The following is a 57,671-nucleotide window of genomic DNA, read 5'->3' on the forward strand; positions in this document are numbered from 1 at the left end:
CGCAGACTTCAGCCATGGCATTGATGAAGCTGATCTTGGTGGCAAGGAAGGAGTTCGCAGCCGTCTTGACCAGTTCGGCCGTGGCGTAGTCCATGACCAGGCGCGGGGTGCCCGCGGAGAGGGGAGTGGCGTAAACTGCGTCGAGTGCGGAGACAGCGGCTGTTCCGGGCTCACCGTCCGGCACGCCATAGACAAAGCGGTCCGGTGCCAGGGTGTCCTGCACGGCGTGGCCTTCCCGCAGGAACTCGGGATTCCAGACGAGGATTGCTTCCGGGGTGGTGTCCTGCATGTCCTCGGCAAGGCGGGCGGCGGTACCCACCGGAACGGTGGACTTTCCCACCACCACGTTGCCGGGCTTCAGGTGAGGAGCCAACGAAGAGAAGGCAGCATCCACAAAACGAAGGTCCGCAGCATATTCACCCTTGCGCTGGGGGGTCCCCACGCAAACAAAATGAACGTCGGAGCCGGCAGCGTCAGCCATATCCGTGCTGAAGGACAGGCGCCCGGAGGCGATTGATTCTGTCAGTAGTTCCGGGAGGCCGGGCTCGAAGAAGGGTGCCCGGCCGGAGGTCAGTTCATTGATTTTGGCCTGATTGACGTCAATTCCCACAACGTCGTGTCCGAGCTTCGCCATGGAGGCAGCGTGCACGGCTCCCAGATAGCCGCAGCCGATGACAGATATACGCACGGTTCCCCTAATTAGTTCACATACAAATAGATACTCGGCGTCACAGAGTGAAAGCGCACAGTGAGGCCGAGATAATGAGAAAAACTTGGGGGCGGAAACCAGTAGGTTTCCGCCCCCAAAGACGTCGTTTGAGAACGTGTAGTTATGCGTTCTTACGGCGTGCAACTGCTACTGAGGCGACTCCTGCACCAACAGCCACGATGCCTGCCGCGCCCCAGAGGAGCATGGCCGAGTCAGCACCGGTGTTGGCAAGGTCGGCGTCGTCGGATCCGCCGTCGCCCGCGCCGCTGCCATCTCCGGATCCGCCGTCGCCCGCGCCGCTGCCATCTCCGGATCCGCCGTCGCCCGCGCCGCTGCCATCTCCGGATCCGCCGTCGCCCGCGCCGCTGCCATCATTTGCGAAGGCCGGGTCGACGGAGACAGTGGAGGTGATGGTCTTGCCCGAGGTCAGACCCGTTCCGGTCAGAGTGTAGGTCCCTGCCTCACCGAGAGTCACCGGCGTACTGTAGACGCCCTGTGCGTCTGCAGTGGTTGTGAAACTGTTGATCACTTCGGCCAGGATAATGACGCCGTTGACGCCAGTGCCCGGGACTACAACCGGCGTGTTGGAGTAGTCGACGTCAACGCGGACAGCTTCGCCGGGGGTGAAACCGGATCCGCCGAACGTCACGGTTGCGCCGGGCGCCACAGTCGCGTCGCTGACGCCGCCGGGGGCAGGTGCCGGGTAGCGATCTACGGCGTTAGCGGCGCCGGCACCGAAGAAGGCGAGTGATCCTGCGAGGACCAAAGCGGATGCGGTTTTTTTCATATGAGACTCCCCATGCAATTGATAAAAGACTGTCGTAGGTACTGATTGGCTCGGTCCCCACCAACAACTCATGAAAACCAACCGAAATTCCAAAATCTAAGGTCCAGGAGCTCGCCCCAGCACCACCGGACGTCGTTCCACTGTATTAAGTCGTGTGGAAACGTTCTTCACGGTAACAGGAACGCGGGTGAGTTCCAAGCTCACGGTGGTATGAAACTCAATGTTCACAAAGTCAACCGCATGTTTCTCGCTCCATCGGCTTGACCACGTCTTCCAGGGGCTGAATGGTAGGTGATACGCGTAGTTGTGGCTCAGAGCCTTGAACCACCCCAGAGAAAACAAGATCGATTGTTGATGTTTCTCCAGGGCCTAATTCAAGCTGCACCGTTCCAACCGGTCTTTGTCCGTGCTTGCCGGTACTTACCGGTACGGGCTGTCCATTCACAGTTGCTGTCTCTACGAAGGCCTGGGAAGGCCCGTAGACAACGTAGTTGGTCCGTATTCGACCCGGTTCAACTCCGAAAACACCGCCACCCGTAACGTAAGCTGGCAGGCTCGTAGCAGCATCTGCTGGAGCATTGTTGGTCGCCGTGACACGGACTGCGAATTGTCCGTACTCACCCACGGAACAAGCCTGAATGACCTGAACAGTGCGATTGACGTAGTAGTCCATTTTGGCGCCGGTGCCGTCATTGAAATAGACGCCAAAGTTCGCACCTCCTGCGTCCTTGCCGGTAACGGAGCCATGCAGAGGCGTAGACGCTATGATGTCTTGCTCCGCCGAATGACTTGACCATAGATAGAGACGGTTCTCCTCGGCACTTGCCGCGAGGGCCTTAACCAGCTTTCCTCCATCCCCCTGTCCTTCGGTGAAGGCTGAGAAGACGATTGCAGCCACAGCGGAGAAGTATGCGTCCTGGGCTTGGGGGTCTTCGATCTCATGGTAGACATCCGACAACAAGGTCGGTACGACGTTGTCACTAGTGAGGGCTGACGGGAGGGATGTTTCACGGACTAAGTTGAGGATCTCTGGATCTGACAGGTTTACTGGTCCCGTCGCCTCCAGTAAATGGCTCAAAACCACCGGATCTAGAGCCAGGACGCCGTCTATAGTCTGGCCAGCGTTCCGTTCTTCCCACATCAGCTTTGCGGACTGAGCGGCCGTGGGAAAGTCCGGCGTGAGGTTCACGTTCTGCATTTGTGTTCCAAGGCGGTCCGTAAAAAGTGCGAGTTGCTCAGGATCCACGTTCATGGGAGGCCGGAATGCGCCCATCGCTACAGCACTGCTTTGTTCACCGAGGCTAATTCGTCCATCATCTGTGTGAAGTATGGCCAGTGCTCCCGGAATCCCCCCGGTGGCTCGCGCCTCAGAACTATTCTGTACAAGAACCAAATAATCTCGGGGTTCGTCTGCGCCCAGGAGCGCAGGCAGCAGCTGTGCGGATGAAGAGGCCGTGTTCAGAAGGGCGGTCAGCTGTTTCAATTCCTCGGTTGCGGCGCCTACGGGCCGCGCCAGTTCAGGGAGAAGGCGTGAAACGTCGATGGAGGCCATGCGCTCGTGCGAGAGGCGCACAGTATTTGCCGCTTTCGAAATACTAGGAGCCGCGTTCTGCAGTTCACCGAAATCAATTCGGCCGTCCACGGGCGAGAGAGCCTGCAAACTGAGTGAAGTGTACCTTTCCAGCAGGGGAGCGGCGGCATGCACGGCGATGTCGTCCGCAGAGACCGCAACTTCACGCACGGCACTGAAATTGACACCGTAAACAGGGATAAACGAAGCACCCTTCCATATGGCTGCTGTTGTAGTGGAACGGGCTGCAGTAGTTTCTTTCCGTATCGTTGCAAAGGTCAACTCTGCCGCCTGATGGTCTCCGTCTTCCAGCTCAGCACGCAGTTGCGGGACCAAATTCATGGTGTGTTCCAGCTGGGTTCGGACAGAAGACACCTGGTGTGCCAGCAGAGCACCGAGGGCACAAGTTATCAAGGCTAGACCAAGCACCACCGGGCTGATCTTCCGTACGAGTTGACGACGTCGTTCACGCTTGGAACGGTTGCGGGCACTTATAGCGATCATGGGGAGCGGGTCAGGTTGGTGGCCGTCGTCGGTAGGAGCCATAGTTGAGCCTTCGAAAGCAGGGACAGGATGAATTGAGGAGGCTAGTACGCACCCTGTCGGGCCAGAACCGCGCGGAATGTTTTGAGTAAAATTGCTATATCGCCAGCAACCGACCAGTTCTCCACGTAATAGAGATCAAGCCGCACTGTGTCGTCCCATGACAGCAATGAGCGGCCGCTGACTTGCCACAGCCCGGTCAACCCGGGGCGCACCATGAGGCGACGATGGACATGTCTCTGATATAGCTCGACTTCCGACGGTAGTGGAGGACGCGGCCCAACCAGGCTCATCGTTCCGTTGACAACGTTGAACAGCTGGGGAAACTCGTCCAGACTGTAACGGCGCAGGAAGCTGCCCACACGGGTGATACGTGGATCTGCTTTTAGCTTGAACATGACCCCGTTCCCCTCGCTGTGGGATTTTAGAGCGTCCAACCTTACTTCGGCATCGACAACCATTGATCGGAACTTGTACATCTTGAAGTGGTGTCCACCGGCACCAACCCGTTGCTGTTTGAAAAAAACCGGACCCGGAGAATCAAATCGGACAATACCGGCGATGACAAGCAATACAGGGGAGAGGACCAAGAGCAGGAGAACTGCGCCGGCGAGGTCGAAGGACCGTTTCAAAAGTCGCTGACCATTTCCCAAGTTCGGTGTCGAGACATGAATAAGTGGCAACCCGGCCACTGGCTGAGTATGAATCCTCGGGCCCGCAACATCAGTCAATGCCGGTGCCATGATCATTTTGATATTCAGTTCGGCGAGGGTCCATCCGAGTTCTCTAATTGTCTGTGGGCGGAGGGGAACACCACTTGAAAATGCGACGGCGTCGGGTTGGCAACTTGCAACCGCCCTTTTGATAGCGTCGTGGCCGGGGTCGATCCCTAGATTGGGAAGTCCGGCTATCTGGGTAGCAGACACGGCATCCGGGGTGGCATTGGGAAGATAGGTGGCCACTGGGCGGTATCCAGCCATTGGTTCGTTGGCTAACGCTCTGGCCAAGTGTGCAACGCCTTCGACCCCTCCGATTAGAAGCACTGAGGAACTGCTCGTTCCGGAGCGACGCTCACTTTTCAAAAGGCTACGCACGATCGTGCGCGCAGCGAGAAGGGAGAGAAGTCCTGCGGGTAGTGCAATCACAACGTACCCTCGGGCTATTTCCAGCTGTAAGGCATACGAGACAACGGCTACCAGTCCAAATACCCAAAACGATGCTGAGAGGATCCTCTTGTATTCGTCGGCTCCATGACCGAGGACTGTCGTGTCGCGACTTCCCATCAGGCCGAGGGAGAGCCACCACGAAGCAGCAAGAATGGCAGTGAGCACGAGATACCGGTTGTTCTGCTCGAAAACAGCAGCCCCAGACGGAGCCGCGAATCGGACGATTAGGGCGCCAGCCATTGCCCACAGAATGACTATCGCATCAACTACCGCTAGTTTTCGCGTATACTTACGGCGCCAATCATCCATCCGTTACCACCCCAATAGTAAGACCATCCACAATGAGAGACAAGGTCTCAATAGTTAGACTCAATGTGTTCGCGACGAAGAACGCTTTTGGTGTTTCGATTATTCTTTAATGTCTTGGAACGAACGTTTCGAGGCCGAGACTTCGCGGCAACATCCACCACGCTTTCATAGGTGTAGTCCGCGTATGCGTACGCATCCGGACCCTTCGTAGGTAAGAGGTTAAACACAGTTCCTAAGAGCCGGGCCTCTACCATGCTGAGGCTAGACATTGCTTTTTGCACGTCCTGGACACGCACCTTGGAGGAGCCGACCACGAGGATTACGCCACCTACGACCTGGGCTAGAACGGATGCATCGGTGACGGGCAGCAAGGGTGGCGCATCAATAATAACGGCATCGAACTGGTCCTCAAGTTGAGATAGCAACAACTTCATAGCACGAGATCCCAGAAGTTCACTGGGATTCGGTGGGATTTGGCCAGATGTCAGAACGTGAAGGTTGTCTTCACCCCACGGTTGGAGGACATCTTTGACTTCAGCACTCCCAATCAAGGCAGTGGTCAGGCCAGCATTTCGTTCAAGTCCGAGGTATTCGTGTACGCGAGGACGACGGAGATCAGCGTCGACCAAACAAACAGATTGTCCGGCTTGGGCCAGCGCAATCGCCAAGTTGGTTGCGGTGGTGCTTTTTCCTTCCCCGGGCAGCGAGGACGTAATCAGTACCGCCGAGGACTCCTGGGACACATTGGCAAATTGGAGATTCGTTCTAATCTGACGAAACGACTCGGCTCGGGCGCTTTGAGGGGAAGTATGTGTAATTAGTGGGGTCTTCACTGCATCAGGGTCAAAAGCGAGCCCGCCGAGAATTGCTGCCTGGGTAACTCGCAATAAGTCTGCCTCCCCGCGGACGCGGGTGTCTAAAGCTGTCCGTAGGGCGACAAACACAAATGCTGCAGCCACACCGCCTAGGAATCCGATGGCCAAATAGAGCCTCGTGTTAGGCGCGGAGGGGAAAGCTGGTGCGTTCGCAGGAGTGACAACCGATAGCTTTACGGGTGATACGCCTCCTTCGGCAGGGCGTTCCAGTGTTTCGATGGTCGCGATGAGGCTGTCTGCGATGGCGTTGGCCACTGCCGCGGCTTGAACCGGTGATTCATCTGTGAAGGATATGGTGATCAGCACTGTGTCCAGGTCCGCACTTGCAATAACGTTTTTGGCCAAGGCTTCCGGTGTCATATCGAGAGCCAGTGCATCGACAACCGGCTGGAGTACTGCCGGCGTCCTGACCGTCTGGATATACGATTTCACGCGTGCTTGACTGAAGTTGTTTCCTTGCTGGAGCTCTTGAACGCTTCCAGAATTTTGGATTGAGACGAAAAGTTGAGTCTTTGATGTGTATGCAGGGGCAGATAACGTTGCAAATAGACCAGCCGTAAGCAGGCCCAGCAGAACACAACACACCGCAGAGATCCAACTACGTCGCAAGGCACGCAGATAATCGCTAATTTCCAAGGATTCGCCTTTCTGGTGTAGTTCCGATGCTGTACAGAACCAGTAAGCAGGTCGAATCTATCGGAACCCGATGAAATGAATGAACGGGTCCGCCCATTGTACCCGAGTCAGAAGTCCCGAGTGATCGCTGGAGGAACAGGAGTCCATGCCATGGTGGAAATGCCATACTGTGTCTCAGATCACCCGGTAACCTTCCAAGGCGATCGCTTGCTCGCACTATACTTACCGGGAACTCAATCGGCGGGCGCTTTTGAGAACCGCTAGTAGCGAACGGACATGCAACGTATGACGACCTTAAGTGTCGACAACCCACACCTTGATCTAGGAACAGAGAACAAATATCTCTTTGTTGCGTCCACCGGAGGACACCTGGCGCAACTCAAAAGGATGTCGACAGCGATGCTGGCCTCTCCTGATTCATTGTGGGTCACATTCGACTCCGAGCAGAGTCGGTCCCTTCTAGCGGAGGAACGCGTCCACCATGTACCGTACATAGCCTCCCGCGACTTCAGGGGTGTCATTACGGCGTCAAAAGAAATAAATATGCTGATGCGACATGAGAAGTTTGATGCGGTCGTAAGCACCGGAGCAGCGTTGGCTCTTGCCGCCATGCCGGTTGCTCGGGGACGTAGAGTGCCCACGCGGTATATAGAAAGTGTTTCTAGGGTCGACGGGCCTTCTCTGACCGGTAAAATAATTGCCGCCCTGAGACTGGCTGAACTGCGGACGCAGCATGAGAGTTGGGCCAACGGGCGCTGGAAAAAACACCCCAGTGTGTTGACCCAGTTCCAGTCGGCAACAAAAATTGCGCCGTCGGCTACGGCTGAAGAGTTGAAAATATTCGTGACGCTCGGAACAATCAAGCCTTATGAGTTTGATGCGATGATCGACTCATTATTGCGTACAGGGCTGTGCAACGAAAATACTACTTGGCAGCTTGGGTCTACCCAAAGAGAAAACTTGCCTGGGCGCGTACTGACGCAAACATCCGCAAGCGAATTTGAGCACCTATGCGCCACATCAGATGTTGTGGTCACCCATTCTGGCGTGGGTACCATTCTAAATCTTCTGGAATCCGGAATTCATCCAGTGGTCGTGCCTAGGCGCAAGCAGCGGAATGAGCACGTGGACGATCATCAGCTTCAGATCGCGAAGCTGGTGGCTGGCTTAGGTGTGGCCACGGTGTGCGAGGCACCCGACCTGGAAGCAGAACATATTATCAGAGCAGCAAGCCTGTGCACTGTCCCGGCTGTGCATGGGGCTCCGGAGTGACTTTACCGCGGGAGAAATCTGGTGTGCTTCTCCTGACGGATAACTTGAAGGTTGGCGGCGTCCAAACCGTCGTAGTTCGCCTTGCCCGTGAATTATCACACCGGGGTTATCGCGTAGGAGTGGCTGCTTCTCGTGAGGGCGAACTGTGGAATGAACTTCCAGCGGCATGCGCTCGACATTTTCTCCCCAGAAATCCCGGGTCACGGGGAAGCGCAGCTACTGTGGTCCACCTACGCGAGGTGTTGAAAGCTGGAAGATACGACATTGTACATTCGCACCAGAGGGGAGTCTCGCTGCTGGCCCGGATTGCAGGCTTGGGCCAGCACATTCGGTTGGTGGAGCACGTTCACAACGTCTTTCTACCAGTCAGCAGGAAACAGATTTCTTTCCGTGGAGACGCCTTAGTCGCCTGTGGTTCTAAAGTGGCGGATATGTTGCGCCGTGATTACGGGAGGCCGGCGGATAGGATCCACACTATCCTGAATGGCGTCCCCGATCCGTGCCAAGAGGGATACTCCGTTGCTTCAACTTCTAAGCCAAAAGATCGTCTGAAGATTATTGGTATCGGGCGGGTGAGTCCACAGAAGAACCCTGAGGGCTTTATCAGTGTCATACATAATCTTAATATGCTGGGCCTAGAGTTCGAAGCCGAATGGGTCGGAGATGGTGAGCTCTTAGAATCCTGCAGGAAAAGAGTAGCAAGTTTAGGAATTCCGAACCTGGTGTTCAGCGGGTCGTCCAACGATGTCAGATCCAAGCTTGCTAATGCCGATATTCTGCTCATGACATCCAAATGGGAAGGGCTCCCACTTGTCCTTCTGGAGGCTATGTCTCTTGGGGTAGGGTCCATCGCGCCTGATATTGGCAGTTGTGGAGACGCGATTGTGTCCGGCGAAAATGGAATGCTTTATCCTCCCACAACCAACCCCGAAGATCTGGCAAGTCAAGTCGCGGACCTGCTTGGTGGGGACCAATGGTGTGGCTGGGGCAAGGAAAGTAGGCGACGGTACGAGAGCCTATTTTCATTGGATCGTATGATCGACGAACTTGAGACATTGTATGAAGGAGCAGCAAAGACGTGAATAACCCGTGCATCGACGGTGGCGAATTGATTTGAAAATCTCTTGTGTAGTGCCCACTCATAAGCGTGACGAGTATTTGATAGAGGCGCTCGAAAGTATTACGAAACAGCTGCTTCCGCCTGCGGAGATCATTGTTGTGGACGATGTCGGTTCCGCTGCGACGCGGGCCGTAGTCGAATTGCATTTCCCAGACTCGGATATCGTATACATTGATGGCAGCTCTCAAGCTAGCAAGAGCGCCGGCTCGTCGAGGAATCTGGGTGCCCGCCATGCTACGGGTACACACATTGCGTTCCTCGATGACGATGACTTGTGGAAACCGGACTTTCTAACAGGGTGTTCAAATCTCATAAGTAGTGGGGACGCGGACCTCATAGTGTCTTGGGCGTACTTCCTTCAAGGTGACAGAGAGACTCCCGGTCATTCAATGCCGAAGGGTCTTAGTGCTGCAGATGCGTACGCACGCAATCCAGGATTAACGGGAAGTAATTTCGTAATATCAAGACGAGTATTTCTTGAATTGGACGGTTTCGATCCAGATCTCTGGGTCTCTAATGATCGCGACTTTCTAATACGATTTCTTGCGGCAGGATACGCATATCAGGTTCTGGAAAAAAGGGCGGTTCTGCAACGGGTGCATACCAGCGGACAACTTACAAGTCGGACTGAACGGCGCGCGCAGGGCCTTGAAGCCTTCCGTTACAAGCACGTTTCACGCATGACTAAGCGCGACATGAGATTTCTGAATCGGGAGCTTTTCAGTATTAGACGTGTATCTGCGGACAGGCGCTCTCATCGCGTACTCTACCTAATTCGCCAAATAGCGACATATACCCCAACGGAATTGGCCAAGTTGGTAGCTAGGAAGCTGCAGTCTGGCCAGCACACCTATTCTTAAAATTGGGCATATGTCACTCAAATATAGTGGCAGGATGCCGACACGAATCGGTGTAAATGACTTGCCCTCGAGACGCTTGGCCGGAGATAGCCTATGACGAATACCAGCCTTCAAGAACCTAGTGACATATCTAAGAATGTGTCTCTTACCGCACTCGGAAATCTCGCTTATCCTGCTGTCGCATTTGCTACCGCCCCCATCTTGGCTTGGGTTCTAGGTGCGGATGGCAGGGGTGAACTAGCGGCAGCTACCGCCCCGCTTATGCTGCTAATCAGCGTGGCTGCCTTCGGACTTCCGGAATCCATTTCCTACCACACAGCTTCACGTCTTATCCCAGTACGATTGTCTCTCCCAAGGGCCTTAATCGTCCTTTGGTGTACGGGAACTGGAGCTATAGGTCTGACCTGGATGGTCGCGCCGCTGTTGGCTGCACAAGACAATGAACTGGCGTTTCTGATCCTCATCGCGGCATGCGCGTTGCCGTTTTCCTTGTCTGTATCCGCTTTGCGAGGCGTAGCGGCTGGCATGCACGAGTGGCGACGAGTAAATGTTGAAAAATACGTTACGGCGTCAGTCCGGCTCCTCGGAATCTCCGTACCTGCGCTGATGGGCTCCCTAACCTTGCCCGTCGCTGTGGTTGTCATGGCGTACTCACCGATTCTAGGTGGGCTCGCTTATGCAGGATTGAAAACCAAAAATAAAATGTCGGCCGGTCAGTCCCATACAGCGCCAACTGCCAAACTTCTAAAGTACTCTGCGCATGTCTGGATTGGAGCGATGTCAGGCGTCCTCCTGATGCGTATGGACCAGCTTGTAATGCTTCCGCTGGCGGGGGCTGTTCAGCTGGGCATGTACGCTGTCGCTGTAAACGTGGCGGAATTATTGCTGATCGTAAACAACGCTGTGCGAGACGTAATGTTTTCCGCTGACGCTGCAGACCGTAATGATGACAGGATTCACCGCGCCGCAAGGTTCAACTTGATCGTCACTGCGGCGATATCTATTCCCATTGCGGCGACAGCCCCTTGGTGGTTCCCCTTCATTTTTGGGCCCAGCTTTAGAGACGCCATACCAGTGGTCGAAGTATTAATACTGGCCACCGTTGCGGGCATCCCTGGGTCTGTGGCGGGATCAGCACTGAGTGCTCGGGGGCGTCCAGGGCTCCGAAGTAAATCACTGATAATAGCCAGCGTGATCAACATTGTTGGCATACTGCTATTAGTGCCACAGCTTGGCGCTATGGGAGCGGCTTACGCCACGCTTATAGGTAACGTTGTTGCTTCAAACCTGAACATATTCTGGCTATCGAAACATTTCAGGGTTGCCTCTATCGGTTTTTATAAGATTCAAAGGTCTGACTTCGTATTCATTGGACGTGCACTGATGCGTGGCATCTGGAAAATGAAAGTCTAGGAATGGCGGCTGGTCGCAATGATGATTCAGATGAAAGGGACGCGTTGTCGGTAGATATTGAGAACACGGATATGACCCTGGCGAATGTCTTTGCTCAGAGCAACAGACATTCGCTTGTTTACAGAGTGTTTCGACTGGTGCGAGTTAGATTCGTGATGCTAATACTGATGATCCGGAACCGTTTTGGAAAGTCTGCTGTTACGGGCAATGCAAGCGCGGTTGTCAGTCTGACGACATTTGGTAGTCGTCTCAATTCCGTTTTCTACACCATAGAGAGCATCGCATCTGGGGTGGAACGTCCCAAACGTCTGCTCCTCTGGTTAGATGACGAAACAGAGGGTAGCCCCTTGCCGAGCTCCCTTCTCCGCCTGCGGAAAAGGGGTCTGGAAATTAGATACACGACGGACTTTCGCTCGCATAAAAAATACTTTCCGTATGTCATGAGCGATGACTGCGATTCGTCGATACCCCTCGTAACCGCGGATGACGACATTCTGTATCCAAAACATTGGCTTTCTGGCCTAGTCTCGGCCTTTGAGTCGGACCCGAACAGTATATGGGCCTACCGAGCACACACTATAAGGCTTAATGATGACGGGATCATGCCTTACTTAGAGTGGGAGCCGTGTAGATCATCAAATCCCTCTTTTCGTTCATTCGCGACGGGTGTGTCAGGAGTTATCTATCCTCCAAAAATGCAGGATGAGTTGCGTAAAGCCGGAGACGAATTTCTACAATATGCGGCCCGGGCCGATGATGTGTGGCTGCACGCGGTCGCGGTTCGTAGCCAAATCCGGGTACGCCAAGTGGGTGCGATAAGCATGCACTTTGATATCGTGAGGGGATCATGGGAAGGCGGGCTGGTTACATCTAATTTGAGCGGTGGTAATGATGAACAAATCAGGAATACATATAGAGCTGATGATGTAAGTGTTATTCGCGAGGGGCCGGCTGAACCATGATGTATCGGCATGCTCCTAAAGGACTTGACATGGTAACGGAGCCGCCATGCAGGCGCTAATCTGGCTCCTGGTTTCAGTGCTGGTCGTCGCCTTAACGCAGCGTCGGACTTCAATGCTGGTTATCGTCATACTAATAACATATTTGGGCGTACCGAGCGTCGCGCGGGGCATCTTTGTTGGCACTAGTATGCCCTTACACCCGGGAACCATGTTGGTTCTTCTAGGGTTGTTTTTTATTCTCATAACTAGAACTCGCTCAGTTGTACGAGCTGTTGCACCCGTTGGATTATTGGTTTTCTTTTTTGTCCTGCTAGCCAGCCACGCCGTTATTGTGACCATTGCAGGAACTGGGGTCGTCGGGCTTCTGATCAATATTATTATTGCTCCGATCTGTCTCCTTATTTTAGTGCTGCTAGCGTTTCACGAGGAAGGACGGCCTGCAGGTAATCAAATAGGCATGGGACTGCTTTTGGTGGCGGTGTGTCAAGCGGTTCTTGCCGCAGTTCAGGTAACATTGAAGCGAACTATCCTCTATGAGGATCAATTTGCACGTTTTCACTGGTTCAGTGCAGACAGGTTCAGTAGGGGCCTGGGGACGTTGGATAGTGCGCTGGATCTGTCGTTTCTGTTAGTCATCGCTATACCTCTGTGCTTGTTACTTCGAAGAGCATCTGTTCGCCTCATAGCTGCCACTGTGTTGACAGTAGGAGTCTTTACGACGCAATCAAGAATGGGTGTCGTACTTGCGCTCTTCGCGCTCGTTTTTGTGATCGTAAAGGGCCAGAACGCCAAGGTTAGAATTCTGGCTGCGACCGGAATGACCGTTGCGATGGGGTTCATCTTGAGTAGTTCGGTTGGCCAGAATTTCTTGGACCGTGCACAGAACGCATCTGGATCTACTTCCAGACGCATGGAGGCCCTTGAGTTCATTATCGAAAATGTCTTCAAGAACACGGTACTTGGGAAGGGCCTCAACTCTAGTTATGGACTCAGGCAAAGCAGCATTTTGGGATCTAGCCTCGAAAATGGGTGGGCGATGTATGCCTACGATTTCGGATGGGTCGCGGCAGGTTTATATCTTGTATTATTGTTGAGTGTTATAATTTCGGGTTTACGGAATGGCGCATGGACCGCGTCGATAATGGTTGCCTTGGCGGTGATTATGGTATCTGGTTATAGTTCCATTATGACCCAGGGTGCGAGCTCCGTTATTACTTTTCTAATTGCGGGTCTTGTCTTGGGCAACTTAACCATAAAAAATTCTCGTCCTCAATTAGCGTCCGTGTCGACGACGGGTCAGGACGCCCGGGCAGAGAATATTCCATAATGAGTTCCCCTGCTGCTGCGAGAAAGAGCTGATGTTCCGCGCAGCGCTGGGTCTGCCCGTGGCGGGTGGTCCAGCGGCTCAGACATTTATTGTGGAAAACCACTGCAAAGTGTGGTGGGTCGTGTTGGTGATGTGTATAGCATAAACTTAGTAAATGACTATTGAGGGAGGTGCTCCGCGCCTGACTGTAGAGCTGAAAAAGCGCAACGCAAATGTTGACGCAGTACGCATTTGCGCGTTAGTGGCAGTTGTAATCGGTCACGTATATACGCACAACGAAATTACAGATCGACTGATTCAGAGCTGGCGGCTTCCCGTCTTCTTTATGCTATCTGGGTTTTTCTGGTCTGCCAGCAAGGATCTAAAATCGGAAGCCAAAGATAGAGCAAGACGTCTTCTCGTCCCTTATGCTTGGTGGGCCCTGATCTTTGCTGCAATCAGTTTGCCGTTTACGGTGGGCCGGGGCCCTGATTCCCTGTTCCCCACTTTGGGTCGTTTGGTCCTCGGCGGGTCTTACGTTGTACGCCCATACACAACATTTTGGTTCTTTACGGCGCTCTTCGTGGCCACAGTGCTCTACCGCTTTCTTACAACTTTGCCTTCATGGGTTCGGCTGGCCACTGTTAGCGCCGGGCTCGGTCTCAACGTTTTGTATGGTCAGGAGCTCGCGCAGGCTCCGTTCGCGGCCCTCAGCGCACTGGGAGCGATGGTGTTCCTCGAAGCCGGACGATTAACCCACGCGCTGAGCCGGCGTTTGGGTGGGAAGATACTGGCATTGATTGGTGTGGGTTGTTTGTCAGCTGCCGCGTCTGTCTTGTTGATGACCGATGACTTTGTTCCCCTCGATATGAAGTCAGGGCAGTTCTCGTTGCTGGCTGTCCTCATCGCCTTTCTGTTTTGTGTAGCGCTTCTGATAGCGGCGACGCTCGCGCCTCAGCCATCACCGAGGGTTGCCCGTGTAATGGATACGCTTTCCCGTCCTACGTTGGCTGTCATTTTGCTTCATCCGCTAATGCTGTGGGTGCTGAGGCCGGAGTCTGGGGTAATCCCATTACCCGTAGTTACTGTTATTGCGCTTGTGGTGCCGTGGGCAGCCGGGCTCCTTATCGCACGCACCAGGTTTGCATACTCGCTGCTCGGGGTTCCTTCCACTAGGTAAGGACACATCCTGGTCGAGACGGTAAGCATGGGCGGCCGACGCTCCGCAGCGCGCATGTGTGGCGAATGCCGGCAGATGTTCTGAGGAATGAGGTTCGGGAGGAGCGACAGCCGCGCTACCGGGCGGGTTTGGTGGAAGGGCCGTGTACGGAAAATTGCGTGGTCATCCGATTTGGTTTTTGACCCAAGACGGCCCATGATATGGAATTTATGCGACCTAGCGTTCTTTCAAATAGGATCGGGGTGCCCACTGCGAAGATCATACAAGTGATAAACATTATACCGGTATTCTCGAGTCCAAATCGTTCCAAAACCAGGCGCATGCCCGCATTGCCGAATGTGTGGAGTAGATACACGCCAAAAGAATAGGCACCTAACCATGCCAGAAGTTTATTCTTCAGGTACTTGCGGTAGACGAATAACACCGTAGTCGATGTTGCACCCAAAATTAACGAGAGCTGTCGATTCCAGAAATCATCAAGAGTTACACCTGCGATCGTGACGTATGAACGCAGGACCAGAGCAATTATGGCGATGAATGCAATTAAAATTGCAATCCGGTCTATTTTGAGCTGGCCAGAGAACCTGTGGAGCCCAATTCCGAGAAGGAAGAAAGGTGCTAGCTCAACAGCACCGCCAATGCTGTATATATTCCAATCATTGGGAACGAAAACTAGTACATATGCCAAGCTCGTCGTGATGGCAAAGATGCCCCATCTCCTTTTAGTTTCGAGCCACCCTAAGGCATCTAGTAGTCCTGTCAAGAGGAATAGAATAAATATCGCTTGAAGGAACCATAAGTGTTCAATTCCGAAAATATATACCTTCCAAAAATCCATCCATTGAGGCGTTCGATTTGTCCCGGGGATTATAATTTGGCTAAGGAAAAAAATTGTTCCAACTGTAAACAGTGGAATCACGAGCCTTCTCGCTTTACCACGGATAAGTCGAGGGAGTTGAGTCGTACTATTGATGGGTCGCAAGGCGTAGACATAGCCGGATAGCAAAGTAAACAACGGCATACGGACATCTGCAAAAATGACGAAATAATAGCGCCACCATGAATCGTCCGGAACGCTCAGACCCCTAGATTGGGATCCGCCGATTACGTGCCCTGCCACCATGAGCAGGATCGCTAGTCCTCTGAGGCTGTCTATGGACATGTCACGACGGACTGATTGGGGGGAGGGCATGGTTATCTTGATCACCTTACACACTAAGACCGTCATTAATATATTGCTGGAGTGAATTGATTTACGGAGATAATTCGAATGCAGACAACTGATCTGCGACATGTTGTCAGCCACTCGGTACCAGTCTTTGTATCGAACGAGTTCCGGCTGATAAGCACATCCGACTATGACAACTTTCTGTAATCCGAGGGATCCGTGAGTTGTGCTACGTATCGGTTACTTCTGGGAGTCGTTATAGATCCGATTAACCGCAGCCCCAGCCGCGGCCCCCATTGTACTAGCCACCCAATCATTAACGGTAGCAACCCATCCGGGCGGATTAGGAATTGGCCCATCGACGGGGCTCGAAAGTACACAACCCATCGAGCGGCGGTGTCCACACTCTCCGGTCCAGGTGGCTTAAGGCCAGCAGACCTACAGCACGAACAACACAAGATTCGCGGTGAACTCGACTCCGCTTGAAACGCCACGACAGGGGAAGGAACAGACACTTGACGAAAGTGTTCTCCGGGATCGGGAGAGCAGAACACCCACAATACGAGCCAGTTCCCGTGGCGTAGCCAGCTCCACATCACTTCGCTGCGGTGGGGCCAGCACCGCCTGGTGTTACAGGATCTTCGGGGTTGAGCTGCAGGAACACAAAGCCGCTGGCATCCCCACCAAAAATGTTGACACACCCGGCCACATACGGCTCACTGGCGTGGCTAAAATAGGTTTCCGACACTGGAACTGCTGACTTAAAATTCCTCCGGGGCCAGGGCAGGTTAGCAAGGGCGCTCAGTCATGGGGAGCCGCAGATATTGCCGGTGCAGACGGTCAAGAGGCGAAGAGGGGCCAGCATCTGCCATATCCTCGAAGCTCAACGGCCGCAGGTGTATGCGCTTGTGCGCAAAGCGTCGAGATCTAGGTTGTCCCGCCGTAGCCCACACGGAGCAGCTCAACACGAAATATGCTTATCCCTATCCCGGAGTTATACGTCCCTGATCAGCGCCGATGCAACACCACTGGTTAAATTCCGGTCGTGTTGCATCCGCGATATATATCAAACGTATTCAGGGCCCTCCACGGCTGCAACTGTGACGATAGGGAGCCTGTAGTATCTCCTAAAGGGAGCGGGTTATCAGAAGGTCTCGCAGGACGGAAAACTTGGAAACACAGCGCGTTGCAGTCATCATCGAGGACGATAAGGATATCCGCGACCTATTAAACGCGGTGTTGCAGCAGTCCGGTTTCAAGGTTTTTACCAGTCCCAACGGGACCGAGGGCGTGGAAGCCGTCCGTACGCATAATCCCACCGTCGTCACGCTGGACCTGGGACTGCCGGACATTGACGGCTTTGAAGTCATCCGCCAGCTGCGCCTATTTTCCGATGCCTACATTGTGATGCTCACCGCCCGCGCCGAGGAGCTGGACACCTTGATGGGTCTGGAGGCCGGCGCGGACGACTACATTACCAAGCCGTTCCGCCCGCGCGAACTGCGCGCCCGCATCTCCGCGATGCTGCGCCGCCCCCGCTCCGGTGAGGACAGCTCAGCTGCAGTCGAGGCCACGATAGCGGCCCCGGCTGCCCCCAGTCACGCACCGGAAGTACCGGCCCCTGCTCCTGCTGTGTGGCCGGCCGATGAGACGGCGGTCGAAGCCCGGATCGCCGCCGCCGAGGCACGCGAAGAGGGACGCTTCCGGCACAACGGGCTGAGTCTGGATTTTGGTACCCGCACCACCGAAATCGACGGCCAGCCGGTCGAGCTGACCCGCACCGAGTTTGAACTGCTGCACGCCGTGCTGGAAAGCGGACGGCGCGTGCGCACCAAGACGGACCTGGTGCGCCGCCTGCGCGGGGATGAGTATGACGCCGGCGGATTTATCAGCGAAGCCGACGAACGCACCGTCGAGGTCCATGTGGGCAACGTCCGCCGCAAGCTCGGCGATGACTCCCGCTCACCGCGCTGGGTGGAAACCGTCCGCGGCGTAGGCTACCGGTTGGCCCCGTCCCGCTAGACGATATGAAGAATCAGTGAGAATTCTGCACCGCAAAGTCACCCAGGACCGACCCGAAATCCTGGTTTGATCGGTTCTCTGCCCGGACTCGTTCGAGCGGTCTACGAAACCGCTGGCGACCTGTCCCTTCTGAATTGGGCGTTAAAGGACTGAATGAACCCGTTCTGCCACCGTGATCCCGGGTCGATGAACGCGGTTTTCACCCAAGGTAGAAAGTCCAAGGGCGGCAGATGGGCTCCACCCATGCCCGCAAGCAGACCTAAGTCGGCTACGACTATGTCCATTCGGTGATCGACGATCACTCCAGGCTGGCCTACAGCAAGATCCTGCCCGACGAGAAAGGGGGTGCCATGGCAGTGTTTCTGGAACGTGCCACCACCTATTTCGCAGTGCACGGCATCCACCCGTTCCAGAGGTTGATGACCAACAACGCGTGAGACTAACGCTACTCACTGCGCGATCCGTGCGCACGGGCACGGCACTACGCTGAAGTTCATCGTGCCTCACTGCCCCTGGCAAAAGAACGGCATGGACGATCGCCTCAACCGCACCCAGGCCACGCAGGCGACCTACCGGCAGGTGTTTACCAGCAACGCCCAGCGCACAGAAGTAGTTGCACTATGGATCGAGCACTCCAACAGTGAATTACGCCCACGGTGTACTCGGAGGCAAACCACCTGTCAGCCGCGTGCTTCCAATCTGGCGGACAGGAACAGCTAGGCGGACAGGAACAGCTAGAGGGGCCGGATCGGGTAGGCATGATCCGAAGGACAGCAATAAAACGTTCAAGCGCCTTTCTGCTCCTGCCAGTTCCACGGCAAAAAAGCCCGATCCTCGCCCAAGCTACCTTTCGGATAAGCATGTGCAGAGACCGCTATTGCTATGGTTCTCAGAGTTCACCGTCCCGAAACCAGTGCCTACAGAGATCGACGCAGGACCGAAGGCAAGGCGGAACGCGAGATCCGCCGGGTGCATCAAGCGGTACCTTGCCAGACCCTCTACCGCCAATGGAACGGCACCGGGATAACAGATTTGGGGTTGAGGAGTATTGAAGTCTCATAGAGGCCCCATCATGCCACTGGAGCCGGTACGATGAACCCCATTTCGACTGGACTGAGAATCTCGACTATGTGGCCGAGGCTTTGGTCCTCGCAGGAACTCCGACAACTGTCGTTTCAGCGAGTACATCCTTGACGACAACTGCGCCAGCACCAATCTTTGCTCCAGCACCGATTTGCACTCGGCCGATAAGTGTTGCGCCACAACCGACATATGAGCCATCGCCCAGCGTGGGGACATTGTAGGCATCGTCTCCGGAGACGCCGATTGTTACCCGATGATAAACCGTGACGCCTGATCCTATTGTGGCATTGGGATGGATCACCACCCCACGTCCCCCGTGTGGGAGCCGAAGACCAGGACCACACTGGATCTTCCCGGGCAGGTCGGCACCGACAATACCCTGCATCCATATTACGTCGAGACCCTTTGCGAGGACACGCTTGAGGGGCTGCAGGCGACCAACCCGCGAGGTCTGATTCAGCCGAAAGATTGTGACCGTTATGCGGTCAAGTGGGCGGTGGTTGACTTTGAAGTCAGCCCGCAAATTCGATATAAGACTCATGGATCAAATGTAGCAGCTTTGTACTGCAATTACCGATTGTCGCTGTCTGTTGACCCCGAAGGCCTCATTCTGTTTGGGGATCGTCGTGAAGAGTGCGAATCCCTATAAACAACTTTAGAACCATGCCTCTAACGGCACGGATACGTTCGAACACGTAATTCCTGCAACATTGGCCCAGTGGAGGTAATTGTGCTGTTAAAATTTCAGGTCAGTGAATGCATAACCACTTTTCAGGGCGCAACGGTGAGGGAGCTGAGCTGGGATTGCAAACTAATAACCGCTGCTTTGTCGTGAGTCAGTTCGAACGCGACGGGGATGCAAGCTGCTGCAACCATCTAGATGACAAAGATGAGGAACGCTTTCCCAGCACCCAACTTCTAAGCGGCATTCCGGTACGAGGGAATTTAATATGTGAATCTAATAGATCCCAGAAGAATACTGTCCAGGGCGAGCAGGTATAGACATCAAACAACGTCACCGCAAATCTATTTAGAAGGCGATTAATTGTCAATATAACAGCGAGCCGATTTCGGGCATATGCGAGCAGAAAGAACGGTAATAAGCACATTGTCTTGTAGTGACGGCGCCATATCTTGAGTCTTCATTAGAACGCCAGTCACCAGTTGAGTAATTATTCAGTTAAGCAAATACACAATTGCTTGTAGTTATTTACCTCGCATTCTAATGCGTGATTTTACGTATTCAGTAGCGCGCTTTTCAGTCTAACACGGGTGAACGTTTCTTGAGTTTAGCGGTACGAATATACTTTCGGCTTGGCTCCTCGACCCATTGAAACAAGAAATGAGCAGCGAGTAGGGCGGCAACAATAACTCCTAAGAGAACAAGCACCCTCAACCCAATTGGCAGAAATTCAGCGTTCTCCGGAATTATCTTGCGACTGACTGAAAGCACAAGCCCATGGATCATGTAAAGGGAGTATGATATCTGGCCGCCATATATAAAGGGCCTGAGGCTTAGGGTGCGCGATATGACGTCCGAGCCAATAGCCAAGCCAAGTACCAAGAGTCCAAGGGGGAGGAGGAAAAAACCGCCCGCGAGCCCTTCTAAATAGCACATTGATATAACTACAGCGAATGCCAAAGGCGCAAGCCAGTGGCGGACCTTTTGTAGCTGCATTTTGGAGAAAATCCGCGCAAGAAAACAACCTAGGGTAAAACCGACAGCAATCCGAATTAAAACGTGGTCTGGACGATCATTCATTCCTGGCGATAGGACCCAAATTCCAAGGGCGACATAAGTCACGGCGGGCAGCATTACACCCAAAAGAAGGCCAGTGATGGTTCGAACCCTACAAATTATGACTATGGTAAATGGAAACAAAAGGTAGGCAAACCACTCGGCACTAACGGACCAAGAGGCCCCGTTCCAGCTATAGGGTTGGTTTAGCCATGCGTGTACTAGGAAGATATTTTGGATGTAGGCACTGAAGGTGCGGAGCACGCTGGCGTCATTCATCCCAACACCGAACAATTGGCCAGCAAGGTAAAGGCCAACAGCCAAGTTTAGTGTTACAAAGTGGACTGGGTAAACCCTGGCAATTCTCAGCTTCAGAAAATGTGCCACGTTCCTTAGGGTGGTACCGTTGCCGAATCTTCCCACATATTGATACGTTAAGATAAACCCCGACAGGATAAAGAACAAGTCAACGCCAAGCCCCCCGCGGTCCACGATCGGCTTCGCGAACAGTAGATGGGGGATGAAGGTGAAGATTTCACCACCGAGATGGTGGACAACTACCCATAGTGCTGCCACTATTCGGAGTCCCGTCAGTGCCTTGAGCTGTTTATTGTCGACTTGTTCGACCTTCGCGTTCATGGATGCAAATATATCACTTGGATTATGCAGTTATTACCGACCTAATGCGTTTGACCTCTTTGTGTTGGTTGAGGATGACATTGACGTACGTCAAACAAAGCTGTGCTCTGTGGCTTAGGTGAAGAGATATATGCACGAGTGTCCGAAATAGGGGTATACCTACCATATTCGCGGGTCGACTACCGGCTGGGCCCGATCCGGCAGAGTCTAAAGAGGTACATGACTCCGCCTCAACTCTTTCCTTCTCCAGCCCGAGTATGGTTTCGGACAGAACGGGTGTGAGTCACGTCGAATACTCAGGCGTTATGTGTTGGGTCCTTAATATCGGGGTGGTTCCCGATAAAAGGAGGGGACGAGAATGAGCCACCGAACCACGGGCGAATGGAACGAAACGGGTCTACGTGCACACCGCGGATGCCGAGTGGGCCTGCGGGGGCAAGAAGCCCAAAGTGAGATGGGCCGGACGCGGCTGCGCCCCGTTGCCGGCTTTCTGATGTACTCGATGGGCAAGCGCGGCTGGCGGACCACCTACCTGAGCGAGGTCACCGAGGTGGCCGACGGCGACGTGCTGCCCTTGCCCGGCGCCCCGCGGGGGATTTCCATGCCGGGACACTCGCCGGGCAGCATCGCCGTGCACGTTCCGGCGGCTAAAACCGTCTTTGTGGGCGATGCCCTCACCACCCGCAGTGTGCTCACCGGAAAGATGGGACTGCAGCCCTCGCCCTTCACCGACGAACCTGCGCGGGCGCTGAAATCCCTGAACCGTCTAGCCGGCGTTGACGCAGTCTGGGTGCTGCCCGGGCACGGCGCTCCGTGGCGGGGAAACCCCACCGCGGTGCCTGGCACGGTGCGGATTGCCGCCGATACAAAGGCTTCCGGAAGCTAAGCCTCGACGGTCTTACAGGGCGGTCATCGGCGTCAGCGACGGCGTGGGTGGCAGCGACACCGTGAACGCTGACCCCACTCCGGGCTCGCTCACCAGGGTGATGGTGCCGCCGTGGGCCTCCACAATGTTCTTGGAGATGGACAGGCCGAGCCCGGCGCCGGGAATGCCCGCTTGGTGGACGGCGCCGGTGCGGAAGAACTTGGTGAACAGCTCCTTCTGGTCCTTCTCGCTCATGCCCATGCCGGTGTCGCGACCTCCAGGCAGGTGCAGGTGCCGTCCGTCCATGCACTCACGGTGACGGTGCCGCCGTCGGGCGAGTATTTGATCGCGTTGGAAAGCAGGTTGTCCAGCACCTGGGCCAGCCGCACCGGATCCGCCTGCACCGCCAGCGCGGGAGCGCAGCTGGTGGTCAGCTCCACGCCGGCGGCGGCGGCCCGCGGGGCGGCAGCGCGCAGGCTGGCGGAGATCAGCTCGGCCACGGCCACGGGCCGGGCATCCACGGACCTGCTGCCCGATGCGGCGGCGAGCAGGTCCGAGACCAGGAGCAGCAGCCGTTCACTGTTGCGCTGCGCCACCGAGATTGCGTGCGGAATGGCGCCGGTCAGGCCCAGGTTCTCGGCCTCGTCCTCGGCCAGGTCCAGGTAGCCCATGATCGAGGTCAGGGGAGTGCGCAGCTCATGGGAGACGCTGGAGACGAAGTCGTCCTTGGCCCGCAGCGCGTCGGCGAGGGCGGTGATGTCATGGAAGGCGATCACCGCACCGTGGAACCCGTGCTCGTTGCGCAGGATGCGCGCGGAATAGGACAGGGCCATCTGGTCCTCCCGGGGACCGCATCTCCGCGATGCTGCGCCGTCCCCGCTCTGGCGAGGACAGCCCCGCTGCCACTGGGGGGGGGGCACGACAGCGGCCCCGGCTGCCGCCGATCACGCACAGGAAGCACCGGCACCCGCAGCTGTACCGGCCATCGGCCGCTGTAACACCTGTAACACCTGTAACACCTGTGGCAGCCTGATCGCAGACGCAGACGCAGACGCAGACGCAGACGCAGACGCAGACGCAGACGCAGACGCAGAGGCAGACGCCGACGCCGACGCCGACGCGTGCGAAGGAGGGCGCTTCCGGCACAACGGGCTGAGCCTGGACTTCAGCACCCGGACCACCGAAATAGACGGCGTAACGGTGGAACTGACCCGCACCGAGTTTGAACTGCTCCACGCCGTCCTGGAGGGCGGCCGCCGGGTCCGCACCAAGACCGACCTGGTGCGCCGGCTGCGCGGCGACGAATACGACGCCGGCGGCTTCATCAGCGAAGCCGACGAACGCACCGTCGAAGTGCACGTGGGCAACGTCCGCCGCAAGCTCGGCGACGACTCCCGGGCACCGCGCTGGCTGGAAACGGTCCGCGGCGTCGGATACCGGCTGGCACCGGCCCGCTAAGCCTGCAACGCTTGCCGCCAAAACCCGGCAGCGCTTAGATGAGACCGACGGAAACCCGCGTCTCACCTCTAAGGAGCTCCGATGAAGCTCGCCCCGCACCTGCACCGCATCGGCAACGACATTGTGGCGGCCTACCTCATCGACACCGACGACGGCGTCACGGTCGTTGATGCCGGGCTCCCGGGACACTGGCCGGAGCTGCTCGACGAACTCAAAGCCATGGGCCGGACCCCCGGGTACATCCACGGCCTGGTCCTCACCCACGGCGACAGCGACCACATCGGTTTTGCCGAGAAGCTGCGCCGCGAGTACGGCGTCCCCGTCTTCGTCCATGCCGCCGACGCCGAGCGCGCCCGCGGCGGCGACAAGCCGAAACCGGCGATGGGGCCAAGAAAGCTCGGCCCCATGCTGAGTTTCCTGGCCTACGGATTGCGCAAAAAAGGCTGGCGCACCGCGTACCTCACCGAGGTCACCGAAGTGGCCGACGGCGAGGTGCTGCCGCTGCCCGGCTCACCGCGGATCATCGCGATGCCGGGCCACTCACCGGGCAGCGTCGCCGTGCACGTGCCGGCAGCCGACGCCGTCTTCGTGGGCGACGCGCTCACCACCCGGCATGTGCTGACCGGCCGCACCGGCCTGCAGCCGGCACCCTTCACCGACGACCCGGACCAGGCCCTGGAATCCCTCGGCCGGCTCGCCGACGTCGACGCCGTCTGGGTGCTGCCCGGACACGGTCCACCGTGGCGGGGGAATCCGGCAACGGTCCAGGAGCAGGTGCGGCAGGGCCGCGGCAGTGGTTCATGAGGGCTGAGGATCAACAGGCTGCACCGGGAGGTCTTCCTCCTAGTGCCGGCGGGCCTCCCTCGGACCGCTGCGCAGGGAACGGCGCGCTAACCTGAGTTGCCGAAAAAAAGCCGCCCAGAGGATAAAGCAGAGGAGCCCCATGGGCAGCATTACCGGCCATCCCGGAGGGCTCCCGCGGAGGAGGGAGACGACGGGGGTCACGAGTATCGGCAAGGCTGTCAGCCCGAGAAAGGCCAGGGAACCCGCCGCGGTAGCCCATCCCCAGGTCTGTCCACGCAACAAGAGCACCCCTGACATCAGCACCGCCGGCAGGAAGAGCGCCAGATCCAGGACATGAACCGGATTGGTGGGGACGTTCCAGCTGGAGGCGCTGGTTGAGGGGAAGCCAGCTATGAGGTCAGGGATGATCTCGCTCAACCAGAGAAGAGTGAAGAGCACGCTCGTTGCTATGAGTACCCACCCGGGGAACAGGCTGGAGGTACCGGCTATGTGAGTAACCTCCGGCACGGCGCTAGCTAGGGCGCCGGCCAGAGCGAAGGCTGAGAGGCCAAGAACAGCCACCCAAACGAGGAACAGGGGACCAAACTGGATCGAGAATGCGTAGATCGAGTAGTTGTAGACGGTGAAGCCCAGAAAACCCATCAGCGTTAACCATGACGTAATGGATCCACGCCGGGCCAGCAAGGCGAGGATCACGAGCAACGGAGAGACCAACAGTGCATTCACCACGTCCTGGGCAAGGGCTGCGTTGATGAGTTCATCCGTTTCCCGCCCATAGACCTCGGCCGGCTGGAAGAGGCTCAGCAGGCTGCCGGTGAAGGCGAGCAGGCCGGCTGAGACGGAAAGCCACATCCATACCGGGGGTAGCCTGCCGGCGGGAGCATCACCCCGTACCTCCAAGCGGGGACCGGACGGCTGCTTCACCGGCCGGCCTTCGCGTGTTCGAGAACAGTGTCTGCCCAAACTGCAGCCCGCTCATTCTCCCCTTCAAGGAGCGGCCCTTCGTAGCCATGGACCCGGAAGGTCTGCTGCCTAATCGACGTCTCAAAGCCGAGGGAGCGCAGTTCGTGCTTTGCCGCCTTGGCCGCTGAACCGGGCAGCTTGGGTTTATCCACCCGGGTGTCGAAGGCAGCTGCCGGAATACCGGCGCTGGAGCGTTCCAGCTGGCTGAGCCATTCCCTGATGCCGCGCGCCGGTTTGTGCGGAGCGGAGTGGGATGTCACGGCGTCGGCCCGGGTGGCCGGGCGCGTCATGGAAAACGCGTGGGTCGGACCGCCCACCACGAGGAGGTCGTACCCCTCAGCCGAGGTCGGTGCCGCATCCGAGTCCAGCACATCGACTTCGGCGCCGGTGGCGAGCCGGGCGCCGATGGTCCGCGCCACAGCCTCGGTGTTGCCCCACAAGGATTCATAGACCACGAGTGCGCGCATATTTACTCCGATGTGAGTTCCCGCGGCAGAGTAGCGGGGTTCGTGGGTCTCATCTAAGCCGTGCAGTGTTTCCGCCGCAAGCGCAGCATGCGGCTCAGCCGCGCAGCTCAGCGTTCAGCCGGGCCGCCTGCAGCGTCAGATGGTCGCGCTCCTGCACATTCGACGCCGCACGCGCCGCCGCGGCGTAGAGCCGCGCCGCCGCCGCCGGGTCGCCGTCGCGCTCCGTCAGGTAGGCCACCGCGGCGGTGTGCCGGGGGAGCGCGGCGGTGTGCCGGGGGAGCGCGGGATCCAGGACCGCCAGGGCCGCCAGTCCGGCGCGCGGCCCGTCCGCCTCACCCACGGCGACCGCCCGGTTGAGCCGGGCCACCGGACTGCCGGTGAGCCGCACCAGCTCGTCGTACCACTCCACGATCTGCGGCCAGTCGGTTTCCCCGGCCGTGCGGGCATCGGCGTGCAGCGCGGCAATCGCCGCCTGCGCCTGATATTCGCCCAGCCGGTCGCGGGCCAGCGCCCGCTGCAGCACCTCCACGCCCTCCGCGATCAGCCCGGTGTCCCAGCGGCCGCGGTCCTGCTCGGTCAGCGGAATCAGGGCGCCGCGGGGACCGGTCCGCGCCGCACGCCGGGCGGCATGGAGCAGCATCAGCGCCAGCAGCCCGCTGACCTCGGGATGGTCGATGCCGGCGGCCAGCCGGCGGGTCAGCCGGATGGCTTCGGCGGCCAGATCCACGTCCCCGGAGTAGCCCTCGTTGAACACCAGATACAGCACCCGCAGCACGGTGCCCACGTCACCGGGGGAATCGAAGCGGCGCCCGGCGAGCAGGCGCTTGGCCCGGCTGATCCGCTGCGCCATGGTGGCCTCGCCCACCAGATAGGCGGCGGCGATCTGCCGCGTGGTCAGCCCGCCGACGGCGCGGAGCGTGAGCGCCACCGCCGAGGACGCACTGAGCGAGGGATGCGCGCACAGGAAGTACAGCTGCAGCGTGTCATCATCGCTTCCGGCCGGCCCGGGGGCGGGCTCGGCCCGCACGCGCAGCTCGCGCTGCCGGCGCGAGTCCTCGGCGCGCACGGCGTCGAGGAACTTGCGCCAGGCAACGGTGACCAGCCACGCCTTCGGATCCCGCGGCGGCTGCTCCGGCCACTTCCGCAGCGCCTCCACGAGGGCCTCCTGCACCGCGTCCTCGGCCGCCGCGAAGTCGGCTCCGCGGCGGACGACGACGGCGATCACCTGCGGGATCAGCGCCCGCAGCAGCACCTCGTCCGGGACGGCGGCCTCAGCCATGACCGGCTCATTCCGTAACGGTCAGCGGCGGGGAGAGGAAGGGCCGGACCTCGATCCACTCGTAGATCGGCTTGCCCGCCGGACCCGGAGCCGCGGACAGTTCCCCGGCCAGCCCGACCGCGTGGTCGTAGCTGTCGACGTCGAGCACCATCCACCCGGCGATCAGGTCCTTGGTCTCCGCGAACGGACCGTCGGTAACCGGCGGACGGCCCTCGCCGTCGTACCGGACAAACGTGCCCTCCGGCGACAGCGCCTGCCCGTCGAGGTACTCGCCGGTTTCCGTCAGCCGGTCCGCGAAGTCCTGCATGTACTGCATGTGGGCGGAGATTTCCTCCGGCGTCCACTGGTCCATCGGCGCATCATTGAGCGCTGGCGGGCCGCCGCGGTAGTGCTTGAGCAATAGGTACTTGGCCATGGCGGTTTCTCCTTGGTTTGGTGCGACACAGCCATTGTGGCTGCATTCACTCCAAGGACGAAGCAGTTTTGGCGATCTCGACATCCGGCGCGAAGGTGCCGGCCGGCGGCTGCGGCTGCGGAATCGCGACGGTGAAGGTGGACCCGCGGCCGGGCTCACTGCACAGCGAGATGGTGCCGCCGTGGGCTTCGACAATGTTCTTGGTGATGGCCAGGCCCAGGCCCGCGCCCGGAATGCCGGCCCGGCGCACGGCACCGGTGCGGAAGAACTTGGTGAACAGCTCCCGCTGGTCGGCGTCGTCCATGCCCATGCCCGTGTCCTGAACCTGCAGGAACGCGCGGCCGGGCTCGGTCCAGACCCGCACGGTGACGGTGCCGCCGTCGGGCGAATACTTGATGGCGTTGGAAAGCAGGTTGTCCATAACCTGCGCGAGCCGTCCCGGATCCCCGTGGACGGTCAGTCCCGGCGCATGTTCGGCGGCGAGGACGACGCCGCCGGCGGCAGCCCGGGGCGAGGCCGACCGCAGGCCGGCGCTGATCCCCGCATCCACCGAGAAGGGGCGCGGATCCAGGGCCACGCTGCCCGAGGCAGCCGTCAGCAGGTCCGAAACCAGGCTCAGCAGGCGTTCACTGTTGCGCAGTGAGACGTCCAGCGCCTGCGGAATGGTTCCGGTGAGCCCGGTGTCCTCGGCCTCCGCCTGCGCCAGGTCCAGGTACCCGATGATCGAGGTCAGCGGAGTGCGCAGCTCGTGGGAGACATTGGAAACAAAATCGTCCTTGGCCCGGAGGGCATCGGCCAGGGCGGTGATGTCGTTGAAGGTGATGACGGCGCCGTTGAACCCGTTCTCGTTGCGCAGGATGCGCGCCGAACAGGACAGGGCCATCTGGTTGCCGGCGGGACCGGACCAGATCAGCACGTCCTGGAACGACTCGCCCTTCATCGCCCGGCCGACCGGCCGCTCGTCCGGGGCCAGCGCGGTGGTGCGGTCGGCGCCGAAGAAGAGCAGGTCCTGCTCCTGGGTGTGTTTCATGCCGGCGGGCCGGACGCGGTCATCCAGCACCTGCATCCGGGCATTCTTGTGCACCGCCGACCCGTTGGCGCCGACCACCAGCACGCCGACGTCGATCGCGTTCAGGACGACGTCGAGCAGCTCGGAGCGTTCGGTGCTCTCGGCCAGCGCTTTTTCCAGCAGCTCGTCCTTGTGCGCCAGTGCCGCCTGCTGGGCGGCCATGTCCTGCCGCACCAGGGTGACGGTCACGGCGACGGCCAGGGTGACCAGCGGTCCCAGGATCGGTGCGGCCAGGCGCTGCCCGGTGATGGGTATCTCGGAGGCAAAGGCCGGATACCAGACGATGATGAGCGGCCCGACGAAGCTCAGCACGCGGGCGCCCACGGTGGAGACGCGGGACCAGGCCATCCAGAACACGGGAAAGACGGAGAGCAGATAAACGCCGAGGGCCAGGCCCTGACTGCCGTTGTACAGGAAGCCGATCGCCACGAAGTCCATCAGCGGCAGGATCCAGTAGGTCGGATACCAGAGGCGGTTCCAGGGAACGACGGCGGCGGCCACGGTGATCAGGAGCAGCAGCACGAGGCCGGTTTGGAACGCCGGCTGGTGCAGGATTTCGGGAAGCAGCAACGCGTAGATGGCGCAGAGCAGGATGACGGTGATCACCAGGGGGGCGTGGGCGATCTTGATCCGCTGGTTCAGCGACAGCTCGTAGAACTCCGTCTGCAGGCCCAGGGAGGACAGTACTCGTGTGGCGAGCCGTGACATCGTTGGTGAATTTCTCCCTGGTAAGCGAACTGCCGTCACCTCAGGGTACCGGCGCCGGCCTGCGATCTAGTCCAGGGACGCGAGCAGGCAGGCCATGGTTTCCCGGCCGCAGGCGGCGATCACGCCGAGCATGGAAGCGAGGTCCACGGCACCGGAACGGACGAGGCGCTGCTGGGCGGCGGAAGCCAGGGCGGCGAGGCGCATCGCTCCGGCCATCTCGCTGGAGATCTTGATGCTGAGCACCACGTCCATGGCGGCGGCGTCGTCGGCCCCCGTCACGGCGCGGTGCAGGCGCTCATAGCGGGATTCCCAGAGGGCGACGTAATTGCCGACGAACTCGCGGCAGGAGGCCGGGCCCATGGCATCGGTGAGGTCGAGCAGTTGTTCGCGGGCGATCAGGTCGTGGCCGTGATCGGCGGTGGCGATCATCGCCGGGAACCGGGAGTCGGCGGCGACGGGACGACGGAAGCGGATGCCAGTGGAACCATGGGGGACCTCCGCTCGGTGGGGCCGCGCTGGAGGCGGCGGTGCTGGGTGATGGGACTTGATGTTAAGAGAATGCCAGCGTTAGCTCAGGAACTGCCCCCGGGAAAACGCAAGATCGGGGCAAGATTCTGCGTCCGGTATTTACCTCCCTACTTACCTCCCCGCGAGATGGCAGTAAGTGCAGTTCTCAGCGCTCAGACGAGCACTTACTGCCATCTCGGCGGGAGCTACTGCTGCGGGGCGCGGCGGGAGCGCCAGGCGTAGACAACGATGCAGCCCAGGGCCGCGCCGAGCGAGTTGGCGGTGACGTCGTAAATCATGGCGAAGCGGTTGGGCAGCAGCAGGGCCTGGGTGGCTTCAATCAGGCAGGAGGCCACGATGCCGCCGGCGGCGGCCCACCAGATCCGCCGTTCGGGCAGCCAGGCGGCGGCGAGCAGGCCAAAGGGCACAAAGAGCAGGACATTGGCCTGATTCTCGACGAAGGAGTAATTGACCCAGCCGGGCACCCCGAGTCCGTGCAGCTTGCGCAGCACGGCCGCGAGCGTTCCGGCGGAGCCCTGGTCCACGGGGGAGGGCCAGAACACGATCAGCGCCAGCACTCCTATATAGAGGAGGAAGAGGGCAGCCAGCGTGCGGCGCTGCCGGACTCTCCGGGACGGGCGCTGCGCCGACGGCGAGGGCTGGGGCGGCGAGGGCTGGGGCGGCTGCGGGGGCTGCGGAGGCGGTGGAGGCGGCGGCGGGAACGGCGCGGGTCGGCTGTCCGTCACCGGTGCCGGCGTTCCCAGGACAGCAGCGTGTTCACGGCGGGGGCGAGCTCGTGGACCATCTGCTGGTACACCTCTTCGCTGCGGCGGTAGGGGTCGACGACGTCGTCCTCCTCCGGGCCCACCGGGTTGGCGGAGCGCAGCCGGAGCGCCCGCGACAGGGCCGCCGTCCAGCGTTGGGAGGCGTCGACGTCGTGCTGTCCGTCCACCCGGGGCAGCAGCCGGGCCAGCTCGCGCAGGGTAAAGGTGCGGCGCAGCAGACCGGGCGCCAGTTCCACCACTTTGCTGCGGTGCGCCCGGCTCAGCGCCAGCACGAGGTCCTGGCCGGCCAGGATGTTGGTGCTGAGCTGGCGGGAGGCGAAGTTGGTGGAGTCCCCGCCGAAGACGTTCACGAAACCGGCGACGTGCGGTTCGATGCCCGAGCCCACCAGCGCGCCGGTGCCGGCGCTCGCCACCTCGAACTCTCCGGGGGCCATGGCGTCGAGGCCGGCCTGGAGCAGGCGCTCGGCCATGGGGGAGCGGCAGATGTTGCCGGTGCAGACGGTCAGGATGCGGAACGGGGTGTTGGTGCTCATGTCCTCGGGCTTCGGATCGTGCTGGTTTCGGCTCTTTGCGCTGTTGTTGAGGTTACCTTGTGCGGCCCTTGAGCTTTGGCCAAACGTTGTTTGAACCCTGAGGGAAGACGGCGTTGTTTCTTGAGGACGGAGCGGCAAAGTAATACCCAGCGGCAAGGAAAACCTTCCTAGGCCGAAAAGTTTCAAGCACAACGAACAAGGGGAACACAATGAACAAGATGGCTAAAGGCGCACTGGCAATCGGTCTCGGCTCGGCACTGCTGCTCGGCGGCGGCGGCACTCTGGCAGTCTGGAACGCTTCGGCAACGGCGACTGAAGCCGGTCAGATCGCCTCGGGTGATCTGAAGATGACGGCCGGCGCTGGAACCTGGTCCAGCAACATGACTGCTGGAACGATCACGCGTATTGCAGACTACAAGATGGTTCCGGGCGAGAAGCTGACCTATTCACAGCCCCTCAACATCATCCTGGTGGGAGACCGCATCACCGCCGATCTGACCACCACGAATGCCATCGCAGACGCTTTCAACAATGAAGCCACGGTCAAGATCGAGTACAACACGACCGCCGATGATGACGCCAAATGGGTCACCCCCTCGACTGCGGCCCCGCTGACTCTCACCCCCGGTACACAGACTGTTCGGGCACGCATAGTTGTCGACTTCGCCAACCTCGCTGCAGGCAACGCCCAGGGCTCCACGATGCAGACAAAGGCGCTGAGTGGAGTCGGATTCAAGCTGACGCAGAATGCTCCGACCACCACCGCCGCTACCCAGGCTCCGGCACCGGCGGCGAAGCCGTAGCGAACAGCACCACCTTGTTCTAACCCCTGGCTGTGCGCGGTGCACACGCTCCGCGCACAGCCTGTTCCCCCTGGAGACGAAACCGATGAAGAGCCTTCCAGCACTGAAAGCGGCCGGTTTGATCATCGCCGCCGTGATGCTCGGCCTCATGACGGTCCAGGGGAGTTACGCACTTTGGAATGCAGCGGTTCCGTCCAACGCCGGGACCATCCAGTCAGCAGATTTCAAGATCTTGGTGAACGGCGTGGAAATGACCGCCCTTCAGCAGCCCCTGAACCTGAATCTGGCGGAGATCAAGCCCAACGGCAACTCCTACACGAGCATTAGCGTCACCAATAAGGTCAATGCCACCAGCGCCATGACCGTAAAGCCGAAAGTTACAGCCGGGCTGGCAACTAAAGGGTTTGCGGAGTATCTGACCATTCAGACCACGGTGCCGTTGGCCGGCCAGAGCTGCGAAACAGCTATGTACGCGGGAATGCCGGATCTGGGTGTCATCGCCAAGGAGCAGAGCAAAACCATTTGCGTCAAGGCAACGCTGAAGGCAAATACCCCGGTCTCGATCCTGGGTGGAACCACAACCGTTCCCGTCGCGCTCACCGTCAGCCAAATGCCCGCATGACCGGTTTCAACGATCTACAGCAAAGGACAGTCACGATGTCGCACGGCCGCAGAAGAGCAGAGAAGCCCACCACCGTCCTCAGCGTCGTTGGCACCGGTCTCAGTTACCTCGCGCTGTGCTTGGCTGCCATGGCCGCCCTGATCCTTGTCGTCGTGCCCATGATTACCGGATCCCAGACCTACAGCGTCCTCACCAGCTCCATGGCACCGAAGTATGCACCGGGTACCTTCCTTGTGGTGAAGCCCGTCCCCTTTGAAGAACTCGGCGTGGGAGACATCATCACGTACCAGATCGAGTCTGGGTCTTCCGCCGTCATAACCCACCGCATCACCGCCGTTGGCTCTGAACAGAGCGGCGAAACCGTCTTCACCACCAAGGGCGACAATAACAGCGTCGAAGACGAGCTGCCCGTCCGCGAAATCCAGGTCAAGGGCAAGCTCTTCTACGCAGTACCATTCGTCGGCTTCATCGCCAACGGCCTGGGCAACTCCGACCGCGGTGCGGTGGCCCAGTGGGGTGCCGTCGCCCTCCTGGGATACGGCGTAATCACCCTGATCCGCGGTACCCTCGCCAAAAAGCGCAAGGACGACGATGACCGCGGCGGTCAGAATCCCGACTCCGGCGACGACGATTCCATCCTTCCTGGCTTCGGTGCGGCCGAAGACGGCAGCTGGAACTCTCCGGACCACGCCGATCCCATCCTGACGGACTGCGATGGCTGCGACCACGACCATCCGAACGGCAAGTCGGACACCCGCGACCGTCGCGACGGCCGAAAGCACGTTACCGTCTGATGAACCGATCTGCATCCACCACCGGACGGGGCCGGCGGCTGGCCGGCACATTCGCCGTCGGTGCTGTGGCTGCCACCGTTTCCCTGGCCGGGGCGCCCGCCGCCTTCGCCGCCAATGACTATCTGGAATTCAGCCTCGACGGCAAGTCCTACGCGCCGTCCGTATCCGGCGACATCTTCACGGACGCACTGGATTCCATTCCGGGGGCCGCGGTCGACGCCACCATCTGGGTCCGCAACACCAGCGGTGAGTCGGCATGGCTCTCCTCGGCGGCAGTCATGGTCAGGTCCGACCCCGAGCTGAACCAGTACATGGGGCTGACGGCGGGACTGGCACCTGACTTTTCGGTCCGGTCCGTCCTCGGCTCCCGGGGCAGCTGCAACGACGTATCTCAGATCTGGGACCTCAGTGCCGGGGAGGAACTCGAACTCACTTTTGTCGTCGACATGTCCCTGGATGCACCTAACGAAACCATGAACCGCGCGGCAGCCTTTGACCTCGTGTTCCTCCTGGCTTCCAAAGACGCTGCACCGCGCTCGGCCTGCGAGGCCCTGGGTGATTCAAACCAGCTTGCGGCAGGCCCCGACAAACCTAACTTTCCGACACCGGACAGGACAGCAAACCTGGTGACCCTCCCCGGAACAGGAGGTCCCGCCGGAATGCCCGCCGCGGCAGCGTCCAACGGCATCTGGACGGCCGGCACGCCGGAGAGCGCTCCGGCGGCACACGCGCAAGTCACCGCTCCGAGGGAAGAACAGGTGCCGAACGCCATCGTGCCCGCCGGCGTCTTCAGCACGGTGGAACCCATTGTCCGTTCGCTCTCCGGTACGCTCCTCATAGCAGTGTCGGTGCTTTTTGCCGCCGCTGTCGTAGCTCGGGTTAGGGAAGGCCGGTATGAGTAAGAAGCAGCCGGGGGCTGCATCCGGGGATGCTTCCGTCTCCGCGAAAGGCCGCGGGTGGTTTGCCAGACTCCGCGCCCAGCCAGGTTTCCGCACAGCGGCGGTCGCGTTTGTCTTGACTGTCGTACTGGGTATCGGCGGTTCTGCCGCCTACGCCTACTGGAGTCTGAAAACTGACGCGAATCTCGTCGTTGCGACGGCGCGTCCGGACCTTCCAGTCGTAGCTACGCCGACATGTAATGATCGGTCCCTGTACACACGCTTCTCCTGGACTGCACCGGCTGGAATGCCGAACTACGCTGTCTATATCGTTCGAATCTCGACGTCAAAAGAGACGATCGATTATGCGTTCCCTTCGCAAACGACTGGATTCGAACCGGCCAATCTCCGCGTGAACGGCGAGGCGCTCCATAGCTGGATGGGCATCCGAACTGGGGCCGTTACAGTGTCGACCGGGTACCTGGCAGCCGGCGCAGTTGCACCCGGAGTAGTGGATCTGGCAACTCAAGTATTGGATCCGTCAAAGCCCAGCCCCAGTATCAACCTGCGTTCCAACAGCAGCGTTCTGTCTTGGTTTACTTGCTAGCCGCAGCCTACGGGTCGGCGGATCATGCCAGCAACCTCCAAAGCCGCTACCGCCCGCCGTCGTCGTCATACACGTCCGGAATCCCGTCGTCGTCCGTGTCCCGGGACTCCGCGTCCTCCACGGTCCGGTAATGCCGGTTGCGGACCCGCAGCAGGATTGACGCCAGCACCGCGGCGGTGACCGACGCGGCCAGAATGGCGACCTTCGCGTGGTCGTTGTGCTCGGTCCCGGGATCGAAGCTGAGGTCGTTGACCAGCAGCGACACGGTGAAGCCGATGCCGGCCAGGATCCCGATGCCGAGCAGGTCGATCCACTTCACGCTGGCATCGAGCCGGGCCTTGGTGGCGGTGGTGATCAGCCAGGTGGTGGCCAGGATGCCCAGTGGTTTGCCGGCCACCAGTCCGGCCAGAATGCCGACCGCCACCGGATCGGCCAGCGCCGAGCCCAGGCCGCTGAAACCGCCGATCGCGACGCCGGCGGAAAAGAACGCGAACACCGGCACCGCGAAACCGGCGGACAGCGGCCGGAACCGGTGCTCAAAAATCTCCGCCAGCCCCGGCTTGCCCGGTCCCGGCTGCACCGGTTTGCCGTACGGGTCGCGGCGCAGCACCGGAATGCAGAAGCCCAGCAGCACCCCGGCCACCGTGGCATGCACCCCGGAAACGTGCATCAGCGCCCACACTAGCAGCCCCAGCGGCAGCAGGATCAGCCAGGCGGACGCGGGGTGGGCGGCGAGAATCCGCGACTTGCTCTGCGCCAGGTACAGGAACAGGCCCAGCGGCACCAGCATGATCGCCAGGTAGAGCAGGTGCAGGTCCTCGGTGTAGAAGAACGCGATGATGGTGATCGCCAGCAGATCATCGACCACGGCCAGGGTCAGCAGGAAGATCCGCAGCGCCGAGGGCAGGTGCGAGCTGATCACCGCCAGCACGGCCAGGGCAAACGCGATGTCGGTGGCGGTGGGAATGGCCCAGCCGCGCAGCCCGTCCGAGCCCGCCACCAGATTCACCGCCACGTAGATCAGCGCGGGAACGACGACGCCGCCCGCCGCCGCGGCCACCGGCACTATCGCCTTGCTGAACTGGCGCAGGTCGCCGGCGACGAACTCGCGCTTCAGCTCCAGTCCCACCAGGAAGAAGAAGACGGCCAGCAGCCCGTCGGCGGCCCACTCGCCGACGCTGAGCTTCAGGTGCCAGGGCTCATAGCCGAACTCATAGTCCCGGATGGCGAAATAGGAGCCCGACGCCGGGGAGTTGGCCCAGATGAGCGCCGCCACCGTGGCGATCAGCAGCAGGATGCCGCCGACCGTTTCCTTGCGCAGGATCGCCTGGATGCGCAGGACTTCCGGATAGCTGGACCGGCCCAGGACCGTGCTGCCGCTGGCCGGCGGCGGCACCGGAGTGCCGTCGTCGGGCTGGCTCTGCTGCTCCGGTGCCATGGAACTCCTTCCGCGGGAAAACGGGGTATTCGCATTCTGGCACCGACGGGCAGGTTTATCCCATGAGCCCCCGGAAACCAACAATGATGGTGACCAATCCGAAGAGCATGGACGTGGTGGCCTTCATCAGGTTCACGGTCAGGTACCGGGTGGGTGCGCCCTTTTCGTCCCGGGCGCGGGGGCTCTTGTAGGCCTCGATCAGGTACGGCGGCCAGACGATCAGGCTCCAGAAGCCGCCGATGATGAGGATGACCGCCAGGGCGGTGGGCAGGACAATGCTGTTATCCACGGATCAGGCCTTGCGGCTTTCGATCCACTTGCCGGCCTGGCCGGCCTGGAGGGTCAGGGCCTTGCCGATCATGGGCTCGGCCTGCTGGGCGATCTTGTCGCCCAGGAACGGAATCGAGGAGCTGACCTTGCCGTCCACGTCCACGCGGGTGCCGCCGCCGACGGCGACCAGGCGCTGCGTGGCGTTGACCTTCAGCGGCACGCCGCCCACCGAGAGGTCCACCGACGCCTCGCGGGAACCGTCGGCAGCCGGAGCCGCCCACTTTTCGGTCTGCGTCACGGTCAGTGAGGCGCCGACAAACTTCTTGGCGATGTCCGGCAGCCGGTCCGTCGGCAGGGTGCGCACGGCGGTGAGCACAAACGGGCCGGTCGTGTCGCCGTCGACGCTGACCGACACGAGGGCGCCGCCCACATGCTCGCTGATACTGCGCAGGAAGTCCTCGCTGGCGAACGTGTCCGTAACCGTGCGGACGTCGTGGGGCAGGGTGGTCGAGGCGTTCAAAGCCATGGGTCCTCCAGATAGGTGTGCTGTCTTGCCGGCGGCGCTCGTGCAGATGCAAGCGGCTCACCGGCCCAGCAACATCCTAATCTCCGGCGGTCCCCAGCTCCGAAACGGTGTTCCCGCCGAAATGGGGTTCCCGCGGGTGGCCGGAGTTCCAGCGGTCAGCGTTCCAGGCTGACGCAGGCCACGGCCTGGTCGTCGTCGTCCGGGGTCTCCGGGCTCGCGTCGTCGTCGTCGAGGGTGATCAGCAGCGAGCGGCCGATGCCGTCGTCGGGCAGGACCCACGGCACGGTGACGCTGGCGGTGGAGTTGCCGGTCCCGTCCGTGGTGAAGTCCAGGCTCAGGTCATCCGATTCCTCGCTCCGGGGGTCTTCGTACTCCTCCCCGGCGTCCGCGGGGGACGCTCCGCACAGGCGTTCATGCAGGGTGGCGTCGAACTCCGTGTTGCCCTTGAAGCCGCGCGCGATCATCTCCAGGGTGGTGGCGGCGTCGGTCGAGTCGATCGTGACGGTGGTGTCCGCGCCGTCGGGCACCAGCGTGGTGTCGTACGTGCTGGCGATCGCATTGTCGCAGTATGGGCCGAAGGTGCCCTGAATGATGCCGCTGGCAATCGGGCTGGGCGTGGTGGCGCCGCACCGCTCGGCGTTCTGGGTGGTTCCCGGAACGCCCTGCGCCTCGCAGCTTTCCTGCGCCGCGCTGCCGGGGGACGCGGAGTCGCAGGCCGCCGCCGTATCCGGGGATTCCGACCCCGGGCTGGGGGACGAGGTGGCCTCTTCATTGTCCGACGAGTACGAGCCGCCTCCGGTCTCGTTGTCGTTGTTGCAGGCCGATAGGGCCAGCAGCGAGAGGGTAAGCGCGGAAAGTAGCAGAAGAAGTTTGCGTGCCATGGGGCAGTCCTTACGTGGCGTGGAGTCTGCGGTGTGGTGTGTGCCCGTGCCTTTCCAGCGTGGCAGGGCCTGCGGTGAAAAACCATAACGGGCCCGCGCATTGGGCCTCCGGCCGGCGGGGTGGCCCGAAAAGTTGGCAACGTAGCGGGCCGGACCGCCCACGTCACGCGTACGACGGCGGATTGCCGGTTTTTCGGGGCAGGTTCCGGCCAGCGTGGGGACTGCGGTTCCCGGCTGCCCTGCGGAGCCCTAGCCTCGGCGGCATGTGCCCCGGATCGGGGCTCATCACTCGCACTCCTAGGGGAAGCATGAAAACACAACGAACACTCCGCGGCGCTGCGCTCGCCGCCGCGGTTGTCCTTGCCGCCGGCACTGCCGCTCCGGTGTACGCCGCCGAGATCGATGCCGCCGAAGTTGATGGTGCCGGGGTCGGCGGCGCGGGATACGGTTCCGGGCAGCATCCCGGAAAGGGGAAGCCGGGATACGGGAAGCCGGGGAACGGAAAACCGGGGAAGCCGGGGAACGGAAAACCGGGATACGGGAAGCCGGGGAAGCCGGGTCACGGAAAGCCGGTCAAGGATGAGAGCGCGAAGCTGCGCTCGAAGGTCACCGTCAAGAACGTTTTTGAGCATTTGGAGGAGTTGCAGGAGGCGGCCGATGAGAACGGCGGCAACCGGGCCGCCGGCACCCCCGGCTACGAGGCGTCCGCGCAGTACATCGAATCGGAGCTGCGCCGGGCCGGCTACCGGCCCGTGCGGCAGGAGTTCACCTATGGTCAGTTCGAGCTGCTCGGCGAAGCGCTGGAACAAACCGCGCCCACTCCCACGGTGTACACGGCAGGGACTGACTTCACCACCATGACGTTCTCCGGCGCCGGAGACGTCACCGCAGCGGTCACCGCCGTGGACATCAACCTCGCCGGCGACCGGGTCAACACCTCAGGGTGCGAGCCGGAGGACTTCACCGGCTTTGCCGCCGGAGACATTGCGCTGCTCCAGCGCGGGGAGTGTGACTTTGCCGTCAAGGTGCAGAACGCCGCCGACGCCGGAGCAGCGGGCGCGGTGCTTTTCAACCAGGGCAACACCGAGGAACGCTCCGGTATCCTCAACGGCACGCTCGGTGCCGAGGCGGCGATTCCCGCTGTCAGCGCCACCTTCGCGCTCGGCGAGGCGCTCGCCGGCACGCCGGGGGCGGAACTGCGGATCGCCGTGGACTCGGCGGTTCAGGTCATCAATTCCTTCAACGTCCTGGCGGACACCCGGACCGGGGATCCGGAGCGCACCGTCGTCGTCGGCGCCCACCTGGACTCCGTGGCCGAGGGCCCGGGCATCAACGACAACGGCAGTGGCAGCGCCGCCGTCCTGGAGACCGCGGTGCAGCTGGCCAAGAACGCCAAGAAGAATCCGCTGGAGAACCGGGTGCGCTTCGCGTTCTGGGGCAGCGAGGAGGATAGCTTGATCGGTTCGAACCACTACGTCTCCCAGCTCGACGAAGCGGGGATCGCCGGAACCCTGGCAAACCTGAACTTCGACATGGTGGGCTCACCGAACTTCGTCCGGTTTGTGTACGACGGCGACGGCGATGCCTTTGACCTGGCCGGTCCCGAGGGGTCGGCTGAGATCGAGAGCGTGTTCGAGGAGTACTTCGCCTCCCAATCCTTGGAGTCGGCGCCCACCGAGTTCAGCGGCCGGTCGGACTACTCGGCGTTCATCACGGCAGGCATTCCCGCCGGCGGCCTGTTCTCCGGTGCCGAAGACATCAAGACGGAGGAGGAAGCGGCGCTGTTCGGCGGAACGGCCGGGGAAGCGTACGACTCCTGCTACCACCAGGCCTGCGACGATCTGGGGAACGTCAGCTGGACGGCGTTGGACCAGATGTCCGACGCCGTGGCGCACTCGGTGCTGACGTTCGCCCGGACCGAGGCTGACCTGCGCGGCGGTGCCGGGGTCGATGCCCAGCAGCGGACGGCTCCGGCCGGCACGGAGCTGCAGTACCGCGGTGACGTCCTGGTGAAGTAGTGCCTTGAGGCAGTGATGCCTTGAGGCGGTAACGCCGGGAGGAAGTAATGCCCGGGCGGAAGTAGTGCCACGGTGAAGAAACCCGGGTGGAAGGCGGAGGGCTCCGGCTGTGAGCTTTCCGCCTTCCGTGCTGTCCGGGGCGTGGAACCCTGTCCCTTTCGGGCGGGATCGACGTCCCTTTGGGGCGGGATCGACCGTTTTGGGATTCTGCTGCCCCTGCGAACCGGCAGCAGAATCCCAAACTGGCAGCAGAATCCCAAACCGGCAGGGATTTGCCCGGGGTCGGCGTGGAAAACCCTCCCTTCGGGCGGAATTGACCGTTTGGGGCATTTCTTACCCCTGCGGACCGGCTGGAACTGCCCGGAACGGCAGGGTTTGCCCGGAACGGCTGGAAAGCGGAGCGGGAGGTAGGTAGGTGGCCCGGGACGGCAGATGCGGTTATCGGGGTCTGCGCGAAACACTCCGTTTTGTGACAAATCGACCGTTTTGTGAATCTGCTGCCACTACGAACCGGCAGCAGAATCCCAAACTGGCAGCAGAATCCCAAACCGGCAGGGATTTGCCCGGCTCGGAGTGGAGAATCCTCCTTTTCGGGCAGAATCGACCGTTTGGGGCATTTCTTACCCCTGCGGACCGGCTGGAAATGCCCCGAACGGCAGGGTATGCCCGGATCGGCTGGAAATGCCCCGAACGGCAGGGTATGCCCGAAACGGCACCCCCCCAACCCGGCAACCCCCCCCACTCCGGCAACCCGGCAACCCGGGAACCCGGACAGCAGATCCGGCCCGGCGAAGTCCTCCATCAGCCCGCAGCGGACGAGGCCTTTCGTGCCCCATCCCAGCAGGTAGGCTGGAAGAAAAGCCCCGGGGTTCCTAGTGAACTTCGGGTATTTGCGTTGCTTTGCCTCACCCAAGCTGCCGCCTCACCCGGCGGCAGCGCCTCAGTCAAGGAGAGCCCCTGCCCATGAGTCTGAACGGACTGCGCGCCGCACTGGCCGAAGACCCGTCCTACGCACGGGTGCGAACCCTCGCTTCGCGCACCCCCGAGCGCCGCAGCGAAGACCTGCAGATCGGCGCCCCGCAGGGGATGCGCGCGGCCCTGCTGGCGGAAATGGTCGACGGGCTCGCCGCAGCAGCCGACGACGCCGGCACCGGCAACGCCGCCACGGCACCGCCGGTGGTGCTGGCCATCACCGCGACGGGCCGCGAGGCCGAGGACCTGGCCGCCGCGCTGCGCTCCTACCTGCCGCTGGCCGGGATCGAGGAGTTTCCGTCCTGGGAAACCCTGCCGCATGAACGGCTCTCGCCGCGCTCGGACACCGTGGGCCGCCGGCTGTCGGTGCTGCGCCGGCTCGCCCATCCCGAAGGACATCCGATCTCCGTGATCGTGGCCCCGGTGCGCGCCGTCGTGCAGCCGCTGGTTGCCGGGCTCGGCGACCTGCAGCCGGTGTCCCTGAAAGTGGGGGAGGAACGGCAGTTCGACGCCGTCGTCAAGGCCCTCTCCGAGGCCGCCTACGCGCGGGTGGACATGGTCTCGCACCGCGGCGAGTTCGCCGTCCGCGGCGGCATCCTGGATGTCTTTCCGCCCACCGAGGACCATCCCATCCGCATCGACTTCTTCGGCGACGAGGTGGATTCGATGCGCTGGTTCGCCGTCGCCGATCAGCGCACCCTCACCGGGCCGAACGTCACGCATCCCACCGAACTGTATGCGCCGCCGTGCCGCGAAATCCTCATCACCCCCTCGGTGATGAGCCGCGCCGCGAAGCTGCAGGGCTCCATGCCCGCGGCCGCCGACATGCTGGAAAAGATCGCCGGCGGCATCGCCGTCGAGGGGATGGAATCCCTGGCCCCGGTCCTGGTCGATGAGATGGTTCCGCTGATGGGCGAGCTGCCCGCCGGATCGCTCTCCGTCGTGATCGAACCCGAGAAGGTCCGCGCCCGCGCGCACGACCTCGCCGCCACCAACGAGGAATTCCTCGCCGCAGCCTGGGCCACGGCGTCCGACGGCGGTTCCGCGCCGCTGGATCTGTCCGCCGGCATCAGCGCCGATCTGGAGGCCGCCAGCTTCCGGTCCCTGACCGACACCCGGTCTGCGGCCCTGGCCAACTCCGTGGGCTGGTGGTCCATCACCTCCTTCAACCCCGACGACGAAACCGTCCTGGACATCGACACCCTGACCATCAACGCCCGGGAACCGCGCGGTTACCAGGGCGACGTGGCGGAAATGATGGAGTTCATCGGCTCCCGGGTCCGCGACGCCTGGCGCGTCGTCGTCGTCACCGAGGGCCCCGGCCCGGCCGCGCGGCTGGCCGAGCTGTTCCGGGACAATGACATTCCGGCGTCGCTCACGGAGTCCGTGGACACCGAGCCGGTGCCGGGGATCATCTCCATCACCACCGCCAGCGCCGGCCGCGGCTATGTCTTTGACGGGCTGAAGACCGGCCTGCTGACCGAGGCCGACCTGCTGGGCCGGGCCAGCGCCTACTCCACCCGGGACATGCGCAAGATGCCCTCGAAGCGGCGCAACGCCGTCGACCCCCTGCAGCTGCACGAGGGCGACTTTGTGGTGCACGAGCAGCACGGCGTGGGCAAGTTTGTGGAGCTCATCCAGCGGGCCACCGGCGCCGGTGCCAGCAAGACCGTGCGCGAGTACCTGGTGCTCGAATACGCGCCGGCCAAGCGCGGCGGCCCCGGCGACCGGCTGTTTGTGCCCACCGACCAGCTGGACCAGATCACCCGCTACGTGGGCGGGGAAACTCCGGTGCTGTCCAAGATGGGCGGCTCGGACTGGGCCAAGACCAAGTCCCGGGCGCGCAAGGCGGTCAAGGAGATTGCCGGCGAGCTGATCCGGCTCTACTCGGCCCGGATGGCGTCCAAGGGGCATGCGTTCGCGAAGGACACCCCCTGGCAGCGCGAGCTGGAGGAGGCGTTCCCCTATGTGGAAACTCCGGACCAGCTGACCACGATCAACGAGGTCAAGGCGGACATGGAGAAGGAAGTTCCCATGGACCGGCTGGTGTCCGGCGACGTGGGCTACGGCAAGACCGAGATTGCGGTGCGTGCCGCGTTCAAGGCGGTGCAGGACGGCAAGCAGGTGGCCGTGCTGGTGCCCACCACGCTGCTGGCCCAGCAGCACATGGAAACCTTCGGCGAACGCTTCTCCGGGTTCCCGGTCCGGGTGGATTCACTGTCCCGGTTCCAGACCTCCAAGCAGGCCAAGGAAACCATTGAGGGCGTGAAGAACGGGTCCGTTGACGTCGTCATCGGCACGCACCGGCTGCTCTCGCAGGAGGTCCAGTTCAAGGACCTGGGCCTGGTGATCGTGGATGAGGAGCAGCGCTTCGGCGTCGAGCACAAGGAAGCGCTGAAGAAAATGCGCACCAACGTGGACGTCCTGGCCATGAGCGCCACTCCGATTCCGCGCACGCTCGAGATGTCGCTGACCGGCATCCGGGAAACCTCCACGTTGGCCACCCCGCCGGAGGAGCGCCATCCGGTGCTGACCTACGTGGGCCCGTACACGGACCGGCAGGCGTCCGCCGCGATCCGCCGCGAGCTGATGCGCGAGGGCCAGGTGTTCTTCGTGCACAACCGGGTGTCGTCGATCGACGGCACCGCCGCGCGCCTGCGCGAGCTGGTCCCGGAGGCGCGCATCGCCGTCGCGCACGGGCAGATGGGCGAGTCCAAGCTTGAGCAGATCATCGTGGACTTCTGGGAAAAGCGCTTTGACGTGCTGGTGTGCACCACGATCATCGAAACCGGGTTGGACATTTCCAACGCCAACACGCTGATTGTGGACCGAGCCGACCACTTCGGCCTGTCCCAGCTGCATCAGCTGCGCGGCCGCGTGGGCCGCGGACGCGAGCGTGCCTACGCGTACTTCCTGTATCCGTCGGAGAAGCCGCTGGGCGAGGTGGCGCTGGAACGGCTGAAGGCCGTGGCCACTCACAACGAGCTCGGCGCCGGCATGCAGCTGGCGATGAAGGACCTGGAGATCCGCGGAGCCGGCAACCTGCTCGGCGGGGAACAGTCCGGGCACATTGCCGGCGTCGGCTTCGACCTGTACATCCGGCTGGTCGGCGAGGCCGTGGCGGATTACCGCGGCGAGGCCGAGGAGAAGGCAGCGGAGATGAAGATCGAGCTGCCGGTCAACGCGCACCTGCCGCACGATTACGTGCCGGGGGAGCGGCTGCGCCTGGAGGCCTACCGCAAGCTGGCCTCAGCTCTCACCCACGAGGCGATCGACGAGGTGCTGGCGGAACTGGTGGACCGCTACGGCGAGCCGCCGCAGGCCGTGCAGAACCTGATCGAGGTGGCCCGGTTCCGGGTCAACGCCCGCGAGGCCGGACTGACGGACGTGGCGCTGCAGGGGAACTTCATCAAGTTCGCCCCGGCGGACCTGCCCGAATCGCGGACCATGCGCCTGCAGCGGCTGTTCCCGGGAGCCCAGGTGAAGCCGGCGCTGAACGCGGTGCTGGTGCCCAAGCCCAAGACCGCGCGGATCGGCGGGCGGGACCTGGTCGACGCCGAGATCCTGGCCTGGGCGCAGAAGGTCGTGGACGCGGTGTTCAAGGACTAGTCGCGGGCCGGATGCCCGGCGCCCTGTCGCCGGGCATCCGGCTGGCGTCCGGCCGGCGTCCGGTCAGTGGCCGCCGTTGGTCAGGGCGACGATGAAGACGGCCACAGACATCAGAGCTGTGGCGACCACGATTCCGTATCCGATGTGGACGATGCGCTGCTGGCGTGCCCGGTCCTGGCGCCATTCGCGGCGTGTCATAGTGATGCTCATGGCTCGAATATAGAACGGGCCGACATCGTGCGCTCAGCGTAGTCACTACGCGCCTTCGCGCCGAAAACTACTCGTTAAAGCACTCGTCCACGCAACCCTGACGTGGGGTTGCGTGGACGAGGATGCTGCCTTGTGCTGTTACTTGCTGGGTACGCGGCCCTCGGCCAGAACCTCGGCGCTGTCCGAGCGTCCCATCATGAACGGAACGAAGTAGGCCAGGGTGGCGAGGCCCAGGCAGATGGCCATCGGCCAGACGTTGTCCAGGGACAGCCAGGTCAGGGAGTAGAGCCCGACCAGGAAGATTGCCAGGAAGATGACAAAGGTGACGAGGTTGCTGACAAGGTGCCCTTCACCCGAGTGCGTGGGCTGCTTGGACCGTGTTCCTGCCATGGTGTTCTCCGTTTCAAAAAGTTTTAGTAGCCGGCGGATCAGTAGTCCGACGCGGCGTTCCCACCCTTAACAATAGCGATACCGGAGCTTGCCCCGATACGCGTGGCTCCGGCGTCGATCATTGCCTGGGCGTCTTCGCGCGAGCGGACTCCGCCGGAGGCCTTCACGCCAAGGTCCGGACCGACCGTCTTGCGCATCAGTGCGACGTCTTCCACCGTGGCTCCGCCGCCGTTGAATCCGGTGGAGGTTTTCACGAAATCGGCGCCGGCTTCGACGGCCGCCTGGCAGGCGAGGACCTTCTGCTCGTCGGTGAGCAGCGATGTTTCGATGATGACCTTCAGGATGCCGTCGCCGGTGTGGACTTCGTCGGCAACGGCTGCGATGTCGCGGACCAGGGCGTCGTAGTCGTGGCGGCGGGCGGCTGCGATGTCGATGACCATGTCGATCTCATCGGCGCCGTCCTGCAGTGCACCCCGGGCTTCGAAGACCTTCACCTCGGTGGTGGTGGCGCCCAGCGGGAAGCCGATCACGGAGCAGGTCAGCACGCCGCTGCCCTTGAGGGCATTGCGCACGGTGCCCACCCACAGCGGGTTCACGCAGACGGACTTGAACCCGTACTCGGCGGCTTCGGCGCAGACTTTCAGGATGTCGTCGCGGCTGGCCTCGGGCTTGAGGAGCGTGTGGTCAATGAAGGACGCAATGGGTGTAGACATGCCCACTATCTTGCCATGCCACGGTGGGGGACGCTGTACCTACCGGGAGTGGAGATTCTTGCGGTGATGGAGCCTAATGCCAAGGGCGCGGCCGAAGAAACCAATGATTGGTTCCACCGGCCGCGCGTCGGTGGCTAGCGCGGCCAGTAAATGAGAGGTGAAACTACATTCTGGCTGGCATCGGAGTTCAGCGGCGCAGCGGATGCGGGTGCGGCTACGCCAACGGCAGCAATACCTGCAGCCAGAAGCACAGTGGCAGCAATTTTCTTCATGGGGTTCCCCTATGTCTATGTGTTAAAGCGGACAAGTGAATCATAGTGAAAATAGACCTTCCCGTATATGTTTTTACGCTATTAATATGTCGATTTTTTTGAAAAGATTCAGCTCCGGGGTGAGTGCCTCGCTACTTGCGGTTGTCCAGTAGGATGGCGAGCGTAGTCTCATCGAGGACACCGAAAAATGTACTGGGAAGGCCCGCGGTATTGGACAACTCCGTAGAACACTTGCTGAACGAATACCGTGCCCGCCAGTTTTGGGAGCGCCGGGAATACCGTAAGGCGTTGGCTGAGGCCGCGGCCGCTGCTGACTCTGCCCGGGGTAACGGTGACGAGCAGGGCTATTGGCGCATGTCGCTCCTCAAGGCTGAGTGCCAAGTGGAGCTTGGGCTTATGCAGGAGTTCGCAACAGGCGCCAAAAACCTGATCGAAGACCCCAAAATTGCCGATGATCCAATTACAAAGGCCCGAGCTACGGCACTGTATGCCCGTGCGCTCCAATGTCTGGGACAGGTCGGGGAGTCCTTGAAGGTAGCCAAGGAGGCGGCCGCAATTGAGCTTGCGGAGTGCGGGAGCCCTTCCGGCCACTTCGACACTCATCAGGCTCTGGTCGCGTCACTGGCGGATTCAGGGAAAATGGAGGAGGCATGGGAAGTTGCACAGTCAATGCTCCTCCTGATCACTTCCGAAACTCCCCGGGAAACTGCAGGGCTTGCATATTGGGCCGTCGGGAACGTCGCTTTCCTCATGCAAAAGGGCGACGAAGGAGCGAAGTGGCACGCCCAAGCTGCCATCTGCCTCTCTCCGTCAAACGATGTCTATCTTTGGGCGCAGTTCAATAAGGCATCTGCACATGTAAGAATCTGGGCCCACTTGTTGGAGCCGGCAACCCTGGAATGCATAGAACGAGCCGAACTTGCCATTTCGGTCTCTGGCGGCAGTCCCATGGATGAACTGGAAATCGCTTTGGTGCGTGCGCACTGGCAGTTACTGAACCGCGAAGTTGAAGACGCCCTCCAGGGTCTGGAATTGGTCCTTAAAGAGCGTGAGATTCTGGTGCCGTCCGTTCTCGCCGAGGCTGAACAGCTAATGGCAATGGCCCTTTTTGAGCTGGACCGAATCGATGAGGCACTGGAAGCGGCACAAAGCAGCCAAAAAACGTTCATGGATCTGGGTGCTCTGCGAATGGCCGGCCAATCCCGTGAAGTCATTGACAGAATTGATGCCCGGAATTCATAATTTTGTTGTCAGTTGAACGCGATTAAGAAATTGTCCGGCCACCTGACATCGCACACCGACCACGATCGGTTCTGCGGCAGGTGAGGCCTGCCGAACTTGGCTATTGGCGGTAGGGCCGCTGAAGAACCGGGGTGCGGACTATGGGGGGAAGCATGACACAGCAGGACATCGACACCCGGGTCTCGACGGGGCGTGCCACGCCTTTGAGGAGAAGAGCACACGAGGATGTGCTAACACCGCCGGATACCGGTGACCTTCTCGATATCAGCCCCGCAGCCGCACCGGACGTCGTCCTCGCACCGGAAGGCCACATCGTCCTGACGCTGCCGCCCGGAGGAGTGGTCACCGGGTCCATGGCCGCAACGGCAGCCGAAGAAGTGGACCGCTTGGCCGGTTCCAGCAAGATGCCGATGCTCCTGGTCCTGACCGGCGTCGAAGCACTGACCCGAGGCGCCCGTACCGTCTTCGGCAACGCCGGGTCGCTTGAAGCCGTAGCCGTGCTTGGCGTCTCGCCTGTGGACCGGGTGATCGCCAACTTCCTGCTGGGCGGCAACGTCCAGCCCTGCCCCACCCGGTATTTCTCCACCGAAGCGGAGGCCCTGGCCTGGCTGAAGAGAAAGCATGCTGTTGCCTGACCCTTCTGCCCGATCCTCCGCAGTGCCTGATCCAGTGCCTGATCCAGCGCCTGAGCCCCATCCGGAGCTCGACGACGACCGGCTGAGCCAGGTGGTCGAGGGCATCATCCGGATGGCGTCCGGAGACCTGAGCACCTACATTCCGACGTCGAAGGCACGGGACCAAGTGGACGCGGTCATCACCGGCATCAACCTGCTCGCCGGCGAACTGAGCGAGGTCTACGCCGACTTCGAGGATCGCGTGGAAACCCGCACCCAGGCGCTGCGCGAAGCCCACGAACAGATGCAGCACATGGCCATGACCGATCCCCTCACCGGCGTGGGGAACCGGTCCTCGCTCCGCCAGGCGCTCGACAACGCGGTTCAGGCCCGCCCCGAGGGCGGCCTGGGGCCGGCAGTGCTGATGATCGACCTGGACGGGTTCAAGGACATCAATGACAGTTTCGGCCATCATGCCGGCGACCTCGTCCTGATGAAGATTGCCACCCGCCTGGTCGGGGCGGCGGGAGCCGAGAGCGCCGTCGCCCGCTTGGGCGGTGACGAATTCGCCGTGCTGCTGCCCGTTTCAACGGCGCAGCAGTCCCGCAACGCGGCCACCAGGATCATGGAGGCCCTGAAACTCCGGATCCAGCTGGACGATCTGGATGTCTGGCCCCGCGCCAGCATCGGCATCCATCTGGCTGTGCCCGATGAAGCCGGCAGCGACATCCTGCTGCGGGCCGACACCGCCATGTATGCGGCCAAGGACGACGTGCATCAGCGGATCAAGTTCTTCGAACCGGTGATGCTGTACAGCCGACAGCTGCGCCGGGATCTGGCCGGGGAACTGCGGCACGCCGTCACCCGCGGAGAGCTGCAGCTGGTCTACCAGCCGGTGGTAGAGCTGGAAACCGGCAAGCTGCAGGGCGTGGAGGCCCTGGTGCGCTGGCATCATCCCACCCGCGGCCTGATCATGCCCGACTCCTTCATTCCGCTGGCCGAGGACACCGGACTGATTGTGGGCATCGGCCGCTGGGTGCTGCGGACAGCCCTGGAGCAGCTGGCCGGCTGGTGCGCCCTGCTGCGCCCGGAGGACCAGTTCCAGGTGCGGGTCAATCTGGCAGCGTCCGAGCTGCAGAGCATGGACCTGGTGGACTACGTGCGCCGGGCGCTGCGCGAGACCGGAATGCCGGCGTCGTCGTTGATCCTGGAAATCACCGAAAGCGCGTTTATCGCCGGGGGAGAGGTGGAAACCTACTCGCTGAAGTCCCTGCAGGCGCTGGGCGTCGGGCTGGAGATCGACGACTTCGGCACCGGCTATTCCTCCATCAGCTACCTGCGCCGGCTGCCGGTGGACACGGTGAAGGTGGACAGGTCGCTGATTGAAGACATTGACGACGACGACGGCCAGCTGCAGTTCGTGGCCGCCGTGCACAACCTGATCCGCGCCGCCGGCATGGAAGCAGTGTTTGAGGGCATCGAAACCGCGGCACAGGCCAAGCAGCTGCACAAAATGGGGTGCTGCAGCGGGCAGGGCTACTACTTCAGTCGGCCGCTTCCTGCCGAGCAGGTGGCCACCCTGCTGCGGGAGGGACGCACCCTGCCCGAGGCCGCCGTCGTTCTTCCGGAGGCCGCCGTCGTCTTGCCGGACAGCGGTGCAGCCCTGCCGGACAGCGGCGCAGCCCTGCCCTCGTAACAGCATCCGCAGACAGATCAGGACCGGCTCCGCGGGGAACCGGTCCTGATCGGCGTTCTGTGTTCAATCCCCGTTCACCGGGGTTCGGGCTTACAGGCCCAGCGCCGCGTTCACATCGGCGAGCACTGCATCGAGGCGGGCGCGTCCCTGCTCGCGTGCGGCGGGCAGATCGGCCGCGGAGTCCACCGGAACAATGACCTCGAGGTAGCACTTGAGCTTCGGCTCGGTGCCCGAGGGGCGGATGATCACCCGGGTGTTGTCCCGGGTCAGGTACTTCAGCCCGTCCGTGGGCGGCAGCTCGCCGCTGCCCTGGGACAGGTCCACGGCGCTCTGCACTGCGGAGCCGCCGAAGGACACCGGCGGCTCCGAGCGCAGCCGGGCCATCATTTCGCCCAGCAACCCCAGATCGGAGACCCGGACGGACAGCTGGTCCGTCAGGTGCAGGCCGTGCTGCACCGCCAGGTCGTCGAGTTCGTCAAAGAGGGTGCGCCCGCCGGCCTTCAGCGTGGCTGCCATCTCGGCCACCAGCAGGCCGGCGGAAATGCCGTCCTTGTCGCGGACCAGGCCCGGAGCCACGCAGTAACCCAGCGCTTCTTCATAGCCGTAGGTCAGGTGCGGCACGCGGGAAATCCACTTGAAGCCGGTGAGGGTTTCCACATGCGCGAAACCGGCGGCTTCGGCAACGCGGGCGAGCAGCCGGGAGGACACGATCGAGTTGGCGAACACGATGCCGGTCTTGGCCTTCTCTCCGCGGACCTTCCAGTGCCCGGACCCGATGCGGCGGGCCAGATGCCGGCCCAGCAGCGCGCCGACTTCATCGCCGCGCAGCATCCGCCACTGTCCGTCGGCCGGATTCTTCGCGGCCACCGCCACGCGGTCGGCGTCGGGATCGTTGGCGATGACGAGATCGGCGTCGTGCTCGACGGCGGTCTCCAGCGCCAGGTCCAGCGCGCCGGGTTCCTCCGGGTTGGGGAAGGCAACTGTGGGGAAGTCCGGATCCGGCTTCGCCTGCGCCGCCACCGGAATGACCTTGCGGAAGCCGGCATCCTTCAGCACTGACTTCATGGTGTCCCCGCCCACGCCGTGCAGCGAGGTGAGGACAATCTTCAGGTCGCGCTCCGGCAGGTGGTCGCGCGCCGCCAGCCGGCCCACCGCGTTGATGTAGTCGGCGACGATGGATTCGGAAACGTCCGTCCAGCCCTCCGGCGCCGTGTCGATGCTGTCCAGCGGCACGGTGTAGTCGATGCGCGCGGCGATCTCGGCGTCGTACGGGGCGACGATCTGCGCGCCCTTGCCCGGGCCCTTCACCGTGCGCCCGCCCAGATAGACCTTGTAGCCGTTGTCCGCGGCCGGATTGTGGCTGGCGGTGACCATCACGCCGGCGTCGGTGTCCAGCGCGCGGACCGCATAGGCAAGCACCGGCGTCGGGAGCGTGCAGGGAAGCAGGAAGGTCTCGATGCCCGCGGCACTGAAGACCGCAGCGGTCTCCAGCGCGAAGGCCCGGGACTTGTGCCGGGCGTCGTAGCCGATGACGGCGCTGGGCGTGTACTTGTCGCCGGAAGTGTCCTGCAGGAAGGAAGCGATGCCGGCCGCGGTGCGGCGGACCACCACGCGGTTCATCCGGCGCGGACCGGCGCCGAGCGCGGCCCGCAGACCGGCCGTGCCGAACTCCAGCGTGCCGGTGAAGCGGTCTTCCAGCTCTGCCTCGGCAGCGGCGGCCGTGGCGCCTTCGGACTGCGCCGAAGCGATCAGGGCCCGCAGTTCCGCGGCGGTGGCCGGGTCGGGGTCTTCATCGGCCCAGCTCTGGGCGGTGGTCACGAGCTCATCAAGCTCGGTGGGGTTCAGCGTCATGGGTAGTACCTACGAATCGAAGATAGGGGGAGCGGCAGCTGGCTAGAGCTTGCCGATGATGTCAGCCAGCAGGCGGGAAATCCGGGGGCCTGCTGCGGCTCCGGACTCCAGGACCTCGGCGTGGCTCAGCGGCTCGGCGCTGATGCCGGCGGCCAGGTTGGTCACCAGGGAAATGCCGAACACCTCCATTCCGGCATGCCGGGCGGCGATGGCCTCCAGCGCGGTGGACATGCCCACCAGGTCCGCGCCGATGGTCTTGGCGTAGCGGACCTCGGCCGGGGTTTCGTAGTGCGGGCCGGTGAACTGCGCGTAAACGCCTTCGTCCAGGGTCGGGTCCACGGTGCGGGCCAGGTCCCGCAGGCGGGAGGAGTACAGGTCGGTGAGGTCCACAAACGTGGCACCTTCCAGCGGCGACGCGGCCGTGAGGTTCAGGTGGTCGCTGATCAGCACCGGGGTGCCCGGCTTCCAGTCCGGGTTCAGCCCGCCGCAGCCGTTGGTCAGGACCATGACCTTGGCTCCGGCCGCCGCTGCGGTGCGCACGCCGTGGACGACGGCGCGCACGCCCTTGCCCTCGTAGTAATGCGTCCGGGCGCCCAGGACCAGGGCGCGCTTGCCCGAAGTCGTCAGCACGGAGCGGATGGTGCCCACATGGCCCTGCACCGCGGGGGCGGAGAAGCCGGGGATGTCGCTGGCGTTCAGGGTGGCTGTGGTCTCGCCGATCAGGTCGGCGGCCTCGCCCCAGCCGCTGCCGAGGACCAGGGCAATGTCATGGCTGGGCACACCGGTTTTCTCGGCAATGTACTTGGCGGCCTGCTGGGCTAATTCAAAGGGATCGTTGTTCACTAATCCAACCTACCGCGAGTTCGCCCGCTCTGCAGGAGCATGCCGGCTCCCGGAGGTTTGGGCGGGGCTGCTGCCCCGGCGTTTGGGCCGCCGTTTGAGCACCGGGCAGGGATGGGACAGAATGGACAACTGTGACGACCCAACTTGATTTTACTGCCCGCAAGATTGCCATCCTCGGCGGCGGCCCCGGAGGATACGAAGCCGCAATGGTGGCCGCGTCCCTCGGTGCCGACGTCACCATCGTGGAACGCGACGGGATGGGCGGGTCAGCCGTGCTGACCGACGTCGTTCCCTCCAAGACCCTGATTGCCACCGCCGACGTGATGACCCGCTTCTCCTCCGCCTCATCGCTGGGCGTGGACTTCGGCGACAACGGCCAGCCCGCCGTTGCCGACCTGAAGATGGTCAACAACCGGCTCCTGGCCCTGGCCAAGGAACAGTCCAACGACATCCGCCGCACCCTCGAGCGGGTGGGCGTGAAGGTGAAAATCGGCGAGGGCCGGCTGCTGGACCACAAGACCATCGAGGTCGTCACGCAAAACGGCACCGAGACCATTGAGGCCGAAGCCCTGCTGATTTCGGTGGGCGCCCGCCCGCGCGAACTCGAGACCTCGATGCCCGACGGCGAACGCATCTTCACCTGGAAGCAGGTGTACAACCTCACCGAAATCCCCGAACACCTGATCGTGATCGGATCCGGCGTCACCGGCGCCGAGTTTGCCTCCGCGTACAACGGCCTGGGCACCAAGGTCACGCTGATCTCCAGCCGCGACCGCGTGCTGCCGGGCGAGGACGCCGATGCCGCCGTCGTGCTGGAGGACGTGTTCCAGGCCCGCGGCATGACGGTGCTGAACCGCTCGCGGGCCGAAAGCGTGAAGAACACCGGCGACGGCGTGCTGGTGACGCTTGAGGACGGCCGCACCGTCGAGGGCAGCCACTGCCTCGTGGCCGTGGGCGCGATCCCCAACACTGCGGACATCGGGCTGGAAGAGGCCGGCGTGGCGCTCGACGAGCGCGGCCAGATCAGGGTCGACGGCGTCTCCCGCACCACCGCCCCGAGCGTGTACGCCGCGGGCGACTGCACCGGAGTCTTCAACCTGGCCTCCGTGGCCGCCATGCAGGGCCGGATCGCGATTGCGCACCTGATGGGCGACGGCGTGAAGCCGCTGAAGCTCAAGAACGTCGCCTCGAACATCTTCACTTCGCCGGAAATCGCGTCGGTGGGGGTGACCGAGCAGGACATCGCCGACGGCCGCTACCAGGGCGACGTCATCAAGCTCTCGCTGCACACCAACGCGCGCGCCAAGATGATGGAGATCAAGGAGGGCTTCGTGAAGATCATTTCGCGCAAGGGCTCCGGCACCGTGATCGGCGGCGTCGTGGTGGGGCCGCGCGCGTCCGAGCTCATCTTCCCGATTGCCATCGCCGTCACGCAGAAGCTGCACGTCGATGACCTGGCCAACACCTTCACCGTGTACCCGTCGCTGACCGGCTCGATTTCCGAGGCCGCCCGCCGCCTGCACGTGCATATGTAGGTTTTGCTTTCTCCCGGGCTGCTTGCCCGGGTTCCTTCATCCGGCCCGTGTCCGGGGTGGAACGCTGCTTGTTTGGCGTTCCGCTCCGGGGGCGGGCTTTTTTGTGGCCTCTTCAGGCTCTCTCGGGCCGTTTCGGCCGGTTTGAGGGTTCGCCCCCGAGCAAAAGACCCTCGAGTGTGCAGGTCTGGCGACTTGGACTTATCGAGAGCGCAGATCTGGCGACTTGAGTGCCTCGAGAGCGCAGATCTGGCGACAAACCCGCGCTGATACCCGCCATAGCTGCGCTCTCGAGTTCGTGTGGTCGACCGGAGCGCGCTGATACCCGCCATAGCTGCACTCTGGGTGCCTGTAGGCACCCGGGCCGGGGGAGCGGACCGGCTGATCTCACCACTCCGTGCCAGACGGGTGGCACGGGCTGCGCATTCGGTAGGTGGGCGCGTGTGGCCGGGGTCCCGCAGCGGTAGTGAGCATCCTTCGTGCAGATAATGCACTCAGACGGAATCTCTCGTGCAGATCAGGGCCTCCTTTCATTGAGTTGAGCCATTTATGGAGCATTATCTGCACGAGAGATTCGGACGAGGACCGGGAATCACCGTCATCTGCACGAGAGATGCCCGAGCGCCCAGATCGACCCGCAGATTCAGGCACAAGAACCCGACAGGCAGGCGCAGACCGGCCGGGCGCAGCTGCGCAAGGCCCCGCCGTCGTCGGCCGTTGGGTCCGCGGGAAGTGAGACGCCTGTCCACATGCTGGACACAATGTCCGGATGGTGGGATGGCGCCCCTACCATTATCGAGAACCTCACTTCCACCTGCGAAAGACTGCCAATGTCTACTAAGAATCCCTCCACGGAGCCCACGCCGGCACCGGCGCCGGCCAAGACAAACTCGAAGGGCCGGGTGATTATTGCCAGCCTCGTTGGCACGTCCATCGAGTTCTACGACTTCTACGTCTACGCCACCGCCGCAGTCCTCGTGTTTCCGCGGCTGTTCTTTCCGAACGCCGAGGGCGTCACGGCACTGCTGAGCTCCTTCGCCGTCTTCGGCGTGGCCTTCATTGCCCGCCCGCTGGGCTCGATCGTGTTCGGGCACTTCGGTGACAAGGTCGGCCGCAAGGGAACCCTGGTGGCCTCGCTGCTGACCATGGGAATCGCAACCTTCCTGATCGGTTGCCTCCCCACGGCCCTGACGCCGGGCTGGACCATCCTGGGTCCGGCACTGCTGGTGGTCCTGCGCTTCGCCCAGGGCCTGGCCCTCGGCGGGGAATGGTCGGGTGCGGCGCTGCTGGCAACGGAAAACGCGCCGGCCAACAAGCGCGCCATCTGGGGAACCTTCCCGCAGCTGGGCGCGCCGATCGGCTTCATCTTGGCCAACGGCCTGTTCCTGCTGCTTAGCTTCCAGCTCACCAACGAGCAGTTCGATTCCTGGGGCTGGCGCATTCCGTTCCTGGCCAGCGCCGTCATGGTGATCATCGGCCTGTATGTCCGGCTGAAACTGGTGGAGACCCCGGCCTTCCAGAAGGTCGTCGATTCCGGTGAAGTGAGCAAGATGCCGCTGAGCCGCGCGTTCAAGTACAGCTGGCGCCAGATGATTGCCGGCACGTTCATCATGCTGGCCACCTACGTGCTGTTCTACCTGATGACCACCTTCACGCTCTCCTACGGCACCGCCGCCAAGAGCGAGGAAGCTGCCCGTGCCGCCGCCGAGAAGACAGGTAAGGCCTTCGACCCGGAAACGTTCGCCGCCGGCCTGGGCTATGCCCGCAACGACTTCCTGATCATGCTCATCATCGGTGTCGTGTTCTTCGGTATCTTCACGCTCGTCTCCGGCCCGCTGGCCGAGAAGTTCGGCCGCCGCAAGACGCTGCTGGTGGTTACCACCGGCATCTTCCTCTTCGGCTTCACGTTCTCTCCGCTGCTCGGCGGCGGCACCGCGGGCGTCATGGCCCTGCTGATCCTGGGCTTCACCCTGATGGGCCTGACCTTCGGGCCGATGGGCGCCATGCTCCCGGAGCTGTTCCCGACCAACGTGCGCTACACCGGCTCGGCGATCGCCTACAACGTTTCCTCGATCCTGGGCGCGGCCGTGGCCCCGTTCATCGCGGTGGCGCTGTGGCAGGCCGCCGACGGCAGCCCGTGGCTGGTGGGCATCTACCTGTCCGCGATGGCGGTGCTGACGCTGATCGCGCTGTACGTCACCAAGGACACCAAGGACGTCGACTACACCAACCACTCCAGCAACTAAGCTTCCAGACGCCAACGGCCCGGTCCCCATGCAGGGGGCCGGGCCGTTTTGGCGTTGCTGCGTCGAACGCTAGTCCAGGATCGAACAAATCGCGGCGCCGGCGGAAACCGTCGCGCCGGGAACGGCGCTGAGTCCGGACACGGTGCCGGCCTTGTGCGCGGTGAGCGGCTGCTCCATTTTCATGGCTTCGAGTACGACGACGAGATCGCCCTCGGCGACCACAGCACCTTCCTGAACGGCCACCTTCACGATGGTGCCCTGCATCGGGGACGTCAGGTCATCGCCGGTGGCTGCCGGATTGGCCCCGCCGCGGGTGCGGGAGGACTTGCGGGTCTTCCCGTTGACGCCGGCAGTCCGGCCGCCGGCTCCGTTGGACCCGATGCCGGCGCCGCCGAGACCGGCCGGCAGCACGATGTCGAGCCGCTTGCCGCCCACCTCGACTGTGACGCGCTGGCGGGCGCCGCCGTCGTCGTCGTGCCGTGAGCCCTGCTCACCGGACCAGGCCGGGATCTTGTTGATGAACTGGGTCTCGATCCAGCGGGTGTGGACCTTGAACGGGCCGGCCGCGGGGGCGAAATCGGGGTGCGCGACGACCGCGGCGTGGAACGGCAGCACCGTGGGCATGCCGGTGATTTCCATTTCGGCCAGGGCGCGGCGGGCGCGCTGCAGCGCCTGTTCGCGGGTGGCGCCGGTGACGATCAGCTTCGCGAGCATTGAATCGAAGTTCCCGCCCACGGTTTCGCCGGCCTCGATGCCGGAATCGACGCGGATGCCGGGACCGGAGGGCAGCTTGAAGGTGCTGACCGTGCCGGGAGCGGGCATGAAGCTGCGCCCCGGATCTTCGCCGTTGATGCGGAACTCGATCGAGTGGCCGCGGATCTCCGGATCGCCGTAGCCGAGCTCCTCGCCGCGGGCCAGCCGGAACTGCTCGCGGACCAGGTCCAGGCCGGTCACTTCCTCTGACACGGGATGCTCGACCTGCAGCCGGGTGTTGACCTCCAGGAAGGAGATGGTGCCGTCGGTGCCGACCAGGAACTCGCACGTGCCGGCGCCCTGATAGCCGGCCTCGCGGAGGATGGCCTTGGATGCGGCGTACAGACGCTGGTTCTGGTCCTCGGTGAGGAACGGCGCCGGAGCCTCCTCCACAAGCTTCTGGTTGCGGCGCTGCAGCGAGCAGTCGCGGGTGGAGACGACGACGACGTTGCCGTGCGCGTCGGCGAGGCACTGGGTCTCGACGTGCCGCGGGGCATCCAGGAAGCGCTCGATGAAGCACTCGCCGCGGCCGAAGGCGGCTGTGGCCTCGCGGACGGCGGAGTCGAACATCTCCGGAATTTCCGAGCGGGTGCGGGCGACCTTGATGCCGCGGCCGCCGCCGCCGAAGGCAGCCTTGATGGCCAGCGGCAGGCCGTGCGCGTCGGCGAAGTCCAGGACTT

At 61.9% G+C, this 57,671-nt stretch carries 49 protein-coding genes and 2 pseudogenes (2 of these 51 running past the window's edge); 23 read left to right on the plus strand and 28 right to left on the minus strand.

Features of this window, described 5'->3' with window-relative positions; translation table 11 throughout:
- The 5 genes from QNO00_RS07850 to QNO00_RS07870 all read right to left on the minus strand — a co-directional run.
- On the minus strand, positions 1-688 hold the 5' portion of the coding sequence (locus QNO00_RS07850; RefSeq protein WP_284024153.1) for a UDP-glucose dehydrogenase family protein. The gene continues 626 nt to the left of window position 1, outside the view; 688 of the gene's 1,314 nt are visible here — the first part of the coding sequence; the start codon lies at positions 686-688; its stop codon lies beyond the left edge, outside the window.
- Positions 689-830: 142 nt separating this feature from the next.
- Complete coding sequence (locus tag QNO00_RS07855; protein ID WP_284024154.1) at positions 831-1,496, minus strand: peptidase; 666 nt, start codon at positions 1,494-1,496, stop codon at positions 831-833.
- A 232-nt stretch (positions 1,497-1,728) separates the two neighbouring features.
- Positions 1,729-3,408: a DUF4012 domain-containing protein gene (locus QNO00_RS07860; protein WP_284024155.1), complete on the minus strand. Its 1,680-nt coding sequence runs from the start codon at positions 3,406-3,408 to the stop codon at positions 1,729-1,731.
- Between the two features lie 245 nt (positions 3,409-3,653).
- Positions 3,654-5,084: a sugar transferase gene (locus QNO00_RS07865; protein WP_284024156.1), complete on the minus strand. Its 1,431-nt coding sequence runs from the start codon at positions 5,082-5,084 to the stop codon at positions 3,654-3,656.
- A 47-nt stretch (positions 5,085-5,131) separates the two neighbouring features.
- Positions 5,132-6,595, minus strand: a complete 1,464-nt coding sequence (locus QNO00_RS07870; RefSeq protein WP_284024157.1) for a tyrosine-protein kinase domain-containing protein — start codon at positions 6,593-6,595, stop codon at positions 5,132-5,134.
- A 276-nt stretch (positions 6,596-6,871) separates the two neighbouring features.
- Here QNO00_RS07870 and QNO00_RS07875 point away from each other — a divergent pair, with 276 nt between their 5' ends.
- The 7 genes from QNO00_RS07875 (at position 6,872) to QNO00_RS07900 (ending at position 14,708) form a co-directional block, all read left to right on the plus strand.
- Complete coding sequence (locus tag QNO00_RS07875; protein ID WP_284024158.1) at positions 6,872-7,867, plus strand: glycosyltransferase; 996 nt, start codon at positions 6,872-6,874, stop codon at positions 7,865-7,867.
- 23 nt (positions 7,868-7,890) lie between these two features.
- The gene (locus tag QNO00_RS07880) at positions 7,891-8,949 is read left to right on the plus strand and encodes a glycosyltransferase family 4 protein (protein ID WP_284024159.1); all 1,059 of its coding nucleotides are present in this window, start codon (positions 7,891-7,893) and stop codon (positions 8,947-8,949) included.
- Positions 8,950-8,998: 49 nt separating this feature from the next.
- Positions 8,999-9,847, plus strand: coding sequence for a glycosyltransferase family 2 protein (locus QNO00_RS17370; RefSeq protein ID WP_502863222.1), 849 nt, complete (start codon positions 8,999-9,001; stop codon positions 9,845-9,847).
- 93 nt (positions 9,848-9,940) lie between these two features.
- Positions 9,941-11,260, plus strand: coding sequence for an oligosaccharide flippase family protein (locus QNO00_RS07885; RefSeq protein WP_284024160.1), 1,320 nt, complete (start codon positions 9,941-9,943; stop codon positions 11,258-11,260).
- 2 nt (positions 11,261-11,262) lie between these two features.
- The gene (locus tag QNO00_RS07890; protein ID WP_284024161.1) at positions 11,263-12,222 is read left to right on the plus strand and encodes a hypothetical protein; all 960 of its coding nucleotides are present in this window, start codon (positions 11,263-11,265) and stop codon (positions 12,220-12,222) included.
- A gap of 46 nt (positions 12,223-12,268) precedes the next feature.
- Positions 12,269-13,549, plus strand: coding sequence for an O-antigen ligase family protein (locus tag QNO00_RS07895; RefSeq protein WP_284024162.1), 1,281 nt, complete (start codon positions 12,269-12,271; stop codon positions 13,547-13,549).
- Between the two features lie 154 nt (positions 13,550-13,703).
- The gene (locus QNO00_RS07900; RefSeq protein WP_284024163.1) at positions 13,704-14,708 is read left to right on the plus strand and encodes an acyltransferase family protein; all 1,005 of its coding nucleotides are present in this window, start codon (positions 13,704-13,706) and stop codon (positions 14,706-14,708) included.
- Between the two features lie 115 nt (positions 14,709-14,823).
- Here the strand turns inward: QNO00_RS07900 and QNO00_RS07905 are convergent, their stop codons facing one another.
- Positions 14,824-16,014 carry an acyltransferase family protein gene (locus tag QNO00_RS07905; RefSeq protein ID WP_284024164.1) on the minus strand — a complete coding sequence of 397 codons (1,191 nt, stop codon included), beginning with the start codon at positions 16,012-16,014 and terminating at the stop codon, positions 14,824-14,826.
- Between the two features lie 1,032 nt (positions 16,015-17,046).
- On the opposite strand from QNO00_RS07905, the gene QNO00_RS07910 reads away from it, so the two are divergent.
- Positions 17,047-17,898, plus strand: a complete 852-nt coding sequence (locus QNO00_RS07910) for a response regulator transcription factor (protein ID WP_284024165.1) — start codon at positions 17,047-17,049, stop codon at positions 17,896-17,898.
- A 119-nt stretch (positions 17,899-18,017) separates the two neighbouring features.
- Here the strand turns inward: QNO00_RS07910 and QNO00_RS07915 are convergent.
- A pseudogene (locus tag QNO00_RS07915) lies at positions 18,018-18,101 on the minus strand (integrase core domain-containing protein); the annotation flags it as partial.
- Between the two features lie 84 nt (positions 18,102-18,185).
- On the opposite strand from QNO00_RS07915, the gene QNO00_RS07920 reads away from it, so the two are divergent.
- Complete coding sequence (locus QNO00_RS07920; protein WP_284024166.1) at positions 18,186-18,335, plus strand: hypothetical protein; 150 nt, start codon at positions 18,186-18,188, stop codon at positions 18,333-18,335.
- A gap of 689 nt (positions 18,336-19,024) precedes the next feature.
- Here the strand turns inward: QNO00_RS07920 and QNO00_RS17375 are convergent.
- On the minus strand, positions 19,025-19,522 hold the full coding sequence (locus QNO00_RS17375) for a hypothetical protein (protein WP_502863224.1): 498 nt from the start codon (positions 19,520-19,522) through the stop codon (positions 19,025-19,027).
- Positions 19,523-20,239: 717 nt separating this feature from the next.
- Positions 20,240-21,358 (minus strand): acyltransferase family protein, encoded by a 1,119-nt coding sequence (locus QNO00_RS07925; RefSeq protein WP_284024167.1) that lies wholly within the window; start codon positions 21,356-21,358, stop codon positions 20,240-20,242.
- Between the two features lie 454 nt (positions 21,359-21,812).
- Between QNO00_RS07925 and QNO00_RS07930 the strand changes: the two genes are divergently transcribed.
- Positions 21,813-22,244, plus strand: coding sequence for an MBL fold metallo-hydrolase (locus QNO00_RS07930; RefSeq protein WP_284024168.1), 432 nt, complete (start codon positions 21,813-21,815; stop codon positions 22,242-22,244).
- A 12-nt stretch (positions 22,245-22,256) separates the two neighbouring features.
- On the opposite strand, the pseudogene QNO00_RS07940 reads toward QNO00_RS07930, so the two are convergent.
- Positions 22,257-23,056, minus strand: a pseudogene (locus QNO00_RS07940) (sensor histidine kinase).
- 367 nt (positions 23,057-23,423) lie between these two features.
- On the opposite strand from QNO00_RS07940, the gene QNO00_RS07945 reads away from it, so the two are divergent.
- On the plus strand, positions 23,424-23,681 hold the full coding sequence (locus QNO00_RS07945) for a winged helix-turn-helix domain-containing protein (RefSeq protein ID WP_502863226.1): 258 nt from the start codon (positions 23,424-23,426) through the stop codon (positions 23,679-23,681).
- Positions 23,682-23,762: 81 nt separating this feature from the next.
- The gene (locus QNO00_RS07950) at positions 23,763-24,485 is read left to right on the plus strand and encodes an MBL fold metallo-hydrolase (protein WP_284024171.1); all 723 of its coding nucleotides are present in this window, start codon (positions 23,763-23,765) and stop codon (positions 24,483-24,485) included.
- Positions 24,486-24,524: 39 nt separating this feature from the next.
- On the opposite strand, the gene QNO00_RS07955 is transcribed toward QNO00_RS07950, so the two are convergent.
- The 8 genes from QNO00_RS07955 to QNO00_RS07990 form a co-directional block, all read right to left on the minus strand.
- Positions 24,525-25,337 (minus strand): hypothetical protein, encoded by an 813-nt coding sequence (locus tag QNO00_RS07955; RefSeq protein ID WP_284024172.1) that lies wholly within the window; start codon positions 25,335-25,337, stop codon positions 24,525-24,527.
- 68 nt (positions 25,338-25,405) lie between these two features.
- On the minus strand, positions 25,406-25,915 hold the full coding sequence (locus tag QNO00_RS07960) for a flavodoxin family protein (protein WP_284024173.1): 510 nt from the start codon (positions 25,913-25,915) through the stop codon (positions 25,406-25,408).
- Between the two features lie 94 nt (positions 25,916-26,009).
- Complete coding sequence (locus tag QNO00_RS07965; protein WP_284024174.1) at positions 26,010-27,194, minus strand: RNA polymerase sigma factor; 1,185 nt, start codon at positions 27,192-27,194, stop codon at positions 26,010-26,012.
- Positions 27,195-27,201: 7 nt separating this feature from the next.
- The gene (locus QNO00_RS07970; RefSeq protein ID WP_284024175.1) at positions 27,202-27,609 is read right to left on the minus strand and encodes a YciI family protein; all 408 of its coding nucleotides are present in this window, start codon (positions 27,607-27,609) and stop codon (positions 27,202-27,204) included.
- 46 nt (positions 27,610-27,655) lie between these two features.
- Positions 27,656-29,386: a sensor histidine kinase gene (locus tag QNO00_RS07975; RefSeq protein ID WP_284024176.1), complete on the minus strand. Its 1,731-nt coding sequence runs from the start codon at positions 29,384-29,386 to the stop codon at positions 27,656-27,658.
- Between the two features lie 66 nt (positions 29,387-29,452).
- A complete protein-coding gene (locus tag QNO00_RS07980; RefSeq protein WP_284024177.1) occupies positions 29,453-29,815 on the minus strand; it encodes a hypothetical protein in 363 nt (120 codons plus the stop codon).
- Positions 29,816-30,099: 284 nt separating this feature from the next.
- Positions 30,100-30,639: a VanZ family protein gene (locus QNO00_RS07985; protein WP_284024178.1), complete on the minus strand. Its 540-nt coding sequence runs from the start codon at positions 30,637-30,639 to the stop codon at positions 30,100-30,102.
- Positions 30,636-31,211 carry an arsenate reductase/protein-tyrosine-phosphatase family protein gene (locus QNO00_RS07990; RefSeq protein WP_284024179.1) on the minus strand — a complete coding sequence of 192 codons (576 nt, stop codon included), beginning with the start codon at positions 31,209-31,211 and terminating at the stop codon, positions 30,636-30,638. Before QNO00_RS07990 ends, QNO00_RS07985 begins: the two co-directional genes overlap by 4 nt.
- 218 nt (positions 31,212-31,429) lie before the next feature.
- Here QNO00_RS07990 and QNO00_RS07995 point away from each other — a divergent pair, with 218 nt between their 5' ends.
- From QNO00_RS07995 to QNO00_RS08010, 4 genes are all read left to right on the plus strand, one after another.
- A complete protein-coding gene (locus QNO00_RS07995) occupies positions 31,430-32,014 on the plus strand; it encodes an alternate-type signal peptide domain-containing protein (RefSeq protein ID WP_284024180.1) in 585 nt (194 codons plus the stop codon).
- 85 nt (positions 32,015-32,099) lie between these two features.
- Positions 32,100-32,636: a hypothetical protein gene (locus QNO00_RS08000; RefSeq protein ID WP_284024182.1), complete on the plus strand. Its 537-nt coding sequence runs from the start codon at positions 32,100-32,102 to the stop codon at positions 32,634-32,636.
- A gap of 35 nt (positions 32,637-32,671) precedes the next feature.
- A complete protein-coding gene (locus QNO00_RS08005; RefSeq protein ID WP_284024183.1) occupies positions 32,672-33,430 on the plus strand; it encodes a signal peptidase I in 759 nt (252 codons plus the stop codon).
- Positions 33,430-34,332, plus strand: a complete 903-nt coding sequence (locus QNO00_RS08010) for a hypothetical protein (RefSeq protein WP_284024184.1) — start codon at positions 33,430-33,432, stop codon at positions 34,330-34,332. The genes QNO00_RS08005 and QNO00_RS08010 overlap by 1 nt, the downstream gene beginning before the upstream one ends.
- Before the next feature lie 629 nt (positions 34,333-34,961).
- Here QNO00_RS08010 and nhaA read toward each other — a convergent pair.
- From nhaA to QNO00_RS08030, 4 genes are all read right to left on the minus strand, one after another.
- Positions 34,962-36,353, minus strand: coding sequence for a Na+/H+ antiporter NhaA (nhaA, locus tag QNO00_RS08015; protein WP_284024185.1), 1,392 nt, complete (start codon positions 36,351-36,353; stop codon positions 34,962-34,964).
- A gap of 55 nt (positions 36,354-36,408) precedes the next feature.
- Entirely contained in the window at positions 36,409-36,642 is a 234-nt protein-coding gene (locus QNO00_RS08020) for an SCO4848 family membrane protein (protein WP_229967285.1), read from the minus strand.
- 3 nt (positions 36,643-36,645) lie between these two features.
- Positions 36,646-37,149, minus strand: coding sequence for a DUF2505 domain-containing protein (locus QNO00_RS08025; protein WP_229967287.1), 504 nt, complete (start codon positions 37,147-37,149; stop codon positions 36,646-36,648).
- A gap of 155 nt (positions 37,150-37,304) precedes the next feature.
- Positions 37,305-38,030 (minus strand): hypothetical protein, encoded by a 726-nt coding sequence (locus QNO00_RS08030; protein WP_284024186.1) that lies wholly within the window; start codon positions 38,028-38,030, stop codon positions 37,305-37,307.
- A 308-nt stretch (positions 38,031-38,338) separates the two neighbouring features.
- On the opposite strand from QNO00_RS08030, the gene QNO00_RS08035 reads away from it, so the two are divergent.
- Positions 38,339-40,048, plus strand: coding sequence for a M28 family metallopeptidase (locus QNO00_RS08035; RefSeq protein WP_284024187.1), 1,710 nt, complete (start codon positions 38,339-38,341; stop codon positions 40,046-40,048).
- A gap of 963 nt (positions 40,049-41,011) precedes the next feature.
- Complete coding sequence (gene mfd / locus QNO00_RS08040; RefSeq protein WP_284024188.1) at positions 41,012-44,629, plus strand: transcription-repair coupling factor; 3,618 nt, start codon at positions 41,012-41,014, stop codon at positions 44,627-44,629.
- Positions 44,630-44,692: 63 nt separating this feature from the next.
- Here the strand turns inward: mfd and QNO00_RS08045 are convergent, their stop codons facing one another.
- The 3 genes from QNO00_RS08045 to deoC all read right to left on the minus strand — a co-directional run bounded on the left by QNO00_RS08045 (position 44,693) and on the right by deoC (position 45,942).
- Positions 44,693-44,839 carry a hypothetical protein gene (locus tag QNO00_RS08045; protein ID WP_229967295.1) on the minus strand — a complete coding sequence of 49 codons (147 nt, stop codon included), beginning with the start codon at positions 44,837-44,839 and terminating at the stop codon, positions 44,693-44,695.
- A 138-nt stretch (positions 44,840-44,977) separates the two neighbouring features.
- Positions 44,978-45,229 (minus strand): hypothetical protein, encoded by a 252-nt coding sequence (locus tag QNO00_RS08050; RefSeq protein WP_229967297.1) that lies wholly within the window; start codon positions 45,227-45,229, stop codon positions 44,978-44,980.
- A gap of 38 nt (positions 45,230-45,267) precedes the next feature.
- Positions 45,268-45,942, minus strand: coding sequence for a deoxyribose-phosphate aldolase (deoC, locus tag QNO00_RS08055; protein ID WP_229967299.1), 675 nt, complete (start codon positions 45,940-45,942; stop codon positions 45,268-45,270).
- A gap of 482 nt (positions 45,943-46,424) precedes the next feature.
- On the opposite strand from deoC, the gene QNO00_RS08060 reads away from it, so the two are divergent.
- The 3 genes from QNO00_RS08060 (at position 46,425) to QNO00_RS08070 (ending at position 49,766) form a co-directional block, all read left to right on the plus strand.
- The gene (locus QNO00_RS08060; RefSeq protein WP_284024189.1) at positions 46,425-47,456 is read left to right on the plus strand and encodes a hypothetical protein; all 1,032 of its coding nucleotides are present in this window, start codon (positions 46,425-46,427) and stop codon (positions 47,454-47,456) included.
- Between the two features lie 152 nt (positions 47,457-47,608).
- On the plus strand, positions 47,609-48,091 hold the full coding sequence (locus QNO00_RS08065; RefSeq protein ID WP_284024190.1) for a SpoIIAA family protein: 483 nt from the start codon (positions 47,609-47,611) through the stop codon (positions 48,089-48,091).
- Positions 48,092-48,125: 34 nt separating this feature from the next.
- The gene (locus QNO00_RS08070; protein WP_349643473.1) at positions 48,126-49,766 is read left to right on the plus strand and encodes a putative bifunctional diguanylate cyclase/phosphodiesterase; all 1,641 of its coding nucleotides are present in this window, start codon (positions 48,126-48,128) and stop codon (positions 49,764-49,766) included.
- 90 nt (positions 49,767-49,856) lie between these two features.
- Here QNO00_RS08070 and QNO00_RS08075 read toward each other — a convergent pair whose 3' ends face one another.
- Together QNO00_RS08075 and QNO00_RS08080 are read right to left on the minus strand one after the other, a co-directional pair.
- Positions 49,857-51,617, minus strand: a complete 1,761-nt coding sequence (locus QNO00_RS08075; RefSeq protein WP_284024191.1) for a phospho-sugar mutase — start codon at positions 51,615-51,617, stop codon at positions 49,857-49,859.
- Between the two features lie 42 nt (positions 51,618-51,659).
- Positions 51,660-52,460: a purine-nucleoside phosphorylase gene (locus QNO00_RS08080; protein WP_229967308.1), complete on the minus strand. Its 801-nt coding sequence runs from the start codon at positions 52,458-52,460 to the stop codon at positions 51,660-51,662.
- A 131-nt stretch (positions 52,461-52,591) separates the two neighbouring features.
- On the opposite strand from QNO00_RS08080, the gene QNO00_RS08085 reads away from it, so the two are divergent.
- Both QNO00_RS08085 and QNO00_RS08090 read left to right on the plus strand, forming a co-directional pair.
- Positions 52,592-53,995: an NAD(P)H-quinone dehydrogenase gene (locus tag QNO00_RS08085; protein ID WP_284024192.1), complete on the plus strand. Its 1,404-nt coding sequence runs from the start codon at positions 52,592-52,594 to the stop codon at positions 53,993-53,995.
- An 827-nt stretch (positions 53,996-54,822) separates the two neighbouring features.
- Positions 54,823-56,238, plus strand: a complete 1,416-nt coding sequence (locus QNO00_RS08090; protein WP_229967312.1) for an MFS transporter — start codon at positions 54,823-54,825, stop codon at positions 56,236-56,238.
- A 69-nt stretch (positions 56,239-56,307) separates the two neighbouring features.
- On the opposite strand, the gene QNO00_RS08095 is transcribed toward QNO00_RS08090, so the two are convergent.
- Positions 56,308-57,671, minus strand: partial view of an acetyl/propionyl/methylcrotonyl-CoA carboxylase subunit alpha gene (locus tag QNO00_RS08095; protein ID WP_284024193.1) — the 3' portion only. It continues 475 nt past the right edge of the window; only the last 1,364 of its 1,839 coding nucleotides appear in the window; its start codon lies off the right edge, out of view; its stop codon occupies positions 56,308-56,310.

This window comes from Arthrobacter sp. zg-Y1219 (genome assembly GCF_030125545.1).
Classification (GTDB): Bacteria; Actinomycetota; Actinomycetes; order Actinomycetales; family Micrococcaceae; genus Arthrobacter_B.

Excerpts from the sequence above, each read along its gene's own strand:
- QNO00_RS07855 (WP_284024154.1), bottom strand. The coding sequence starts at position 1,496 with ATGAAAAAAACCGCATCCGCTTTGGTCCTCGCAGGATCACTCGCCTTC.
- QNO00_RS07860 (WP_284024155.1), bottom strand. The coding sequence starts at position 3,408 with ATGAATTTGGTCCCGCAACTGCGTGCTGAGCTGGAAGACGGAGACCAT.
- QNO00_RS07865 (WP_284024156.1), bottom strand. The coding sequence starts at position 5,084 with ATGGATGATTGGCGCCGTAAGTATACGCGAAAACTAGCGGTAGTTGAT.
- QNO00_RS07875 (WP_284024158.1), top strand. The coding sequence starts at position 6,872 with ATGCAACGTATGACGACCTTAAGTGTCGACAACCCACACCTTGATCTA.
- QNO00_RS07885 (WP_284024160.1), top strand. The coding sequence starts at position 9,941 with ATGACGAATACCAGCCTTCAAGAACCTAGTGACATATCTAAGAATGTG.
- QNO00_RS07890 (WP_284024161.1), top strand. The coding sequence starts at position 11,263 with ATGGCGGCTGGTCGCAATGATGATTCAGATGAAAGGGACGCGTTGTCG.
- QNO00_RS07895 (WP_284024162.1), top strand. The coding sequence starts at position 12,269 with ATGCAGGCGCTAATCTGGCTCCTGGTTTCAGTGCTGGTCGTCGCCTTA.
- QNO00_RS07900 (WP_284024163.1), top strand. The coding sequence starts at position 13,704 with ATGACTATTGAGGGAGGTGCTCCGCGCCTGACTGTAGAGCTGAAAAAG.
- QNO00_RS17375 (WP_502863224.1), bottom strand. The coding sequence starts at position 19,522 with ATGAGTCTTATATCGAATTTGCGGGCTGACTTCAAAGTCAACCACCGC.
- QNO00_RS07925 (WP_284024167.1), bottom strand. The coding sequence starts at position 21,358 with ATGAACGCGAAGGTCGAACAAGTCGACAATAAACAGCTCAAGGCACTG.
- QNO00_RS07930 (WP_284024168.1), top strand. The coding sequence starts at position 21,813 with ATGGGCCGGACGCGGCTGCGCCCCGTTGCCGGCTTTCTGATGTACTCG.
- QNO00_RS07950 (WP_284024171.1), top strand. The coding sequence starts at position 23,763 with ATGAAGCTCGCCCCGCACCTGCACCGCATCGGCAACGACATTGTGGCG.
- QNO00_RS07955 (WP_284024172.1), bottom strand. The coding sequence starts at position 25,337 with ATGTGGCTTTCCGTCTCAGCCGGCCTGCTCGCCTTCACCGGCAGCCTG.
- QNO00_RS07960 (WP_284024173.1), bottom strand. The coding sequence starts at position 25,915 with ATGCGCGCACTCGTGGTCTATGAATCCTTGTGGGGCAACACCGAGGCT.
- QNO00_RS07965 (WP_284024174.1), bottom strand. The coding sequence starts at position 27,194 with ATGGCTGAGGCCGCCGTCCCGGACGAGGTGCTGCTGCGGGCGCTGATC.
- QNO00_RS07970 (WP_284024175.1), bottom strand. The coding sequence starts at position 27,609 with ATGGCCAAGTACCTATTGCTCAAGCACTACCGCGGCGGCCCGCCAGCG.
- QNO00_RS07975 (WP_284024176.1), bottom strand. The coding sequence starts at position 29,386 with ATGTCACGGCTCGCCACACGAGTACTGTCCTCCCTGGGCCTGCAGACG.
- QNO00_RS07980 (WP_284024177.1), bottom strand. The coding sequence starts at position 29,815 with ATGATCGCCACCGCCGATCACGGCCACGACCTGATCGCCCGCGAACAA.
- QNO00_RS07990 (WP_284024179.1), bottom strand. The coding sequence starts at position 31,211 with ATGAGCACCAACACCCCGTTCCGCATCCTGACCGTCTGCACCGGCAAC.
- QNO00_RS07995 (WP_284024180.1), top strand. The coding sequence starts at position 31,430 with ATGGCTAAAGGCGCACTGGCAATCGGTCTCGGCTCGGCACTGCTGCTC.
- QNO00_RS08000 (WP_284024182.1), top strand. The coding sequence starts at position 32,100 with ATGAAGAGCCTTCCAGCACTGAAAGCGGCCGGTTTGATCATCGCCGCC.
- QNO00_RS08005 (WP_284024183.1), top strand. The coding sequence starts at position 32,672 with ATGTCGCACGGCCGCAGAAGAGCAGAGAAGCCCACCACCGTCCTCAGC.
- QNO00_RS08010 (WP_284024184.1), top strand. The coding sequence starts at position 33,430 with ATGAACCGATCTGCATCCACCACCGGACGGGGCCGGCGGCTGGCCGGC.
- nhaA (WP_284024185.1), bottom strand. The coding sequence starts at position 36,353 with ATGGCACCGGAGCAGCAGAGCCAGCCCGACGACGGCACTCCGGTGCCG.
- QNO00_RS08025 (WP_229967287.1), bottom strand. The coding sequence starts at position 37,149 with ATGGCTTTGAACGCCTCGACCACCCTGCCCCACGACGTCCGCACGGTT.
- QNO00_RS08030 (WP_284024186.1), bottom strand. The coding sequence starts at position 38,030 with ATGGCACGCAAACTTCTTCTGCTACTTTCCGCGCTTACCCTCTCGCTG.
- QNO00_RS08035 (WP_284024187.1), top strand. The coding sequence starts at position 38,339 with ATGAAAACACAACGAACACTCCGCGGCGCTGCGCTCGCCGCCGCGGTT.
- mfd (WP_284024188.1), top strand. The coding sequence starts at position 41,012 with ATGAGTCTGAACGGACTGCGCGCCGCACTGGCCGAAGACCCGTCCTAC.
- QNO00_RS08045 (WP_229967295.1), bottom strand. The coding sequence starts at position 44,839 with ATGAGCATCACTATGACACGCCGCGAATGGCGCCAGGACCGGGCACGC.
- QNO00_RS08050 (WP_229967297.1), bottom strand. The coding sequence starts at position 45,229 with ATGGCAGGAACACGGTCCAAGCAGCCCACGCACTCGGGTGAAGGGCAC.
- deoC (WP_229967299.1), bottom strand. The coding sequence starts at position 45,942 with ATGTCTACACCCATTGCGTCCTTCATTGACCACACGCTCCTCAAGCCC.
- QNO00_RS08065 (WP_284024190.1), top strand. The coding sequence starts at position 47,609 with ATGACACAGCAGGACATCGACACCCGGGTCTCGACGGGGCGTGCCACG.
- QNO00_RS08075 (WP_284024191.1), bottom strand. The coding sequence starts at position 51,617 with ATGACGCTGAACCCCACCGAGCTTGATGAGCTCGTGACCACCGCCCAG.
- QNO00_RS08090 (WP_229967312.1), top strand. The coding sequence starts at position 54,823 with ATGTCTACTAAGAATCCCTCCACGGAGCCCACGCCGGCACCGGCGCCG.